General features: G+C 52.5%; 37 protein-coding genes (1 of these 37 running past the window's edge). 24 read left to right on the top strand and 13 right to left on the bottom strand.

Going from position 1 to position 41082, the window contains the following annotated elements:
- The 7 genes from U868_RS0100715 to trpS all read left to right on the top strand — a co-directional run.
- Positions 1-269 (top strand): shikimate kinase (locus tag U868_RS0100715; RefSeq protein ID WP_025151610.1); only part of this gene is annotated, 269 nt, incomplete at its 5' end.
- 31 nt (positions 270-300) lie between these two features.
- Complete coding sequence (gene aroB / locus U868_RS0100710; RefSeq protein WP_025151609.1) at positions 301-1383, top strand: 3-dehydroquinate synthase; 1083 nt, start codon at positions 301-303, stop codon at positions 1381-1383.
- 145 nt (positions 1384-1528) lie between these two features.
- The gene (locus U868_RS0100705; protein ID WP_025151608.1) at positions 1529-2476 is read left to right on the top strand and encodes an SPOR domain-containing protein; all 948 of its coding nucleotides are present in this window, start codon (positions 1529-1531) and stop codon (positions 2474-2476) included.
- Between the two features lie 90 nt (positions 2477-2566).
- The gene (gene dam / locus U868_RS0100700) at positions 2567-3385 is read left to right on the top strand and encodes an adenine-specific DNA-methyltransferase (RefSeq protein ID WP_025151607.1); all 819 of its coding nucleotides are present in this window, start codon (positions 2567-2569) and stop codon (positions 3383-3385) included.
- A 40-nt stretch (positions 3386-3425) separates the two neighbouring features.
- A complete protein-coding gene (rpe, locus tag U868_RS0100695; RefSeq protein WP_025151606.1) occupies positions 3426-4100 on the top strand; it encodes a ribulose-phosphate 3-epimerase in 675 nt (224 codons plus the stop codon).
- On the top strand, positions 4097-4816 hold the full coding sequence (locus U868_RS0100690; protein ID WP_025151605.1) for a phosphoglycolate phosphatase: 720 nt from the start codon (positions 4097-4099) through the stop codon (positions 4814-4816). Before rpe ends, U868_RS0100690 begins: the two co-directional genes overlap by 4 nt.
- Positions 4817-4818: 2 nt before the next feature.
- On the top strand, positions 4819-5847 hold the full coding sequence (gene trpS, locus U868_RS0100685; RefSeq protein WP_025151604.1) for a tryptophan--tRNA ligase: 1029 nt from the start codon (positions 4819-4821) through the stop codon (positions 5845-5847).
- Positions 5848-5902: 55 nt separating this feature from the next.
- Here the strand turns inward: trpS and U868_RS0100680 are convergent, their stop codons facing one another.
- Positions 5903-6748 carry a 4Fe-4S binding protein gene (locus U868_RS0100680; RefSeq protein WP_025151603.1) on the bottom strand — a complete coding sequence of 282 codons (846 nt, stop codon included), beginning with the start codon at positions 6746-6748 and terminating at the stop codon, positions 5903-5905.
- 351 nt (positions 6749-7099) lie between these two features.
- Here U868_RS0100680 and dmsA point away from each other — a divergent pair, with 351 nt between their 5' ends.
- From dmsA to dmsD, 4 genes are read left to right on the top strand one after another with little or no spacing between them, the layout of a single operon-like run.
- Complete coding sequence (gene dmsA / locus U868_RS0100675) at positions 7100-9553, top strand: dimethylsulfoxide reductase subunit A (protein ID WP_025151602.1); 2454 nt, start codon at positions 7100-7102, stop codon at positions 9551-9553.
- A gap of 11 nt (positions 9554-9564) precedes the next feature.
- Positions 9565-10182 carry a DMSO/selenate family reductase complex B subunit gene (locus U868_RS0100670; protein WP_025151601.1) on the top strand — a complete coding sequence of 206 codons (618 nt, stop codon included), beginning with the start codon at positions 9565-9567 and terminating at the stop codon, positions 10180-10182.
- Position 10183: 1 nt separating this feature from the next.
- Positions 10184-11044, top strand: a complete 861-nt coding sequence (locus U868_RS0100665; protein WP_025151600.1) for a DmsC/YnfH family molybdoenzyme membrane anchor subunit — start codon at positions 10184-10186, stop codon at positions 11042-11044.
- 33 nt (positions 11045-11077) lie between these two features.
- A complete protein-coding gene (gene dmsD, locus U868_RS0100660) occupies positions 11078-11689 on the top strand; it encodes a Tat proofreading chaperone DmsD (RefSeq protein ID WP_025151599.1) in 612 nt (203 codons plus the stop codon).
- A 67-nt stretch (positions 11690-11756) separates the two neighbouring features.
- Here the strand turns inward: dmsD and U868_RS0100655 are convergent, their stop codons facing one another.
- From U868_RS0100655 to sodA, 3 genes are all read right to left on the bottom strand, one after another.
- Positions 11757-12047, bottom strand: coding sequence for a hypothetical protein (locus U868_RS0100655; protein ID WP_025151598.1), 291 nt, complete (start codon positions 12045-12047; stop codon positions 11757-11759).
- 128 nt (positions 12048-12175) lie between these two features.
- Positions 12176-12859 carry a 6-hydroxyaminopurine reductase gene (gene yiiM, locus U868_RS0100650; RefSeq protein ID WP_025151597.1) on the bottom strand — a complete coding sequence of 228 codons (684 nt, stop codon included), beginning with the start codon at positions 12857-12859 and terminating at the stop codon, positions 12176-12178.
- A gap of 88 nt (positions 12860-12947) precedes the next feature.
- Positions 12948-13568 (bottom strand): superoxide dismutase [Mn], encoded by a 621-nt coding sequence (gene sodA, locus U868_RS0100645; RefSeq protein WP_025151596.1) that lies wholly within the window; start codon positions 13566-13568, stop codon positions 12948-12950.
- Positions 13569-13937: 369 nt separating this feature from the next.
- On the opposite strand from sodA, the gene acs reads away from it, so the two are divergent.
- From acs to U868_RS0100625, 4 genes are all read left to right on the top strand, one after another.
- A complete protein-coding gene (acs, locus tag U868_RS0100640) occupies positions 13938-15893 on the top strand; it encodes an acetate--CoA ligase (RefSeq protein WP_025151595.1) in 1956 nt (651 codons plus the stop codon).
- Between the two features lie 73 nt (positions 15894-15966).
- Entirely contained in the window at positions 15967-16278 is a 312-nt protein-coding gene (locus tag U868_RS0100635; RefSeq protein ID WP_004237915.1) for a DUF485 domain-containing protein, read from the top strand.
- Complete coding sequence (locus U868_RS0100630) at positions 16275-17930, top strand: cation acetate symporter (protein ID WP_025151594.1); 1656 nt, start codon at positions 16275-16277, stop codon at positions 17928-17930. The genes U868_RS0100635 and U868_RS0100630 overlap by 4 nt, the downstream gene beginning before the upstream one ends.
- A 122-nt stretch (positions 17931-18052) precedes the next feature.
- The gene (locus U868_RS0100625) at positions 18053-18631 is read left to right on the top strand and encodes a hypothetical protein (RefSeq protein ID WP_025151593.1); all 579 of its coding nucleotides are present in this window, start codon (positions 18053-18055) and stop codon (positions 18629-18631) included.
- 40 nt (positions 18632-18671) lie between these two features.
- Here U868_RS0100625 and U868_RS0100620 read toward each other — a convergent pair whose 3' ends face one another.
- From U868_RS0100620 to U868_RS0100575, 9 genes are all read right to left on the bottom strand, one after another.
- The gene (locus U868_RS0100620; protein ID WP_162817193.1) at positions 18672-19724 is read right to left on the bottom strand and encodes a fimbrial protein; all 1053 of its coding nucleotides are present in this window, start codon (positions 19722-19724) and stop codon (positions 18672-18674) included.
- 11 nt (positions 19725-19735) lie between these two features.
- Complete coding sequence (locus U868_RS0100615) at positions 19736-22258, bottom strand: fimbria/pilus outer membrane usher protein (RefSeq protein WP_025151591.1); 2523 nt, start codon at positions 22256-22258, stop codon at positions 19736-19738.
- Between the two features lie 15 nt (positions 22259-22273).
- Positions 22274-22957, bottom strand: coding sequence for a fimbrial biogenesis chaperone (locus U868_RS0100610; RefSeq protein WP_025151590.1), 684 nt, complete (start codon positions 22955-22957; stop codon positions 22274-22276).
- Between the two features lie 62 nt (positions 22958-23019).
- On the bottom strand, positions 23020-23538 hold the full coding sequence (locus U868_RS0100605; protein WP_240182633.1) for a fimbrial protein: 519 nt from the start codon (positions 23536-23538) through the stop codon (positions 23020-23022).
- A gap of 751 nt (positions 23539-24289) precedes the next feature.
- Positions 24290-25309, bottom strand: a complete 1020-nt coding sequence (locus U868_RS0100600) for a D-cysteine desulfhydrase (RefSeq protein WP_051583001.1) — start codon at positions 25307-25309, stop codon at positions 24290-24292.
- Positions 25310-25339: 30 nt separating this feature from the next.
- A complete protein-coding gene (locus U868_RS0100595) occupies positions 25340-26785 on the bottom strand; it encodes a Na+/H+ antiporter NhaC family protein (protein WP_025151587.1) in 1446 nt (481 codons plus the stop codon).
- Positions 26786-26822: 37 nt separating this feature from the next.
- Positions 26823-27968: a trans-sulfuration enzyme family protein gene (locus U868_RS0100590; RefSeq protein WP_025151586.1), complete on the bottom strand. Its 1146-nt coding sequence runs from the start codon at positions 27966-27968 to the stop codon at positions 26823-26825.
- A gap of 296 nt (positions 27969-28264) precedes the next feature.
- Positions 28265-29029 (bottom strand): FCD domain-containing protein, encoded by a 765-nt coding sequence (locus tag U868_RS0100585; RefSeq protein WP_025151585.1) that lies wholly within the window; start codon positions 29027-29029, stop codon positions 28265-28267.
- A 175-nt stretch (positions 29030-29204) separates the two neighbouring features.
- Entirely contained in the window at positions 29205-30503 is a 1299-nt protein-coding gene (locus tag U868_RS0100575) for an MFS transporter (RefSeq protein WP_025151583.1), read from the bottom strand.
- A 401-nt stretch (positions 30504-30904) separates the two neighbouring features.
- On the opposite strand from U868_RS0100575, the gene uxuA reads away from it, so the two are divergent.
- The 9 genes from uxuA to U868_RS0100530 all read left to right on the top strand — a co-directional run.
- On the top strand, positions 30905-32089 hold the full coding sequence (gene uxuA, locus U868_RS0100570; protein ID WP_025151582.1) for a mannonate dehydratase: 1185 nt from the start codon (positions 30905-30907) through the stop codon (positions 32087-32089).
- A gap of 67 nt (positions 32090-32156) precedes the next feature.
- On the top strand, positions 32157-33623 hold the full coding sequence (locus U868_RS0100565; protein WP_025151581.1) for a fructuronate reductase: 1467 nt from the start codon (positions 32157-32159) through the stop codon (positions 33621-33623).
- A 13-nt stretch (positions 33624-33636) separates the two neighbouring features.
- On the top strand, positions 33637-35058 hold the full coding sequence (uxaC, locus tag U868_RS0100560) for a glucuronate isomerase (RefSeq protein WP_025151580.1): 1422 nt from the start codon (positions 33637-33639) through the stop codon (positions 35056-35058).
- Positions 35058-36020 carry a sugar kinase gene (locus tag U868_RS0100555; RefSeq protein WP_029990383.1) on the top strand — a complete coding sequence of 321 codons (963 nt, stop codon included), beginning with the start codon at positions 35058-35060 and terminating at the stop codon, positions 36018-36020. The genes uxaC and U868_RS0100555 overlap by 1 nt, the downstream gene beginning before the upstream one ends.
- Before the next feature lie 20 nt (positions 36021-36040).
- Complete coding sequence (locus U868_RS0100550; RefSeq protein WP_004237933.1) at positions 36041-36676, top strand: bifunctional 4-hydroxy-2-oxoglutarate aldolase/2-dehydro-3-deoxy-phosphogluconate aldolase; 636 nt, start codon at positions 36041-36043, stop codon at positions 36674-36676.
- 196 nt (positions 36677-36872) lie between these two features.
- Positions 36873-38693 carry a two-component system sensor histidine kinase AtoS gene (gene atoS, locus U868_RS0100545; RefSeq protein ID WP_036411277.1) on the top strand — a complete coding sequence of 607 codons (1821 nt, stop codon included), beginning with the start codon at positions 36873-36875 and terminating at the stop codon, positions 38691-38693.
- Positions 38680-40065, top strand: a complete 1386-nt coding sequence (atoC, locus tag U868_RS0100540) for an acetoacetate metabolism transcriptional regulator AtoC (RefSeq protein WP_025151577.1) — start codon at positions 38680-38682, stop codon at positions 40063-40065. Before atoS ends, atoC begins: the two co-directional genes overlap by 14 nt.
- Before the next feature lie 294 nt (positions 40066-40359).
- The gene (gene atoD, locus U868_RS0100535) at positions 40360-41010 is read left to right on the top strand and encodes an acetate CoA-transferase subunit alpha (RefSeq protein WP_025151576.1); all 651 of its coding nucleotides are present in this window, start codon (positions 40360-40362) and stop codon (positions 41008-41010) included.
- A gap of 10 nt (positions 41011-41020) precedes the next feature.
- A protein-coding gene (locus U868_RS0100530; RefSeq protein WP_025151575.1) for a 3-oxoacid CoA-transferase subunit B crosses the window boundary here: on the top strand, positions 41021-41082 show its start. The gene runs 604 nt beyond the window's last position; the window shows 62 of its 666 coding nt (coding positions 1-62); the start codon lies at positions 41021-41023; its stop codon lies beyond the right edge, outside the window.

The following is a 41082-nucleotide window of genomic DNA, read 5'->3' as shown; positions in this document are numbered from 1 at the left end:
AGTCACGGGAGACCCGCAACCGCCTGTCTGCGCGGGGTGTGGTTGTGTACCTTGAGACCAATATTGAAAAACAACTGGCCCGGACACAGCGCGATAAAAAGCGTCCGTTGTTACAGGTCGATGAGCCGGTCCGGGAAGTCCTGGTCAAACTGGCCGATGAACGCAATCCGATGTATGAAGAGATCGCGGATATCACTATCCATACCGATGATCAGAGTGCAAAAGTGGTTGCAAACCAAATCATTGAACTGTTAGAAACCAACAGTTAATTTCATTTTACCGGCAACATGCGGAGGTGCCATGGAAAAAGTGACTGTGACTCTGGGTGAGCGTGCTTATCCTATTTCAATTGCTCCGGGTCTCTTTTCCCTCTCCGGCACCTTTGCGCCGCTGACCGCCGGTCAGCGTGCAATGATAGTTACCAACGAAACCCTTGCCCCGCTGTATCTTCAGACACTGGCCGATAATCTTGCGCACGCCGGTGTGCAGGCGGATTCCGTGATCCTGCCGGACGGCGAGCAGTATAAATCCCTGACCACTCTTGACCGTATTTTTACCGCACTGCTGGAAAACAATCACGGGCGTGATACCACGCTGATTGCGCTTGGCGGCGGTGTTATCGGTGATCTGACCGGATTTGCGGCAGCGAGCTATCAGCGCGGTGTCCGTTTTATCCAGGTGCCGACCACGCTGCTGTCTCAGGTGGATTCGTCTGTCGGCGGTAAAACCGGCGTGAACCATCCGCTGGGCAAAAATATGATCGGTGCCTTCTGGCAGCCGGTCAGTGTGGTGATTGATCTCGGCTGCCTGAACACCCTGCCGCGCCGTGAACTGGCTTCAGGGCTGGCGGAAGTCATCAAATACGGCATTATTCTGGATCACGATTTCTTTATCTGGCTGGAAAACAATATCGACCGTCTGCTGGCTCCTGAGCCGCAGGCGATGGCGTACTGCATCCGCCGCTGCTGTGAGCTGAAAGCACAGGTGGTGGCTGCGGATGAAAAAGAGACCAGCGGGCTGCGCGCACTGCTGAATCTCGGTCATACATTCGGCCACGCCATTGAGGCGGAAATGGGCTACGGTGTCTGGCTGCACGGCGAGGCAGTCGCCGCAGGGATGGTGATGGCTGCACGCACGGCTGAACTGCTCGGAACCTTCCGCCCGGAAGAAACTGAGCGGGTTATTGCACTGCTTACCCGCGCCGGGCTGCCGGTGCGCGGACCGGAATCCATGGCGGCGGACGCCTATCTGCCGCACATGATGCGGGATAAAAAAGTGCAGGGCGGTAAACTGCATCTGATTGTCCCGGAAACGATCGGCCGGTCGGTTGTCCGTGCGGATATCCCGCATGACAAGGTGCTGGCTGCCATTCAGTCCGTATAACGGAAGCGGCGGACAGAAGTTTTTTGATATCTGTCTCGCTGAGTGCCGGGAAAATGGTTACACTACGCATGTGACGCACACACCGGGCGTCAGTTCTCTTCTGTTATATCCAAAGACACAGTTTCTGCTCTGATGGGAGGGCAAAATGGACGGCTTTAAACCCGAAAAGCAAGAACCACAGATTTTCAGCCAGCCGGATGATGACTCTATCCGTCCGGATGCATCTGACAGACCGGAGCGCCCTGAACGCCGTAACCCGCGTCCGCGTCCGCAGCAGTCACGGCCTAAGTTTGCCGTCTCCCGCCAGCAGATGATGATCGGCGTGGCGGTTGTGGTCCTGGTATTACTGATTATCGCGATAAGCTCTGCGCTGAAATCGCCGTCAGAACCGGAAGCACCACAGCAGGCACAAAACGGCGAACGCCCGATTACCCTTGGTACCGGCAGCAATGACGGTGCAACATCGTTACAGCCAACTGAACCGGTACCGTCACAGACCGGCGTGAATCTCCCGGCTATCAATAATCTGCCGACACAGGCACAGCCGCCGTCACAGACAACCGGTACCGGTCAGCGCGTGGATATCCCGGGAGATATTAACGATGCCCTGAATCAGGGAAATACGCAGGCGGGTATCAATAATGCGGCGCAGCAGAATATGAATAATCTGCCGCCGGTGGTCACCCCGCAGGAAGAGCCGAAGAAACCGGTACAGCAGGTGAAACCTCAGCCGGTGAAAACCACCACGGCAACACCGTCCAAACCGCGTGAAACCACCAAACCGGCCACAGCGGCACCGGCTCCGTCAAAAAGCAGCACTGCGATCGCCAAAGCGCCTGCCGGGAACTATACCCTGCAGCTGAGCAGCGCGAGCCGTGCGGATACGCTGAAAGCCTTTGCGCAGAAGCACGGGTTATCCAATTATCAGGTTTATGAGACAACACGTAACGGAAAATCGTGGTATGTCCTGGTGTACGGTAATTTCCCGACAATCGGGGATGCAAAACAGGAAGTTGAGCGTCTGCCTGCTGAAATCCGGGAGAAAAAACCGTGGGTCAGAAAGATGCAGCAAGTGCATCAGGACATGAAATAATAAACACGGATTCCGTCAGGTGCTGATTTGCTGTCTGAAACAGAGCAGAATCGGCGGCTCTGGCCTTTTTGAGCAATGATTACAGACAGCATGAAGAAACAACGCGCATTTTTGAAGTGGGCCGGCGGAAAATACACTCTGGCAGATGAAATAAAACGGCATCTGCCGGAGGGTGATTGTCTTATTGAGCCCTTTGTCGGCGCGGGGTCGGTTTTTCTCAATACAGATTATCCGCGCTATGTGCTGGCGGATATCAACAGTGACCTGATCCACCTCTATACCATGGTAAAGCAGCGGACTCAGGAGTTTATCGATGAGTCCCGCAAACTGTTCACGCCGCAGTTTAATGATGAATTACAGTACTATGCGCTGCGGGAACGGTTTAATCAGAGCACGGATCATTTCGAGCGCAGCATTCTGTTTCTCTATCTGAACCGCCATTGTTATAACGGTTTGTGCCGTTATAATTCCAAAGGCCGGTTTAATGTGCCCTTCGGGCGCTACCGCAAACCCTATTTCCCGGAAGCCGAACTGCTGTGGTTCGCGGAAAAAGCCCGTAACGCCGTGTTTGTCTGTCAGTCTTATGTGACCAGCATGGAGAATGCAGGTACCGGGGATATCGTCTATTGTGATCCGCCTTATGCGCCGTTGTCACTGACGGCCAATTTTACGGCGTATCACACCAGCGGATTCGGGCTGCCGGAGCAGCAGAATCTGGCACAGCTGGCACAAATGCTTTCGTCGGATCGCAAAGTGCCGGTTCTGATCTCGAATCATGACACCCCGCTGACGCGGGAGTGGTATCATCAGGCGCAACTGCATATAGTCAAAGTACGCCGCACTATCAGCCGCAACACACTTAACCGCCAGAAAGTGAATGAATTACTGGCGCTTTACCGCGGACAGTAAGCCGTTGAACCCGGCGGCGTCTTATTAAGAGGAAACAGGAATGAAAGAGTTTTTGATTGCTCCGTCCATTTTATCTGCTGACTTTGCCCGTCTGGGGGAAGACACCGCGAAGGTTCTCGCCGCAGGCGGCGATGTGGTTCACTTCGATGTGATGGATAACCATTATGTCCCGAACCTGACTATCGGGCCGATGGTGTGTAAGGCGCTGCGTGATTACGGTATTACTGCGCCGATCGATGTGCATCTGATGGTAAAACCGGTGGACAGCATTGTGCCGGACTTTGCCAAAGCGGGCGCAACCTACATTTCATTCCACGCGGAAGCGAGCGAGCACATTGATCGCACCATTCAGCTTATCCGCGAATGCGGCTGCAAACCGGGCCTGGTATTCAACCCGGCCACGCCGCTCAGTTACCTCGATTATGTGATTGATAAACTGGATCTGATCCTGCTGATGTCGGTCAACCCGGGCTTCGGTGGTCAGTCCTTTATTCCGGAAACACTGAAAAAAGTGGAAGAAGTCCGCCACCGTATTGATGCCAGCGGCCGTGACATCCGCCTCGAAGTCGACGGCGGAATTAAGACTGAAAATATCGCGGCAGTGGCGCAGGCCGGTGCGGATATGTTTGTGGCCGGCTCTGCGATTTTCGGCAAACCGGATTACAAAGCCGTGATTGATGATATGCGTAAAGAATTAACAAAGGTTTCAGCATGACAGAAAAAACAGCAGTACAGCAATTTACAGGGATTAAAGCCGTTGCATTTGATCTGGACGGCACACTGACTGACAGTATTCAGGGACTGGCGGAAGCAACTGATCGCGCACTGGAAGCACTGGGCTACCGGAAAGCGGGCCGGGAAATGGCCTCTGTCTGGGTCGGTAACGGTGTTGATATGTTACTGGAGCGTGCTCTGATTCATGCAACCGGTGAAAAACCTGATGCTGCACTGCACGCAAAATGCCGTCAGTTGTTTGATGATTTTTATGCTGAGACGGTTAAAACCGGCAGTCCGGCATTTCCGCATGTGGCAGAAACCTTACAGGTAATGGCAGACGCAGGGCTGGATCTGGCTATCGTGACCAACAAACCGTCTCAGTTTATTCCGCCGCTGCTGGCTGAAGCCGGTCTGGATAAATTTTTCTCTGTCGTGCTCGGCGGGGATGATGTGAAAAATAAGAAGCCGCATCCGGCACCGCTCTACCTGACGCTGGGTGAGTTCGGGCTGCGTAAGGAAGAGATGCTGTTTGTCGGGGATTCCCGCAATGACATCCTGGCGGCACGGGCAGCGGAATGTCCCTGTGTCGGCATGACCTACGGCTACAACTACGGTATTCCGATTGCGGACAGCAATCCGGATTGCGTACTGTCCGACTTCGCGGGTCTGCTGCCAGCACTCGGGCTGCCTCCGTTAACTCATCAGGAAGGATAATCATGAGCGGAACTAACACCAAAGCACACAAACCCGTTGTATTCAGCGGCGCACAGCCTTCCGGTGAACTGACCATCGGTAACTACATGGGCGCACTGCGTCAGTGGGTGAAAATGCAGGATGATTTTGACTGCATTTACTGCATCGTTGACCAGCACGCGATCACGGTCCGTCAGGATCCGGCGGAGCTGCGCAAACGCACACTGGATACACTGTCACTCTATATGGCCTGCGGCCTGGAACCGGCGAAAAATACGCTGTTTGTTCAGTCCCATGTACCGCAGCATGCACAGCTCGGCTGGGCGCTGAACTGCTACACCTATTTCGGCGAACTGAGCCGCATGACGCAGTTTAAAGATAAATCTGCCCGTCATGCCGAAAACATCAACGCCGGTCTGTTTGACTATCCGGTGCTGATGGCCGCCGATATCCTGCTGTATCAGACTAACCAGGTGCCGGTCGGTATCGACCAGAAACAGCATCTGGAGCTGAGCCGCGATATCGCACAGCGCTTCAATGCCATTTACGGTGATGTGTTTGTGGTGCCGGATCCGTTTATCCCGTCAGGCGGTTCCCGTGTGATGGCGTTACAGGACCCGGCGAAAAAAATGTCGAAGTCCGATGATAACCGTAACAACCTGATCGCACTGCTGGAAGATCCGAAATCAGCAGCGAAGAAAATCAAACGCGCGGTAACAGACTCTGAAGAGCCGCCTCGTGTAATTTATGATTTGGAAAATAAACCGGGTGTCTCCAACCTGCTGGATATCCTCTCCGGTGTGACCGGCAAACCGGTTGCTGCGCTGGAAGCGGAATTTGAAGGCCAGATGTACGGTCACCTGAAAGGTGCGGTCGCGGATGCGGTTTCCGGTATGCTGACAGAGTTACAGACCCGTTATCACGAAATCCGTAACGACGATGTGTTACTGAACCGGGTGATGAAAGAAGGTGCGGAGAAAGCCTCTGCCCGCGCACAGGTCACCCTGGATAAAGTACACGATGCAATCGGTTTTGTGCGCCGTCCGCTGTAATCATATGATATACAGATAAAAATAGCGCCTTTTGGCGCTTTTTTTATCTCTGTCGTTACAGCCAGCCTTTTTCCTTCCGTGAACGGCATACCGGACATAATGTCTGTCCCGGCTGCCAGCTCATAAAAGGCAGATGACAACTGCTGCAATGGGCATCAAAATACGCATAGCGGACCGGCTGACTGTTTTTTTCTGCCTGCGTTATGACATCGATCGCTTTCGGGAAACAGACATCGCGGCAGCTCATACAGCCGCTGCATTTTGTCTTATCCACGGTAAACTGATTATCCGCAATGGTGATCGCCCCTTCCTGACACACTGCCGCGCAGGCGGTACACAAAATACAGTTTTCCGTATCCGGGCGCACATCGAACCAGCTGTCATCCGGCCAGAGTTTTTTGCGCTCATTCAGGCCGGTTCTGGCGCGGCCGGTATTCAGCCCTGTACTGATGGTTTTCTGCCGGAACAATGCAAAACGTTTTCCGGTATCCACCGGCGGCGGCGGGATAATGGCCAGCTGCCAGATAGGTTCCCCGAGTGCTTTCAGGCGCAGATTGAGCTCTGCCAGTACCGGCAGCCAGTTATCAACTTCCGGTTCGGCGATCTGCATCCCGCGGATATGGTACTGCCGGTGCCAGACCAGCAGCTCTTCCGCGCTGGCCGGGGTTTCTTTCTTCTCAATCACCAGTTGCCCGCTATTGTTATAGCTGCGTTCACGGACAGGGATGTGTTCAATGGCATCAGACGGGCAGACAAACAGGCAGTTTCCGCACTGAAAGCAGCGGTCATTATCAATGTTGACGTCGAGATAGCCGAACGTTACCGCATCTGCCGGGCAGCAGGCGGCGCAGTTATCACACTGACTGTTTTTGAGTTTCTTCCTGACACAGTGATCATTCACTGACGGTGGTGTGGTTTTTTCGCCGTTTATCAGGTAGTTGAATGCGCTGCGTCTGATAACGTTAACCCCTTTTCCTGATCATAATATTGAGTTAGTCACTATTTTCCCATGACCGGATACTGCCTGCCACTAACAGGATCAATAATCTGCTTTTCCCGTGCTCATTTTTTGATGCAAAACAACCCGGCTGAATCGTAAAACCGTAAAATAACGACAGGTTAATAACCGTAGATTATTGTATTACAAATAATTTATTGCGAATGGTTACCAGTCGCAATCTGACAATAAGCCGTTACCCGGCAACTAACAATAATAATAACGATAACAAAATCAATTAAGCGAGCAATGTATATGACAAAGATGAAAGAAACGGCGTTGTTCACTGCGCCGCTGACGCGGCGCGGGTTTGTCAAAGCCTCCGGTGCGGCCGGCGGACTGGCAGTTGCAGCGGGCGGGTTATCCCTCCCGTTCAGCCATACGGCGTCTGCCGCTGAAACTACCCCGGCACCTGCGGCAGCTTCTGATGAGAAAGTGGTCTGGAGCGCCTGTACGGTTAACTGCGGCAGCCGCTGTCCGTTACGGATGCATGTGGTTGACGGCGAAATCAGATATGTTGAAACCGACAATACCGGTGATGATGTCTACGAAGACCTGCATCAGGTTCGCGCCTGTCTGCGCGGTCGTTCCATGCGCCGCCGGGTGTACAACCCGGATCGCCTGAAATACCCGATGAAACGTGTGGGTAAACGTGGTGAGAACAAATTCGAGCGCATCACCTGGGAAGAGGCGTTTGATACTATCGCTGGTACCATGAAACGCCTGATCCGCGATTACGGTAACGAATCTATCTACCTTAACTACGGCACCGGCACCCTCGGCGGCACCATGACCAAGTCCTGGCCGCCGGGAGCAACACTGATTGCCCGTCTGATGAACTGCTGCGGCGGTTATCTGAATCACTACGGTGACTACAGTACCGCGCAGATTGCAGCCGGTCTGAATTACACCTACGGCGGCTGGGCGGACGGTAACAGCCCGTCAGATATTGAAAACAGCAAGCTGGTGGTGCTGTTCGGTAACAACCCGGGCGAAACCCGCATGAGCGGCGGCGGTGTGACCTATTATGTTGAGCAGGCACGCGAAAAATCAAATGCCCGCATGATTATCATCGATCCGCGTTATACCGATACCGGGGCAGGGCGTGAGGATGAATGGATCCCGATCCGTCCGGGAACAGATGCCGCACTGGTCAGCGCGCTGGCGTATGTGATGATCAACGAAGACCTGGTGGATAAGCCGTTCCTCGATAAATATTGTGTCGGTTATGACGAAACCACCCTGCCTGCCGGTGCACCGGCCAACGGCCACTATAAAGCGTATATTTTAGGTGAAGGGCCTGACGGCGTGGCGAAAACCCCGGAATGGGCAGCCAAAATCACCGGTATTCCGGCGGCGCGGATTGTGAAACTGGCGCGGGAAATCGGTACTGCCAAACCGGCTTATATTACCCAGGGCTGGGGTCCGCAGCGCCGCTCAAACGGCGAAACCGCATCCCGCGCCATTGCCATGCTCTCTATTCTGACCGGCAACGTGGGGATTAACGGCGGTAACACCGGTGCGCGTGAAGGCTCTTACGCAATCCCGTTTGTCCGCATGCCGACCCTGACCAACCCGGTGCAAACCAGTATCTCCATGTTTATGTGGACAGATGCGATTCTGCGCGGCGAAGAGATGACTGCCACCCGTGATGGTGTGCGCGGTAAAGACAAGCTGGATGTACCGATCAAAATGGTCTGGAACTATGCCGGTAACTGCCTGGTGAACCAGCACTCCGAAATCAACCGCACCCATGACATCCTTCAGGATGAGAGTAAGTGCGAGATGATTGTGGTGATCGATAACCACCTGACCTCCTCCGCCAAATATGCGGATATCCTGCTGCCGGACTGCACCGCTTCTGAACAGATGGATTTCTGCATGGATGCCTCCGCCGGTAATATGGGGTATGTGATTTTTGCCGATCAGGCAATCGAACCGCGCTTTGAAAGCCGCAATATCTATGACATGACCAGCGAAATCGCCAAACGGATGGGAGTCGGTGATCAGTTTACCGAAGGCCGTACTCAGGAAGAGTGGCTGCGTCACCTGTATGAGCAGTCCCGTGCCGCACTGCCGGAACTGCCGGCGTTTGATGAATTCCGCAAACAGGGCATTTTCAAAAAACGCGATCCGCAGGGACACCATGTGGCGTACCGCGATTTCCGCAATGACCCGCAGGCAAACCCGCTGACCACGCCGTCAGGCAAAATCGAGATCTATTCCGCGCAGCTGGCGGAACTCCGTGATACCTGGGAACTGAATGAAGGGGATGAAATTCATCCGCTGCCGGTGTATTCCGCAGGCTTTGAGCATGCCGGTGATCCGCTTCAGGAAAAATACCCGTTACAGATGACCGGTTTCCACTACAAATCCCGGACTCACTCCACTTACGGCAACGTTGATGTGCTGAAAGCCGCCTGTCCGCAGGAACTGTGGATTAACCCTGTTGATGCTGCGAAACGCGGGATTGCGCACGGTGATAATGTGAAGGTCTTCAACGATCGCGGTGAAGTGCGCGTCAATGTGAAAGTCACTCCGCGTATTCTGCCGGGCGTTGTCGGTCTGGGTGAAGGTGCATGGTACAGCCCGGACGGCGATCGTATCGATCACGCGGGCAGCATTAACGTGTTAACCACTCAGCGCCCGTCGCCGCTGGCGAAAGGGAATCCGTCCCATTCCAACCTGGTTGAAGTCGTTAAGGCCTGAGGAAGCGATTTATGTCAACGCAATATGGTTTCTACATTGATTCAAGTCGCTGCACCGGCTGCAAAACCTGCGAGCTGGCCTGTAAAGACTTTAAAAACTTATCTCCGGACGTGAATTTCCGCCGTATCTATGAATATGCGGGCGGCGACTGGACAGAGCAGGATGGTGTGTATCAGCAGAATGTGTTTGCTTACTACCTCTCCATCTCCTGTAACCACTGTGATGACCCGGCCTGTGCCAAAGTCTGCCCGAGCGGTGCAATGCACAAGCGGGAAGACGGTTTTGTGGTGGTGAATGAGGAAGTGTGTATCGGCTGCCGCTACTGTCATATGGCGTGTCCGTACGGCGCACCGCAGTTTGATGAGGTCAAAGGCCATATGACCAAATGTGACGGCTGCTATGAGCGCGTCGCGGAAGGCAAAAAGCCGATCTGTGTTGAATCCTGTCCGCTGCGGGCACTGGATATGGGGCCGATTGAGGAGCTGCGGGCCAGATACGGCACACTGGCGGAGATCGCGCCGCTGCCGTCTGCGGAATACACACACCCGAATATCGTTTTAAAACTGAATGCCAACAGCCGTCCTGTCGGGGATACCACAGGCCATCTGGCGAACCCGGAGGAGGTATAACATGGGATCGGGAATTCATGAATGGCCGCTGATGTTTTTTACCACCATCGGGCAGAGCGTGGCAGGGGCATTTATTGTGATGGCGGCAGTGCTGTTGTCCGGAAAACTGTCACCGGAAATGAACCGTAAAGTGCATTACAGCATGTTCGGCCTGTGGGTGCTGATGGGGGTGGGTTTCCTGCTCTCCATGATGCACATGGGTACACCGCTGCGTGCGTTTAATGCGTTTAACCGCCTCGGCAGTTCGTCGCTCAGTAATGAAATTGCGGCCGGTTCGGTCTTCTTCGCTGCCGGTGGTTTTTACTGGCTGCTGGCGGTGCTGAACAAAATGCCGGCGGCGCTTGGTAAGCTCTGGCTGCTGGTGGTCATGGTGCTGGCGGTGGTCTTTATTTACGCCATTCCGCAGGTTTACCAGATTGCCACGGTACCGACCTGGTATACCCCGTACACGACAGTTCACTTTGTGCTGACGGCTCTGCTGGGCGGACCGGTGCTGGCGGCTCTGCTGCTGCGGATTGCCGGGTTTGACCTGCGCTGCATCAGCTGGCTGCCGCTGGTGAGTATCGTTGCGCTGGTGGCGAGTGCGGTCGCAGTGACGTCTCAGGCGTTTGATCTGGCCTTTATCCGCAGTTCCGTACAGAGCGCTTCCGCGCTGGTACCGGAGTTCGGTCTGTATATGGGCTGGCGTCTGGTTCTGCTGGTGCTGGGTCTGACCTGCTGGATCCTGCCGCTGGTGAAACGGGCGAATCCGCCGGTGATTATGATGCTGATCGGTTTTGTCCTGGTGCTGTCCGGGGAGATCATCGGCCGCGGTATTTTCTACGGGCTGCATATGACAGTGGGTATGGCCTATCTGTCCTGATACGCGGGTATTTTATGGCGGGGATCCTGAGTAATGAGTGAGCAAGCTGTCAGTGATGTTGCTTTAACGGCCCGTATTCTCGGGGCGGCATTTTACTATCCGCCGTCAGAGATCGCGCAGATAACAGAACTGCTCTCTTCCGGGGAGTGGGTGGCAGAATGGCCGTACGGCGATGATGCACAAAAGCAGACTGCCGCGCAGAAGCTGAATCTGATGGTCGCCGGTGAGGAAACCTTAGCGCAGGCTTATCAGCGGCTGTTTATCGGGCCACAGACGCTGCCCGCGTCACCGTGGGGTTCTGTCTGGCTGGATAAAGAGCAGGTGCTGTTCGGAGATTCCGCTGTTGCCCTGCGTGAGTGGATGCGTGTGCATCAGGTGGATATTGCGCTGTCGCAGAATGAGCCGGAAGATCACATCGGTCTGTTACTGATGATGGCGGCCTGGACGGCGGAAAATCGTCCGGATGCCCTGAATTCACTGCTGGCGGAACACCTTCTGCCGTGGGCCCGCTTCTATCTGGCGCGGATGCAGGAAAAATGCGGCAGTCCGTTCTATGAAGGGTTATCTGCCCTGACGGCTCTGACACTCAGGGGCTGGCAGGATGCACTGCCGGTGATCCCGGCAGAGAAAACGATTTTCGCCTGAGGCATCACACTATCAGATCAAAAAGCCCTTCCGGTGCAGACCGGAAGGGCTTTTTTTACGGCGGATGTTACTGACCGAGGTCAAATTCATTAATTTTTGCGAGCATGTCCGGGTCATTGCGGTACTTTTCGCGCAATACTTTTTGCTGCTCTTTGGCCGGAGGACAGGTTTCATCCAGTGCTTTTTTGATATCTTTTTTCTGATCTGCCGGCAGGGACACATCCCATTCACCGGCAAAATGGATGCAGTTTTCGGCATTATCCGTAAAGGTTTCCAGCTCATCCGCACTGTTCTGATCTGCGGCGGCGGCGGGCAGTGAAAGTGCTGCCAGGCTCAGCAGCATTATCAGGTATTTCATCCGTGTCTCCTGTTTAGAAGGTCGTCTGTGTGTATTTGCCGCGTCAGCAGCGGTCATCGTGAAACGGGTATGATAATCACACATTCCGGAACCGGTTTAAAGCAGGGAGAACCCGGGATTACATATTCTTACACGGCGGCGGAACCGAATAACCGGCGGTTAAAATCCTCGGTTTTTCCGGTTATCAGGCGGCGCTGCATGGTCAGTGTCCAGCTGGCGGAAAGCCCGGATGCCTGTAATAAATAACGGTATTCGGTTTCATCAAACGGCAGATGAAACGCGATGGCAGCGGCTTCCCTGACAGATACCGCGCTGGTGCGGGTCAGCAGTTTCAGCGGCTGATCACTGCTGACATCGCCTTTCCCGACGACACGGTACAGCCAGCCGGTACGGCCGCAGTCCTGCATCACCTGTGCAAAATCAGACACATCCGTCAGCGGATTAAGTTTGTAACATGGTGAGCGCGGCTGGGTGACCTGAATCACGGCGCTGCCCCACTGATAAATATCCCCGATGAATACGGTTTCTTCTGTCATGCCGAGGGTGGATATATTTTCCCCGAAGAACGGCGCGACAAAGCGATCCTCAATCTCCGGATATATCATTTTCCAGTAGTCGTAGTGTTCGCGGGGATAGTGACACAACGCGCGGTCAGGGCCGCCGTGAAAGGCTTTTTCCGCCTGTTCGTCACCGGCGAGTCCGGTGGCACTGAGGGCAATCACGCCTTCGGTCTGACGTTTTTCAATCGCGCTGCGCCCGCAGCGGGCGGTATCCCTGACGGGACCGGTGAAAACTAAAGGTATGTATGCCATGCCGCCTCCGTATTGAGTGAGACGGATATCATAATCGAAAGCGGGAAAGAAGAATATGTGCGGACAGCGCCCGCACATATTTCAGGGCTTATTTTGCAGAAGCGAAACGCGCTTCTGCCTCATCCCAGTTCACCACAGACCAGAATGCTTTGATGTAATCCGGACGGCGGTTCTGGAACTTCAGGTAATAGGCGTGTTCCCACACATCCAGGCCGATGATCGGATAACCGGAGGTGCCGGAAATCGCTTCACCCATCAGCGGGCTGTCCTGGTTGGCGGTGGAAACCACAGCCAGTTTACCGTCTTTCAGTACCAGCCATGCCCAGCCGGAACCGAAACGGGTTGCGGCCGCTTTTTCAAACTCAGCCTGAAACGCCTCAACGCTGCCGAAATCGCGCTCAATCGCTGCTTTCAGGTCACCCTGTAATGTGGTGCCGGTTTTCAGACCTTTCCAGAACATGCTGTGGTTGGAATGACCACCGGCGTTGTTACGGATAAAGGTACGTTTGTCCGCCGGGAATTTATCGAGCTGTGCGATCAGATCGTCGATATCCAGGTTTGCCATCTCAGGGAAGGCTTCCAGCGCGGTGTTGGTGTTATTTACATACGTCTGATGATGTTTGGTATGGTGAATTTCCATTGTCATTTTATCGAAATGCGGTTCTAACGCATCATAAGCGTACGGTAGTGCAGGTAATACATAGCTCATAATTATAACTCCAGTAATTGACCGAACCGCTCACACCGGGTGTGAACAGGAGAAACATTATAATGAAACAGATGATAATGAAAATGATTATCAGATCTGTGCGATCTGTGCGGATTCTTTTTATTTGTTAGTTTACTGTCTTATTTTAGTTAAATATTTTATCTGGTATTTATCTGATGATGTTATGCGCTGTTTTTTATATCAAAGGTGATATTTTGTGTTGATATGGCTTTTTGCATCAAATGATAACGCTGTGAATACCCCTTTTTTCAATCCGTGATCTTTAGCGCAAAAAAGAAACAAAGGCGGAAGGGTAACTTTATTTAACGTGATTTTGACATAGCATTAACAATTGAAAGGAGATGCATCATGACAAAAATAACGAAATATCCTGTACCCGAAGCAATTGCAGAAAACGCGCTAATCAATCATCAGCAGTATCTGGACGAGTATCAGCGGTCTGTTGAGGATCCCGGCAGCTACTGGCGTGAGAAAGGTCAGATTGTCGACTGGATAAAGCCCTATACGCGGGTGAAAAACACCTCCTTTGATCCGGGCCATGTCAGTATTAAATGGTTTGAGGACGGCACACTGAACCTCAGTGCCAACTGTCTTGACCGGCATCTGGCGGAGCGTGGTGATAAACCGGCGGTGATCTGGGAAGGTGACAGCCCGGATGAGTCCCGCACACTCACTTACCGTGAACTGCATCATGATGTCTGCCAGTTTGCCAATGTCCTGAAACAGCAGGGGATCCGCAAAGGCGATGTGGTTGCGATTTATATGCCGATGGTACCGGAAGCGATGGTTGCCATGCTGGCCTGTGCCCGTATCGGTGCGGTACATTCGGTGATTTTCGCCGGATTTTCACCGGAGGCGGTCTCCGGCCGTGTCATTGATTCCGGGGCAAAAATGGTGATCACCGCAGATGAAGGTCTGCGCGCCGGGCGCACTATCCCGCTGAAGAAAAATGTGGATGACGGCCTGAAAAACCCGGGCGTGACCACGGTCAGCAGTGTGATTGTTTTCCGCCGCACCGGTAATCCGGTGGAGTGGCAGGAAGGGCGTGATATCTGGTGGCACGATGCTGTCAGCGGTGTCAGTGCGGACTGCCCGCCGGAAGAAATGAATGCGGAAGATCCGCTGTTTATCCTCTATACCTCCGGGTCGACCGGCAAGCCGAAAGGCGTGCTGCACACCACCGGCGGTTATCTGGTTTATGCCACGCTGACATTTAAATATATCTTTGATTATCATGGTGATGAAGTGTTCTGGTGTACGGCGGATGTCGGCTGGGTAACCGGACACACCTACCTGGTTTACGGCCCGCTCTCCAACGGGGCTGTCACGCTGATGTTTGAAGGCGTACCGAACCATCCGAAGGTCAACCGGATGTGTCAGATTGTCGATAAACATCAGGTCAATATCCTGTATACCGCGCCGACCGCTATCCGCGCCCTGATGGCGGAAGGTCTCAGTGCGATTGAGGGCACCTCCCGCAAATCACTGCGCATTATGGGGTCAGTCGGCGAGCCGATTAACCCCGAAGCCTGGGAGTGGTATTACAAAACCATCGGTGACAGCCGCTGCCCGATTGTCGATACCTGGTGGCAGACCGAAACCGGTGCCTGCATGATCGGCGCAATGCCGGGGGCGATTGAACTGAAACCGGGGTCCGCGACCGTGCCATTCTTTGGTGTTCAGCCAGCACTGGTGGATAACCAGGGTGAAATCCTGGACGGTGAAACCGAGGGGAATCTGGTGATCCTGGATTCCTGGCCGGGTCAGGCCCGTACCCTGTTCGGTGATCATGAACGTTTTGAACAGACGTATTTTTCCGCCTTTAAAGGTATGTATTTTGCCGGGGACGGTACCCGCCGTGATGAAGACGGCTACTACTGGATCACCGGGCGGGTGGATGATGTGCTGAATATCTCCGGGCACCGCCTCGGCACTGCCGAAGTGGAGTCCGCACTGGTTTCACACCCGAAAATTGCCGAAGCGGCAGTGGTCGGGATCCCGCACAGTATCAAAGGGCAGGCTATTTATGCCTATGTCACACTCAACCACGGCGAGGAGCCGACACCGGAATTGTATGCGGAAGTGAGGAACTGGGTCCGTAAAGAAATCGGCCCGATTGCCACTCCGGATATTCTTCACTGGACCGATTCTCTGCCGAAAACGCGATCCGGTAAAATTATGCGCCGTATCCTCCGTAAAATCGCCACCGGTGACACCGGTAATCTGGGGGATGTCTCAACACTGGCTGACCCGGGTGTGGTCGAAAAACTGCTCGAAGAAAAGCAGGCCATCAAAATGAACTAGCACGCTAACCCCAGTCAGTGCCGTGTTATGCGGCACTGACACTCCGGATAACAAAAACAGAGGAGTATCCTCAATGAGCGCATCCATTTATCAACAGGTGGAGAATGACCCTCGCTTTCAGGAACTGGTCAGAAAGCGCAGCCGGTTCTCATGGACATTGTCCGCGATTACACTTGTGCTGTATGTCAGCTTTATTATTCTGATTGCCTTTGACCCGCAATGGCTGGGGACACCACTGGGTGAAGGTCTGACTATCACCCGCGGGATACCTGTCGGGGTCGGACTGATTGTCAGTGCGTTTGTCCTGACCGGTATTTATACCATCCGTGCCAACGGGGAATTTGACCGTCTGACCGCCGAAATTATCAGCGGGGTGAAACAATGAAAACGCGCCTTTCTGCTCTTCTGTTATCCCTGCTGTTTCCGCTGCTCAGTCACGCGGATGCCATCAGCGGGCCGGTGGAGCGCCAGCCGGTAAACTATCAGGCCATTATTATGTTCCTGATTTTTGTCGGCCTGACATTGTATATCACTTACTGGGCGGCAAAACGGACACGTTCCCGCGCGGAATACTACACCGCAGGGGGGAAAATTACCGGGTTTCAGAACGGGCTGGCGATCGCCGGTGACTTTATGTCCGCCGCATCCTTCCTCGGGATCTCCGCGCTGGTTTACACCTCCGGTTATGACGGCCTGATTTACTCTATCGGCTTCCTGATCGGCTGGCCGGTGATCCTGTTCCTGATTGCGGAACGTCTGCGCAATCTCGGGCGCTACACCTTTGCGGATGTGGTCTCTTACCGTCTGAAAGCACGGCCGATTCGTGTGCTGTCTGCCAGTGGCTCGCTGGTGGTGGTGGCGCTGTATCTGATCGCGCAGATGGTCGGGGCCGGTAAACTGATTGAGCTGCTATTCGGACTCAACTATATCGTGGCGGTTGTGCTGGTCGGCATCCTGATGGTGTTTTATGTCCTGTTCGGCGGCATGCTGGCAACGACCTGGGTGCAGATTATCAAGGCGGTTCTGTTACTTGCCGGTGCCAGCTTTATGGCGCTGATGGTGATGAAAGCCGTGGATTTTAACTTTAACACCCTGTTTAAAGACGCAGTTGCGGTACATAAAAACGGGTTGGCGATTATGAGTCCCGGCGGTTTGGTGTCAGATCCGATTTCCGCATTATCCCTGGGACTGGCGCTGATGTTCGGTACTGCCGGGCTGCCGCATATTATCATGCGTTTCTTCACGGTCAGTGATGCCAAAGAGGCGCGTAAGAGTGTGTTTTATGCCACCGGATTCATTGGCTATTTCTATATCCTGACTTTTATTATCGGCTTCGGCGCCATTCTGCTGGTCAGCCCGAACCCGGTATTTAAAGATGCGGCCGGGGCACTGATCGGCGGCACCAATATGGCGGCGGTGCACCTGGCGGATGCCGTCGGCGGTAATCTGTTCCTCGGCTTTATCTCCGCCGTGGCATTCGCGACTATCCTGGCGGTTGTTGCCGGACTGACCCTGGCGGGGGCTTCTGCGGTTTCCCACGATCTGTACGCCTGTGCCATCAAAGACGGTAAAGCCAATGAGCGGGATGAATTAAAAGTGTCCAAAATCACCGTGATTATTCTCGGGATTGTCGCTATCGGGCTGGGGGTTCTGTTTGAAAAACAAAATATTGCCTTTATGGTGGGGCTGGCTTTCTCTATCGCGGCGAGCTGTAACTTCCCGATCATTCTGCTCTCCATGTATTGGAAACGCCTGACCACACGCGGCGCGCTGGCGGGGGGCTGGCTGGGGTTATTAACCGCAGTGGTGCTGATGATCCTGGGGCCGACTATCTGGGTCAGTATTCTCGGGCATGAAAAAGCGATTTATCCGTATGAATATCCGGCGCTTTTCTCGATGTTTGCCGCCTTTATTGCGGCCTGGCTGGTGTCTGTGACGGATAACTCCGCACAGGGTCAGGAAGAACGCGGCCGCTTTGAGGCGCAGTTTATCCGCTCTCAGATTGGGCTGGGAATTGAAGAGGGCAAATCTCACTGACAGATGTCACAGCGCGGTCTCCGTCCCGGAGGCCGCGTTTTTCTTTCTCTCCGCCACTTGTTTTATCAGGTTGTTAATGGTTTACTGCAGTCCGATCGTTTATGTTACTCAAAAGTTAATTTATGCGTCTTTTTTCTTCTGTTTTACTGATTGTACCGGTTGCTCTGGCACCGGCGGTGTTAGCCGGCGGGCCGGGTGCGGAGTACTATGTAAAAATTACGGTAATGGGGACATTACTGCTGCTGGCAAATGTGTATCTCTTCCGCTATACCGCAGGCAAAGTTGTTGTCGCCCTGCTGACAGTTTTATGGGGGCTGAACTTATCCGCTTCCGCTTTTTTCCGCCACGGAGCGGGGGCTGGGTACCGGACAACGCTTCCTGATCTGCTTCATCAGAAATACGCTTTATCAGCCGGCGATTTCCCGGCTGAAAACAGTGGTATCGTACTGTTTTTTATCGTGGTTTCCGGGGGATATTTTACGGTGGTTCACCTGCTGAGCCGCGCACTGCCGCGCCGTGCTGTCCGGAATGCCGGTATCTCATTGTTATTACTGTCGTTTATTCTTCCTGTTGAATATTATGCGATGGAAAAAAACAAAACACCGGGGCTGACGGTGTATGACCATTATCTGCTGGGTACGCCGTTTTATCATCTTGCTGCTGTGCCGATGGCATGGCGGGGATGCACCGGCATCAGCTGAGTGACGGCAGCCGCCCGGAACGACCCGGACGGCACTGACTTCAGTTAAACTGTAAAACAAACTGAGCGGTGGCTTCTGCTTTGCCCGCTGATACCTCATTCCCGTAGCGGTAATAGTGTGCTTTCAGCGGGACTGTCGTGGTGCCTTCATTCAGATCGGCCAGTTTGACAAACTCCTGACTGACCAACGGTGTTTCATCGCTGAGGGGGGACGTGACCACAAAGCCGATACCGGATGAATTATTATTTCTGCCTTCATTATCCACCCTGACCACCGACGGTTTCCCGTTGTAATCGGCTGTATTATCAGAGAGTAATTTGATTTTTGCTGAGACATCGCCGGTACAGGTCAGTGTCAGATTATCTTCTGCGCTGTATTCCGCGTCAGGAAATCCTTTTTCACGGAATGCAGAAACCGGCGCGCGGGGCAGACGAAATTCCAGATTGGTACTCTCTGCATTGCAGGAAACCGGTGCCTGCTGGAGCGTTCCTTTCAGCAGATAAGAATAGGTGTACCGGGTTGTTCCGCCGTTCTTATCAAACGGCGAGAGCAGGATGGCACCGATTGTCATATTATTCAGTGACAGTGTCGGAGGATTATCAACCGCCGCATAGATTTCAATTTTCAGTTTCAGCGGTTCCAGACGGCCTTCCGGCACCGTAATCCGGGCACCGGGCTGGGTGCGGAGTACGGTTCCTGTGCTGGTATCGGTCAGCACATAAACATAACTGGGTCTTTGCACGCCGGAAGGAGAAACGTGATAAGCCGGATTACCGTCAATATCGCCGTAATATCTGGCGATAATTCCGCTGCCTTCGCCATAGGTGGCATAGCCATAGACCTCTGAATCCGGGCCGCAGTTGGCAATATGTGTTCCGTAACCCGGCCCATCAAAAAAGAACTCACCGACCTTGTCATTCTTCTTAACCGTCCCGCTCAGGGAAAGATCAACCCGGGCCGTCATCGGCATATGTGCATTGGAGCCGCCGGGTGTGCATTCCTGTGCAGCCTGCGCCGGGAATACACTCAGATACCCGGCAGCCAGCAAGGCGGATACAGCCGCAATTTTTCTTATTTTCTTTGACATTATCATGATGTTATTTCTCATTGTGAGCCTGTGCGGCAGTCTGCATCTGTAATATAGAGTCCGTTTACCGGTACAGTGTGTGCGGTATCATAATGAAGACTGCATGTGTGTGCGGCACCATCCTGTTTCCAGTTAATCCGGATTTCACCTGCCGGTTGTTCGGTCAGAAAATAGAGGTTGTTAAATCCGGAGACTAACTGTGTTTCCGCACCGGTCATGACCGCCTCTGCACCCAGCGGAATTTCCCGGTCGTCTGTTGTTTTCAGGCGCAGCAGCAGCTTATAGCCTTTTTTGGTATTAAAATCGGCCAGAATTAATGCCCCTTTGGTCGGGATCATATTGCCGGAAATATTATTTTCGATTTCCACATCATCCGGCAGTGTCCGGGTATCAATGCTGATATTGTTTTTCCGGTACGGTGTCATGCCGGATACCAGTGCCAGACCGGCATGATTGGTCTTTATTGCCCGGCCGTTGATCACACCGACACCGGCGGCATCTTTGGTCAGAACAAGGGCATTGGTTTCCTGTAAGTCCGGTGCCGCGAGCATGCCGTACTGTGTGGCGACCAGTGCGCCGCTGATGCCGTAACTCAGGTTTTTATTATCCTGACTGTAAGAGTAACCGGCATTCATCACCGCATACGATGACTGATATGAGGAGCTGATACCGCCGGAATAGCCGGAACCCTGATTGGTATGCCCCTGATAAACATCCCAGCTGCCCTGACTATGTTCACCGAAATTACCGTTCAGGCGGGCGGTCTGCTGGGTCTGGTGATTGTTGTCAGTTGACAGGTTGTAAGCTGCCCGTACCGGATAATCACCGAAGCTCAGTGGTACGGACAGGTTAATGCTCAGGCTCTGGTTGTTTTTTGTCTGTTCCTGAAACTGATTACCCTGTGAATAGGTGTAATACACACCGTAACTGATACCGCTGAAATCACTGTTAAAACCGGCGTTATAGGAGCGGCTGGTCTGCCCGTTACCGTACTGATAAATCACTGACGTCAGGTTGAGTGTGGCACGGTCAGAAAATACCGGCTGGTTCAGTGTCAGTGTGTATTCATTTTTTAATTTCAGTTGCTGATCCGGCTGATATTCCTTACGGGCGGCGGCATCCTCAAACCGGTAGAAACCGGTATCAAAGTGGCGATAACCTGCCAGCGTCAGGCTGGTATTGGTGGATTCAATCCGTTTGGCGTAATTGATACGAAATGCATTACCGCTGATGGTTTCTTCATCATTCAGACGGGTGCGGGCATGCAGGATATCCGTGGTGACAGCACCTGCGGTTCCCATATTCAGCGCGGTACCGAGTCCGGCAGAATGATAGTCAGCAGCAATAAATGTTCCGCCGTATAGGGTGATGTAATCGGTCGCGCCATAAAAGGCTTCAGCCTGGCTGAGGAATTTCCCGTCACCGTCATTACTGCTGTCGTATTGCCCGGCAGAAACGGCATAACGGAAACCGCCTTTGCGCTCAAGGTTGGCGATTGTCGAGAAAGGCACAATAAACTGGTTTTCTGCCCCGTCAGTTTCTTTGACGGTGACATAGAGGTTACCGCCGTTACTCATCGGGTAATATTGTGTAATGGAAAACGGGCCTGCCGGTACCGTCTGGCGGAAAATGGTTTCGCCATTCTGGACAATGGATACCACCGCTTCTGAATTTGCCATACCGCTGATGACCGGTACATAGCTGCGGCTGTCGGCGGGTTCCATAATGCGATCGGTTTTCAGATTAACGCCGCGGATTTTCACGCCGTCAAACAATTGTGATGAGGTATACAGATTACCGGCCGCTATCTCACTTTTTATCGGATTAATATTGCGTGCGATTGTATTACTGATGGTATTCCATTTATCACCGCCGCTTTGGTTATGTGTCCAGACGGTATAATTTTTATAGCGCCAGGCTCCGATATTCACCCGGGTCCGGATATTTCCGTAATAACTGTCCTGCGTGTTGCCACGGTTACGCTGATTAAATGCGGAAAAATTGTAATTCACAAACGCAGCCGGAATGCCGTTATCCCAGTTTTTTTCTTCCAGGCTGCGGATTTTGTCCTGATTAAGCTGAGACTGCGGCACTGTCAGGGAGTAAATCTGGTTGTTTAAGTCCAGATCGCCGCTGATAAAATCCATTCCGCTGAGATTAACGCATCCGTCCTGTGTGGTCTGAACAGCGGTGTTATCCGGAAAAATAATGCCGAACGCATGCCACTGTGCTTCAGTAAAGCAGGGCTGCAGGGTTTCTTTATCCTCTTTGCCGGTCATCAGCGCAAACGGAACAGCCATCCGGGCAATTTTTACTTTATTGATAAACAGGGTGACATCGTAGTTTCCTTCCGCCACATCGTTGTCACGGAATACACTCAGCTCTTCATTTGTCACCGTTTGTCCGCTGCCGGCAATATTCAGCAGGCCGGGCGGATAATAGTCAGCAGCTGTCACATGACGGGGAAGTACCGCCGCGCATACCGGGATCATCAGAAGCGGCAGCAGATGTGTGCGGATTTCAGCGCGGTTATTTTTCATGATATTGACCGTCACTTATTGGAGTAAAAATTGTTTTTCGATGCTTTTTCCGTAGTCATTGATATACATTACCGAAACAGGCGCGTTCCGGACTGCCGGTGACGGCAGTGCAACCGCGGTATCAGAAAACGGGGCAAAATAACCCTGTGTGAACGGCACATCACGCTGGTTAATGCGGATGCCGGAAATATTGATGTAATACGGTGTCGGGTTTTTCACCGTGACAGTCCGGCCACCGGCTTTCCAGACCAGTTTTTCTGCCGCAGGATCAAGGTTTTTACCCGGCAGAGAGTCAGGACGATATATCACTTTGATTTTATTGGTCATAGAATAACGAAGAACGTTTTCCTGATCTTCATTGCTGGGAGCGACAAATTTCACATTCAGCCAGTAAAGTGTTTCTCTGTCTGCCGGCATTCCGGTCACTTTTGTGATCTGTAAGGTGTTTTTTTGTTCAGCCCGGAGCTTCAGTAAAGGTGGCGTGGTGACAAAATCAGGGCTGACATTGCCGTTTGCATCTTCAATCCAGGATTGCAGTAAATAATTCCGGTTCTTATCAGTATTAAAAGCAACAACACCTTCGCTTTTATTTTTTTCGTTATAAACCAGCCGAGTTGTTTCCAGACCAAATCCGGCATAGCTGTCAACGGTGAATAAAAAAAACAGAGAAGCAGAGAGAATATTTTTTTTAGTGAACATAGTATCTCCGGAAAATAACCGAAAAAAAGGGTGCGCAGATTAAATAATCTGCGCAATGAATATTAGTTATATGTCAGGGTGTAGTTTAATGTTGCATTTGCCTGACCAGCTTCAACATCATCAGCCATGCTGATATATTTTGCGACATAGCTGGCTTCCCAGCTGGCGCTGTTTTCAACTTTATATTCTTTTTCAAATGAACCATCGATATCAATGCCGTCACCACTATGGTCACCATCACGGTCATAGATAATAATACCGATATTTTTTGCGGTACTGTCATCACCCGGATTATCCAGTTCCAAAATATCACTTTCACCATCTTTTGATTTTCCGTTAAGCTTTAATGTCACATTCCCCTGATCCGGGCAATCAATTAAGGAAATATTGATTTTACCGTAGATACCTTCACCGCCTGCGGTGTCATATTTTTTACCGAAGGCACTTGTCGGGTAACGGCCCATCTGGACATGAGCATCCGGTGAATTATCACCATTCAGGTCGATAGTACAGGTTGAGTTGTAAATAAACCCGGAGAATGTAATTGTGCCATCCTGTGTTTCTTCTGCAGATGCACTCATTACTGAACCGGCTAATAAGAGTGATAATAATACCTTACCCGTTAATACATTTTTCATTTAAAAACCTTGTATAAATTAATATCATTCAATATCTTGAATATGTGAAATATCCGTTGTTTCCGGATAGGATATTATTCGGGTATAAAACAGAATGATAATAATTCTGTATTTCCCCCGAAATATGATGTTGTGGCGTAGTTCCGGTTATGTATATATTCATTATTAAGTATGATTGACGAAATAGATAAATAATACAATTTTCATCTGAATGATGTTCCCCGGTGACTAATCCATAATCCAGTTAATAATAAAAAGTGAATCGTTATCCACGGAAATAATTATATCCGCAATATTTCGCTGGGATATGAATCGATGTATCAGAATGTTTCCCGTGATGACATAATAATTTAACATTGATTTTTTGCTTATTTATTGATTTTATTTGGTTTTTTAATACAACCAATGAGAGTAATAGTCATTTTATGATGATGTGAAAAATAAGAGAAAACAAAAAATCATTTATTATCAATATATTGCGTTTATTAAATGGAAATAAAACGCATATGGTGAGTATTATTTTTTTACATATCATCGGCAGATTACCGGACAAAAAAGGCGTTAATTCTATTTTTTTCGGGAGAGAGGCGGAATTTGTCGTCATAAAATGACAAATTAAAGGCGTTAGAACAGAGGATAATAGGAATAATGCAGGCGGATAAGGGAATGTGTGTCCCGTATCCGCCCGGTTTTGTTACAGAGAACGGCTCACTTCCTGATAGGCGAACAGCCCGGCAGCACCGCCGGTATGCACAAACAGCAGCGGTGACGTATCTTCCGGATGCCTGCGCACCTGGTCAATCAGCCCGGCCATCGCTTTACCGGTGTAAACCGGATCCAGCAAAATACCTTCGTGACGCGCCAGCAGTTCAATGGCTTCCAGCCCGCCGGCATTCGGCATGCCGTATTCCGGGGCAAAATAGCTGTCCCACAGCGCGACCGGCGCAGGTGTTTCAATATCAAACAGGTGTGCCAGTTCGTTTTGCAGTTTAACCACTTTCGGTGCCTGATCGGCATATACCCGCGATACGGTGACACCGATAACCGGGGTCTGCGGCATCACCAGCTGTAATCCGGCAGACAGCCCGGCGTGTGTCCCGGCGCTGCCGGAAGCGACGACAACGGCACCGAATTCTGTGCCTTCCGGTGTCTGCTGCGCGATTTCCAGGGCGCACTGCACATAGCCGAGAGAGCCGAGCATATTGGAGCCGCCGACCGGCACGATATAGGCATCACTGAGCTGCATATGGTTGATCAGCGCCTGCATCTGCGCATCCGGGTCAGTCAGTGCATCACACATCACGCAGTGCGCACCGAATAAATCCGTCAGCAGCTTGTTACCGTTATTCAGGAAATCCGCATCCTGACTGCCGATCGGGTTTTCCAGCAGCGCCACACACTTCAGGCCGTACATCGCTGCAACAGCCGCCGTCTGGCGGACGTGGTTTGACTGGATGGCCCCGGCGGTGACAATAAACTGTGCGCCTTTTTCCAGGGCATCCGCCATCAGGAATTCCAGCTTGCGCAGCTTGTTGCCGCCCGCTGCCAGCGGTGTCAGATCATCACGCTTGATGTAAATCTCCCGTCCCAGCAGGCGGGAGAGATTATTCAGTTTATTCAGCGGCGTGACACCGCTGAGCAGATTAAGCTTACTGAACTGCGCCAGTGTCTGTTGCAGCCGGGTTGCCCCGGCGGTGTTTACAGAAGAAGACATATTATTTCCTTATTGAATTCGCAGTCACACTCAGTAGGTGAATCCTAACCAGAGGTAGACGGCCAGCGCAAAACTCGCGGTTAATACCGCATACGGCATCTGGGTACGGATATGCTCAATATGGTCACAGTCTGTCGCCATCGATGCCACGATCGCATCACTGGAGATAGGGGAGGTCATATCACCAAAGATGGATCCGGCGATAGCCGCACCAATCATATATTCCGGCGGCATACCAACGGACAGACCCAGCTGCACACCAATCGGGATCATGATGGCGAATGTACCCCAGGAGGTACCGGTCGCCAGTGACATAATGGCACTGATCAGGAAGATAAAGCCGACAGAGAAGCCCGGTGCGATAACCCCGGATGTCACCTGGGCAATATAGGCGCCGGTATTGAGGTCAGAAGAAACAGAGCCCATCAGGAAGGCGAGGATCATCACCGAACTGATTTTAATCATATTGGCATAGCCGATATAGAGCTCTTTAAAGAAGGTATCGACATTCATCACGCGGCGCGCCAGGAACCAGACAAATGACACCGCTGTCCCGAACATTACGCCCCAGTAAACCGAGGTGGAACCACTGCCTTTGCTGAACTCGCCGTCACCGGTGATATACAGCGCGACCGGCACCATCAGAATGGTGGAGAGGATCGGAATAAAGAAGTTCAGTGAGGTGTGGCAGTTCGGATGATCGATAATGTCTTTATCATCTTCCGGCTCGTCGTGCGTTTCTTCCGGCGTAGCGGTGATCACATCCGCAGAGCTGATGAGTGCCTGCGCACGCATTTCTGCTTTGCGCATCGGTCCCCAGGAGACATTACTGAAGATATAGAACAGAATGCTGGCGAGCGAGAACCAGGCCATGATGTTGTAAACCATGGAATGTGCCAGGATATCAAACGGCTCGCCGGTGATCAGCCCCTGAGAGATCTGCACACCGATAACGCCCATCATTGCCGCACCCCAGCCGTTGATCATAGCGGAAGAACAGACAGACACACAGGCGGTCTGGATGATGTACGACATTTTCTCCGGCGGCACGCCGTATTTTTTCGCCAGCGCTTTGGTGGAAGCACCGGAAACCAGCTGGTTAATCGAGCTTTCAATAAAAATCAGGGACGTGATAATCACCGCCAGCAGCTGCACACCTTTGCGGCCTTTGATGATCTGCGTTTTGTTGGTCAGCAGGCGGACAAGTGCCCGTACACCGCCGGTCACCACGACCAGGCGCATAATCCCGCCAATCATCAGCATAAAGATGATGGTTTTGGCGTTGCCTGATGATTTAAAGACATCAATAATCCCTTCGAGGGTCGCGCGGATCCCCGGTAAGAGGTTGTGATCATGAATAACAGTAAAGCCGACCAGTATCCCGATCAGCAGTGATAAAATCACCTGACGGGTACAGATGGCCAGAATAATTGTGACGACCGGGGTAATGACCGTCCAGATACCATAGTCCTGCATACGCTTTCTCTTTTATTATTGTGGTAGTGATGCTGTGTCAGGCCAGAGCCTGCTGTAAATCAGCCAGTAAATCGCTGATATCTTCGATACCGGCAGACAAACGCAGCGTGCTGTCAAAAACACCGATGGATTCGCGCTCTTCGCGGGTCATGGAGCCGTGGGACATGGTCGCGGAGTGATTTACCATGCTTTCCACGCCGCCCAGCGATTCCGCGAGCACAAAATAGCGCAGTTTTTTCACAAAGGCTTCGGTTTCTGCGAGACCGCCTTTCAGCTGAATAGTGACCACAGCACCGCCGGTGCGCATCTGTTTTTTACATAACGCATAGTGCGGATGATTTTTCAGGCCCGGATAAAACACCTTCTCAATTTTGTCGTGACCGGACAGGAACTCCGCCACGGCCTGTGCATTGCTGCATTGTGCCGCCATCCGCAGTGCCAGGGTTTTCAGGCCGCGCAGAGCGAGATAAGCATCAAAGGGTGAGGCAATCGCGCCGGTGGTGGTTTTCAGGAAATTCAGCCTTTCCGCGAGATCGTCACGGTTGGTGATCACCGCACCGCCGATTAAATCAGAGTGACCGCCGATATATTTGCTGGAGGAGACCATGATCAGATCCGCACCCATGGTCAGGGGCTTCTGGTTCCACGGTGTCGCGAAGGTGTTATCGATACAGGTTACGATATTGTGTTCTTTGGCCAGTCCGCAGATGGCTTCAATATCCACCAGTTCCAGTAACGGGTTGGTGGGGCTTTCTATCCAGATCATGCGGGTATTGTCTTTGATTTTGCTGCGTACGGCGGCTAAATCATTGAGGTCAACATAATCAAACTCGTGGCCGCAGTTCTCTTTTGCCACGCGCTCAAACAGACGGAATGTCCCGCCGTACACGCCTTTCATCGCAATAATATGGGAACCCTGCGGGAAGATATTCAGTACCAGTGCCGCAGCCGCCACACCGGAAGCCGTTGCGGTGGCGTAAGTGCCTTCCTCGACATCGGCCAGCAGTGTTTCATAGGCGTGACGGGTCGGGTTACTGACGCGGGAATAGGCGTATTCGCCGTGTTCGCTCAGGCTGGTCTGCACAAACGTACTGGCGGTGGTGATCGCCGGGAAAATAGCATGGTTGACTTTATCCTGCTGCTGTCCGCCATGGATCAGCACAGTGGCAATTTTCTTACTCATAGTTGGTGTCCTGTAAAATATGCGATGAATATTTAATAGTTATTGTAATGGCCGGATAGTGGCACAGGTAGTCAGAAAAAATTTTCTAAAAAAATTCCGCAGCCGCAGACGGCAGAGAATAAATTTCTCTGTCATAGAATAAGTTTTATATATCAGTAGATTACATATTTTATCTGAATGAGAGGTTAATCACACTATGAATAATAAGGGTATTATTTTTATTTTACGGTCAAAAAAACCGGGCTGATTTTGCCCGGTTTCCGGTATCTGAGAGTAAAAAAGGTGCTCGGGGGGGATCAGTTCCGTACCAGGTCAACAGGGTAGGAATTGAACAGATAACCATCAAAATTCGGGTCATCGACATCCGACAGCTCCAGCAGACGCTGTTTCACATTTTCCAGATGCTGCCACATGGCTTCTTTGGCTGCCGCCGGGTCTTTCTTAATCATGGCGGCGAGGATCACCTGGTGATCGGTCATCCACTCTTTGCGGTAATCTTTATTGGTGATGCGCGTATGCAGCTTCAGCCACATCGGGTTGTTTTCCCGCCATGCCCAGGATTGCTTCAGTAACTCCACCAGCATGCTGTTATGGGTCGCCTGCGCGATGGCCAGGTGAAACTCGCGGTCGCCGGTTTCATCTTCCCCGGTTTTCAGTTCGTCGCGTTCCCGCTGCAGGGCGCTGCGCATATTGGCAATATCCACCGGCGTGGCCTGGGTGGCGGCAAATTCCGCAATATTGCTTTCCAGCAGCTGCCGCGCCTGTAACAGCTCAAACGGACCGGCGGCATTGAGCGCACACGGGTCAGTTGCCGCACTTTCTCTCAGGTGAGGGAGGGCAACAACATAAATACCGGAACCTTTACGGACTTCAATCAGGTTTTCCAGTTCCAGCATAATCAGTGCCTCGCGGACAACTGCCCGGGAGACATCCAGCATTTCAGCGATTTCGCGTTCAGGCGGCAGTTTGTCACCGATGACATAATCCATATTGGTGATCATCTGGCGCAACGCATGGCCGACTTCCTGATAAGGGCGTTTGGGTTCAGTCAACTGTGTCATTATCATGGCCGTAAAATGGGAATTCTTACCCGGAGAGTTTATCAGAAATTGGTCGACCAAAAATGATTTTACGCCGGTGTTTATCAAAAAAGCGGCGAAATCCGGGATACAGTGCAAAAAAAAAGAGATACACAGCGGGTTGCCTGTGTATCTCTCCGGTACGGATTTCAGCGGATCAATGAGAGACGATTAATGTTTCATCACTATCCTGTGCGGGATCCTGCGGTTCTTTTTTCTCTTTGATCAGAATCCACAGCGCGGCAGCACCGATAAGGTCGAAGACAGCCAGCGCAATAAAGAACGGACCGAAGCCGATGATACCGACGAACGCACCGATAAATAAGTTAAAGATTAACTGACCGGACCATGCACATGCACCGGCCATACCCACAGCGGTTGCCACTTCGTCTTTCTTGAACAGATCCCCGCCGAGGGTGGCGGCAACAGTGGATAGCAGCTGGTGAGAGAAGCCACCGATACTGATTAACAGCACCGCGACATACGGGTTCTCAACAATACTAACCAGACCGATAGTGGTCATCAGAACCGCACCGATGGTGAAGGTGATACGGCGTGAGTTAATCAGGGAAACACCGCGGTCGTTAAAGTATTTCGCCACAAATCCGCTGGCCAGACAGCCCAGGTCTGCCATCAGGAACGGCAGCCAGACAAACATCGCAATTTCTTTCAGGCTGAAGTGCAGGGTTTCCACGAAGAAAATCGGCACCCAGAAGTTAATGGTTCCCCATGCCGGGTCCGCGAGGAAACGGGAGAGGCCGATACCCCAGAAGTTACGCTGCTTCAGAATATTGATAACCGAGGTTTTCTCTTTCTTTGCGGATTTGAGGTGCTTTTCCTGGCCGTTTTCAATATAGGCGCGTTCTTCATCAGACAGGCGTTTTGCATCTTTCGGATCTTTATAGAAGAAGAACCAGACAAAGGCGGCGATAATCGCCAGCGCACCGGCGACAATAAAGGCGAACTGCCAGCTGTGGAACATGATACACCAGGCGATCAGCGGCGGAGCCAGCATCGCACCAAAAGAGGTTCCCATGTTAAACACACCGGTGGCTATCCCGCGCTCTTTTGCCGGGAACCAGGTGGTGGCGGTTTTCACACCGGCCGGAATGGCGGAGGCTTCACTGAAACCCATGATCCCGCGCATAAAGGCCAGCCCCTGCCAGGAGCCGGTCAGGGCATGAGCCATAGTGGCAAGACCCCAGATGATGGCACAGATAAAGAAGCCGAGTTTCAGGCCAATCGTATCAATAAAAAAGCCCATGATTGGCTGACCGATGGTATATGCCAGCTGAAATGCGCTGACAACCCAGGAATACTGCTCTTTGGTGATCCCCAGGTCATTCATAATGGTCGGTGCTGCGACACCTAATGCGGTACGGTCAAGGTAGTTAATGATGGTTATGAAGCATACCAGCAGAATCATATGCCATCTGTAATGTTTAATTGTTTTCATAGTCAGCCTTTTGAATTTTATGCTGTTTTTCTGTCAACCCTGTCTTTCGGAATGGTTAAACCGGCATGTGGTATTGGTTAACCAAATAGAGGGGCAATCCGTTGCTGTTCACTTATTTTCTTACTGATTCAACGGGATTCTGCATAAAAGGTAGGCATTATTATGTGATCAAACTCGTGGTTTTATATTGGTCGCCCAAAATGATCACCTTATTGTGATCTGGTTAACCAAATTGGTTGACCAGAATGGTTTGCTATGATGTTGTATGTCACTATACCGTTCCGGAAACCTGCTGATGCGTTTTCCGGTTCATAAAACCGGGGCGGCGAAATAAAACAGGCAATATCACCTGCTGAACAAGGTTATCCGGTTATCTTTACGGAGCATAAACGAGGTTTAGTATGAAACAAACTTGGCGTTGGTACGGACCGGCAGATCCGGTTACTTTATCTGATATTCGTCAGGCGGGCGCTACCGGTATCGTGACAGCGCTGCACCATATCCCGAACGGTGAAGTCTGGACCACAGACGAAATTCAGAAGCGCAAAGCGCTGATTGAAGCCAGCCATCTGGAATGGACCGTGGTTGAAAGTGTGCCTATCCACGAAGACATCAAAACACAGACCGGTGACTATGAAAAATGGATTGCCAACTATCAGCAATCGCTGCGTAACCTCGCCGCCTGCGGGATTTATACTGTCTGCTACAACTTTATGCCGGTTCTCGACTGGACCCGTACTGACCTGGAATATGAGCTGCCGGACGGCTCAAAAGCATTGCGTTTTGATCAGATTGAATTTGCGGTGTTCGAAATTTACCTCTTACAGCGCGAAGGGGCTGAGCAGGACTACACCGCAGAAGAACTGGCGCAGGCCAAAACCCGCTTTGAAACGATGCGGGATGACGAAAAACAAAAACTGATAAACAATATTATTGCCGGTCTTCCGGGTGCGGAAGAAGGCTATACACTTGAACAATTCCGCCAACACCTGAAACGTTACGCCGGTATCGATAAAGCGAAATTACGTGAGCACTTTGCGTATTTCCTGAATAAAATCATTCCGGTGGCTGAAGAGTGCGGCCTGAAAATGGCTGTGCATCCTGATGATCCTCCGCGTCCTATCCTCGGCCTGCCGCGCATTGTCTCCACGATTGAAGATATGCAGTGGATGGCGGATACCGTCAACAGTGATGCCAACGGTTACACCATGTGCACCGGTTCTTACGGCGTGCGTGCTGATAACGACCTGGTCAATATGATTCAGACCTTTGGTCCGCGGATTTACTTCCTGCATCTGCGTTCAACCCTGCGTGAAGAAAACCCGAATACCTTCCACGAAGCGGCGCACCTGGCCGGTGATGTGGATATGTATAATGTGATCAGCGCGGTTGCCGCCGAAGAGAACCGCCGCCGTGAGAGCGGGTCTGAGTCCCTGATCCCGATGCGTCCGGATCACGGCCATCAGATGCTGGATGACCTGAAAAAGAAAACCAACCCGGGCTATTCCGCTATCGGCCGCCTGAAAGGGCTGGCTGAAATCCGTGGCCTGGAAATGGGCATTCACCGCGCATTCTATACAAAATAATATCTCATACCTTTGTACCTGCCGGGCTGCGGGATCTCTCCCGCAGCCTGCTCCCCGGGAGCCTGTAATGGAAAAGAATCTTGTCACTGCGGACATTACCGCAACCCGTCCTGACTGGACGACTGATCGTCTCACCACCCGTATTGTTCATCTCGGCTGCGGCGCGTTTCACCGCGCACATCAGGCGCTGTACACCCATCACGTATTAGAAAAAACAGACAGTGACTGGGGTTACTGTGAAGTTAACCTGATGTCGGCACAGGATGCGGCACTGATCGAAGGGCTGAAAGCCCAGTCCATGCTGTATACCGTGGCGGAGAAAGGGGCGGATAACACAGAGCTGAAAATTATCGGTTCGATGAAAGAAGCCATGCACCCGCTGATCGACGGTATTGATGCGGTGATTGAGAAAATGGCCTCTCCGGATGTCAGTATTGTTTCCCTGACTGTGACCGAAAAAGGCTACTGCACCGATCCGGCGACCGGGCAGCTCGACCCGGAAAATGCGCTGATTAAACAGGATCTGGCCACACCGGAGACACCACGCTCCGCTATCGGCTACATCACGGCGGCACTGAAACGCCGCCGTGAACGCGGCCTTCCGCCGTTTACTGTGCTCTCCTGTGATAACGTCCGTGAAAATGGTCATGTTGCCCGTGAAGCCGTACTCGGCCTGGCGCGGTTACAGGATCCGGCGCTGGCGGCGTGGATTGAAGCCAATGTCACGTTCCCGTGCACCATGGTTGACCGCATTGTCCCGGCGGCCACCCCGGAAACACTGGCGGAAATCGCGCAGCTGCTGGGAACGGAGGATAACTGTGCTATCGCCTGTGAGCCGTTCCGCCAGTGGGTGATTGAAGATAATTTTGTGAACGGCCGCCCGGCGTGGGATTGCGCCGGTGCGCAGTTTGTGCAGGATGTGGTGCCGTTCGAATTAATGAAGCTGCGGATGCTCAACGGCAGCCACTCTTTCCTGGCGTATCTCGGCTATCTCGGCGGTTATGCCCATATTTCCGATACCATGACCAACCCGGATTACCGCAAAGCCGCCCGTGCACTGATGCTGGATGAGCAGGCACCGACTCTCACCATGCCGGAAGAAACCGACCTAGTTGCCTATGCGGATAACCTGATTGACCGCTTTACCAATCCGTCCCTGAAACACCAGACATGGCAGATTGCGATGGACGGCAGCCAGAAGCTCCCGCAGCGTCTGCTGGACCCGGTTGCGCAGCATATCGCGGACGGCAGTGACTACCGCCACCTGGCACTGGGTGTGGCGGGCTGGATGCGTTATGTCAGCGGCACCGATGAGCAGGGTAACAAAATCGATGTGCGTGACCCGCTGGCAGAAACCTTCGCAGCTATCTATGCAAAACACGGCCTGTCTGTGGCGGTGGTGGATGAGCTGCTGGCCATTGAATCCATTTTCGGTGACAGCCTGCCGAAACAGCAGGGCTTTGTTGATGCGGTGAAACGCGCGTATCAGCAGTTACTTGATGTCGGTGCCCGTCAGGCCGTTGCCGCACTGTAATCCCGGAGAGTTTATGAAACAGTTTCTTTGCGAAGACTTTTTACTGCACAGTGACATTGCCCGCCGTCTTTATCATAACTACGCGGCGGACATGCCAATCTATGACTATCACTGCCACCTGAACCCGCGTGAAATCGCGGAAAACCGCCGTTTTGATAACCTCGGGCAGATCTGGCTGGAAGGGGATCACTACAAATGGCGCGGCATGCGTTCGGCGGGGATCCCGGAGCAGCTTATCACCGGGCGCGACAGCAGTGATTATGAAAAATATCAGGCATGGGCAAAAACGGTGCCGATGACCCTCGGTAACCCGCTTTATCACTGGACACATCTGGAACTGCGCCGCCCGTTCGGTATCACCGGCAAAGTGTTCGGGCCGGAAACGGCACAAAGCATCTGGGATGAGGCCAATGAAAAACTGGCACAGCCGGCATTTTCCGCACGCGGCATTATGCAGCAGATGAATGTGCATATGGTCGGCACTACCGATGACCCGGCAGATTCGCTGGAATACCACCGGCAGATTGCGCAGGATGACAGCTTTGATATTGAAGTGCGTCCGAGCTGGCGCCCGGATCGCGCGTTTAAAATTGAACTGGACGGCTTCACGGATTATATCGCGAAGCTCGGACAGAGTGCCGATGTGGAGATCCGCCGTTTCAGCGACCTGCTGACCGCGCTGGAACGCCGTCTGGTACACTTTGCGCAGCACGGTTGTGTTGCTTCCGACCACGGTATTGAAATTCTGCGCTATGCGCCGGTGCCGGATGAATCGGTGCTGGATGCGATTCTGCAGAAACGTCTTGCCGGGGAGATCCCGGATGAAACCGCCACCGCGCAGTTTGCAACTGCGGTGCTGGTCTGGCTCGGAAAGCAGTATGCAAAACGCGGCTGGGTGATGCAGCTGCACATCGGTGCGCTGCGTAACAACAACACGCGCATGTTTAAGCTGCTCGGTGCCGACAGCGGTTTTGATTCCATCGGTGACGCGCCGGTGGCGTATCCGCTTTCACGTCTGCTTGATGAAATGGATAAAACCGATGAGCTGCCGCGCACTATCCTTTACTGCCTGAACCCGCGTGATAACGAAGTGCTGGCGACCATGATCGGTAACTTCCAGGGCGGCGGTATCGCAGGTAAGGTGCAGTTCGGTTCCGGCTGGTGGTTCAACGACCAGAAAGACGGCATGCAGCGTCAGCTCGAGCAGTTGTCACAACTGGGGCTGTTAAGTCAGTTTGTCGGGATGCTGACAGATTCCCGCAGTTTTCTGTCCTATACTCGTCATGAATACTTCCGCCGCATTCTGTGCAATATGCTCGGCACGCTGGCGGTAAACGGCGAAATTCCGGCGGATGAAACCATGCTGGGGCAGATGGTGCGTGATATCTGTTTCAATAATGCACAGCGTTATTTTTCCGCTGCAAAAGGTGAATAATGACAGTGAAACGCATTGGTCTGATCGGCGAGTGCATGATTGAACTCAACGGCGCGCCGTTCGGGGAGATGGTTCAGCGCTACGGCGGTGATGCCCTGAACAGTGCGGTTTATCTGGCCCGCGCGGCCGGAGACGCCGTTGAGGTGAATTTTATCTCCGCCATGGGAACCGATCCGCTCAGTAAAGGAATGATCAGCCGCTGGCAGACGGAAGGAGTCAACACTGCGTATGTGCTGATTGACCCGCATCATCAGCCGGGATTATACCTTATCCAGCTGGATGAGCAGGGCGAGCGCACGTTCCTTTACTGGCGCAATGATTCCGCAGCGCGTTATCTTGTCCGTCATCCGGAATATCCGGCGCTGCTGGCACAGATGGCGCAGATGGATGCCATTTATCTCAGCGGGATCAGCCTCGCCATTCTGCCGCCGCAAGACCGTCTGCAGCTGCTGGATGACCTGAAAGCACTGTCACAGCAGGGCAAAACCATTCTGTTTGACAGTAACTACCGCCCGGCACTGTGGGCGGATGAAAATGAAACCCGTTCCTGTTATCAGGCAATGTATGCACTGACCGACATGGCGCTGGTCACTGATGATGACGAAGCGCGTCTGTGGGGCGACAGCGACCGCAACTCCACCTTTGCCCGTCTGGCAAAAGCCGGGGTGAAGCAGGCGATTATCAAAGCGGGTGCTCAGGGGTGTGACTACCGTGATCTGCGCACTGACGCACCGGCCATCAATATTGCCACCACACCGGCGGAACAGGTGGTTGATACCACGTCAGCCGGTGATGCCTTTAACGCCGGGTTCCTGGCGGGCTGGCTGACCGGTGCGGATATTGAACGCGCTGCCCGGATGGGCCACCGGCTTGCGGGTGTGGTGATTCAGCACAAAGGGGCGATTATCCCGCAGGCAGCAACCCGCCCGGTCACTGATACTTTACTGAATAACACGTTTTAACGGGAAAAGAGGAGAACGAGATGTCCGAATTACAGGCAATGATTACCCGTTTCCGGCAGCTGAAAATTGTGCCGGTGATCGCCGTCGATAACGCGGAAGATATTATCCCGTTAGGCAATGCGCTGGCGGACAATGGTCTGCCGGTGGCGGAAATCACTTTCCGTACTGAGTGTGCGGCGGAAGCGATCAAACTGCTGCGGGAAGCCCGCCCGGATATGCTGGTGGGTGCGGGAACCGTGATTAACCGTGAGCAGGTGCGTCAGGCGAAAGCGGCCGGTGCGCAGTTTGTGGTCTCTCCCGGTCTGAACCCGAACACGGTTCAGGCGTGTCAGCAGATTGATATCCCGATTGTGCCGGGGATCAACAACCCGAGTGCGGTTGAACAGGCGCTGGAGCTGGGTATCGATTTTGTAAAATTCTTCCCGGCAGAGCCGTCAGGCGGTATTCCGATGATCAAAGCCATGCTGGCGCCGTATCACCAGTTACAGGTGATGCCGACCGGCGGCATCGGGCTGAACAATATCCGCGACTATCTGGCTATCCCGCAGATTGTGGCCTGCGGCGGCTCGTGGATGGTGCCGGCTTCGCTTATTAAAGCAAAAGACTGGGCCGCCATCGGCAAACTGGCGCGTGAAGCCAGTGAGTTTGTGAAGTAAGGTTTTTTTACCGTTCCGGCAGCAGACCCCCTCTCTGCTGCCGTATTACCGGTTTTCTCCTGTCTGTAACATTCTGAATCATCAATTATCCTGTTGTTTTTACAGAGATTCCGGAACTATGACCGTTCGCAAAGATATTTTTTAATCAGTTGTATATGCTGGTGAATCATACTGCTTTTCAGACGGGCCTTCTGTGTTGCATAAATATTATCCCTTCAGTCTGCGTGACAAACTCATATTGATGGCCATTCTGCTGGTCACCGTGCCGACACTTATCATCGGTTATTTTGTGGAAACAGAGGGGCGTTCCGCACTGTTGCAGGAGAAACGAAACAAACTCTATTCCGTTGCCGGTCTGCTGGAACAGGCACTGAATGATGAATATGACCTTGCCGCATCCCTGCCGCGTGACCAGCGTCTGGCGCTGATCAGCGAAAAACTGTATCCGGCGGCGGAAATCATCACCTCCACCTTCCCGGGGGTCGGAGCCGGGTATTACCACCGTGAGCTTGACGGTATTGTGACCTATTCCCCGCGCGCCCGTTACGGTAATAAAACCGGCACCCGCATCAGTGAAGATCACCCCGGCCGTCATGTGATGATAACGGGAGAGCCGGAAGTCGGCTGGGGAACCCAGGTGCGCGGCAATATTATGAACGCCATGATTCCGGTCAGGCGAAATGGTGAGGTGATCGGTTATATCTGGGCGAACGAACTGACGGATGATATTGACCGCCAGGCGCTGGCGATGGATGTCAAAATTATCGCGGTCATTGCACTCGGGATACTGTTCAGCCTGCTGATTATTATCGTCTTTTCCCGTCATTTCAGCCGTGATATCGGGGCGATTAAAAGCGGCCTCAGTGATCTATCTCATGACCTCAATACCCATCTGCCGATGATGAAAGGGGAAATGGGGGAGATCAGCGACAGCGTCAACGCGCTGGCACAGGCACTGCGGGAGATGAAAACCCTCAACGAACTGATCATTGAAAGTGCGGCGGATGGGGTGATCGCGGTGGATATCAACGGCTGTGTCACCATGATTAACCCGGCGGCGGAAGAGATAACCGGCTATCTGGAGCGGGATCTGCACGGCAAATATTACGGTGATGTTTTTGAGGGGCGCAGTTTCTCCAGCCCGGTTCTCGATACCCTGAAGCGCGGTATTGAGCACGTCAGCCTCGAAATTGCGTATCCCGCCCGTGACCGCACCATTCAGATAAACGTCAGCACCAGCCGCATCCGTAATGCGGGCGGGGAGCTTATCGGCGCGCTGGTGATATTTAAAGATCTCACTGCGCAGAAAGAGGTTCAGCGCCGTATGCAGCAGGCGGAAAAACTCGCGACACTCGGCGAGCTGATGGCAGGCGTCGCCCATGAGGTGCGCAACCCGCTGACGGCGATCAGCGGTTTCGTGCAGATCCTCAAAGAACTGGAAAATCACCCGGATAAACTGGAATACATCGGTATTATTCTCAAGGAAGTGGATTCCATTGACCGGATCATCCGCCAGCTGCTTGATTTCTCCCGGCCGCAGACCGGCACATTCCGCCCGATCAGCGTCAACCGGCTGATTGAGGAAGCGCTGGTGCTGGTCAAAACCAAAGGGGTGGAAGCACGGGTCACCTTTACCTGGGAGCCGGATGACACACTGCCGCTGATTGAGGCCAACAGCGAACTGCTGCGTCAGGTGCTGCTCAATATCATGATAAACGCGGTGCAGTCGATTCCGGCCAGAGGCAATCTCTTTATCTCCACCTGTTACATGGAAGAGCAGCGGGTCATGGTGGTGATCCGCGATGATGGCACCGGGATTCCGGCGGCGCTGCAAAAGAAAATTTTTGACCCGTTCTTTACCACCAAAGCCTCGGGAACCGGGCTCGGGCTGGCTATCAGCCAGCGGATCATTGCCGGTCACGGTGGTGATATTTTCCTTGAAAGTCAGGAGAATCGCGGAACGATGTTCACCATAACGTTGCCGATAACGCAGGGTAAGAAAAATGATTACACATAAATCGTACCGGCTTCTGATCGTTGATGATGAAAAGAATCTCTGCCGGATGTTACAGACCGCATTTTCTATTGATGGCCATGAAACCCGGCTGGCGGAGGACGGCGAGGCGGCACTGATAAGCTTTGTGCAGGACAAACCGGATGTGGTGCTGATGGATATCCGCATGCCGAAACTGGACGGCATTGAGGCTCTCAAACGGATGCGGGAACTGAATCCGGAAGTGCCGGTCATTCTGATGACCGCCTATGCCGCCGTGGAAACCGCAGTGGACGCGCTGCGTCTCGGGGCGTTTGATTATGTGATAAAGCCCTTCGATCTGACGGAGCTGAAACTGCTGATCTCCCGCGCACTGCAGTTACAGGAGATGAAACAGGAAATCAATCTTCTGCACCGTGAACTGAGTGACAGCTACCAGTGGGGACGGGTACTGACCCGTAACCCGAAAATGATGGAAATCTGCCGTGATATCGCCAAAGTCTCGCGCAGTCAGGCGACAGTGCTTATCACCGGGGAAAGCGGCACCGGGAAGGAAGTGGTGGCGCGGGCGATCCATTACAACAGTGAGAGAGCCAGCGGGCCCTTTATTAAAGTGAACTGCGGGGCGCTGCCCGGTTCTCTGCTGGAAAGTGAGCTGTTCGGCCATGAAAAGGGTGCATTTACCGGAGCGCAGGTGCAGCGTCAGGGATTATTTGAACGTGCCGGCGGCGGTACTCTGCTGCTCGATGAGGTCGGTGAAATGCCGGCGGATTTACAGGTGAAACTGCTGCGGGTGGTGCAGGAAAAAGAATTCGAGCGGGTCGGCGGCAGTAAAACCATCCGCGTGGATATCCGCATTATTGCCGCGACCAACCGCGACATGCATGAACGGGTGCGGGAAGGGCATTTCCGTCAGGATCTGTTTTACCGCCTCAATGTGATTCACCTGAATTTGCCGCCGCTGCGTGAGCGGCCGGAGGATGTGGGTTTGCTGGCGTCCCATTTTCTGCAGAAATTCAGTCAGGAAAATAACCGCGATATTGTCGAGCTGGCACCGGAAACCCTGGCATTGCTGATGAATTATCCGTGGCCGGGTAATGTGCGGGAGATTTCCAACGTAATTGAACGGGCAGTGATTATGAGCACCGGTTATGTGATTTTCCCGGAAGATCTGCCGGAGCAGTTACTGGCACAGGTCCGCCGCCAGCCGGTGGCACTGATTCCGGTCACGCAGGAGCCGGGGCTGAACCTGAAAGAGAATATTAAAGCTTACGAGAAAGAGCTGATTATTTCCGCCCTGGCGGAATTTCAGAATAACAAAACCCATACCGCCTCTGCGCTGGGGATCAGCCGCCGGGCATTAATGTATAAATTGCAGGAATACGATATTGAATAATCGGTATCAATAATAATTTTATATCGATAATTAAAAATTATTCTAAAAAGCACAGTGAAAATAAATTCACCGTGCTTTTTTTGTTGTGAATAATTTTTCACACTGTGCATTTCATTTCACTGTCATAAATGAATGATTTATTTATTATATGTTAATGGATTTATTTTTATTAATACTAAATCAATAAATATCAGTGAGTTAAAATAATATCAATATAATAAAAAACAGGTTTTATTATTGGCATGGCACTTGCTATTACCCTTGTGTCTATATTTTTTATAAAAGGGAAGTGCTATGAAGAATAAACAAATAACGGTGAAAAAAGCCGGTGAATTTTTTCGTGACGGCATGACAATTATGGTCGGCGGATTTATGGGTGTCGGTACGCCGCCGCGTTTAATGACTGAATTATTAGAATCCGGTGTCAAAGAGTTAACCATTATTGCCAACGATACCGCATTCGTGGATACCGGCCTCGGCCCGCTGATTGTCAACGGCCGGGTGAAAAAAGTGATTGCTTCCCATATCGGGACAAACCCGGAAACCGGACGCCGGATGATCGCCGGTGAAATGGACGTACAACTGATCCCGCAGGGCACGCTGGCGGAGCAAATCCGCTGCGGCGGTGCCGGGCTGGGCGGATTCCTCACCCCGACCGGTGTCGGTACGGTCGTGGAAGAAGGCAAACAGAAAATTACCCTCGATGGCCGCGATTATCTCCTCGAACTTCCCCTGCGCGCTGACCTGGCGCTGATTCAGGCACAGAAAGCCGACCCGCTCGGCAACCTCACCTATGACCTCAGTGCCCGCAACTTTAACCCGCTGATGGCGCTGGCGGCGGATATCACCATTGCCGAGCCGGACGAAATAGTCGCCGCAGGGGATATCGACCCGGATTGTGTTGCCACACCAGGGGCAATTATTGACTGGCTGATTGCAGAATAAGGAAAACATCATGAATGCAAAAGAATTGATCGCCCGCCGTGTGGCACTGGAACTGAATGACGGTGATGTGGT

Source organism: Morganella morganii H1r, assembly GCF_000633515.1.
Classification (GTDB): Bacteria; Pseudomonadota; Gammaproteobacteria; order Enterobacterales; family Enterobacteriaceae; genus Morganella; species Morganella morganii_B.
Note: the sequence above shows the minus strand (reverse complement) of the source record. Positions and strands in the feature narration are given on the sequence as shown.

Excerpts from the sequence above, each read along its gene's own strand:
- trpS (WP_025151604.1), top strand. The coding sequence starts at position 4,819 with ATGAGCGGAACTAACACCAAAGCACACAAACCCGTTGTATTCAGCGGC.
- atoD (WP_025151576.1), top strand. The coding sequence starts at position 40,360 with ATGAAGAATAAACAAATAACGGTGAAAAAAGCCGGTGAATTTTTTCGT.
- U868_RS0100610 (WP_025151590.1), bottom strand. The coding sequence starts at position 22,957 with ATGTTCACTAAAAAAAATATTCTCTCTGCTTCTCTGTTTTTTTTATTC.
- U868_RS0100595 (WP_025151587.1), bottom strand. The coding sequence starts at position 26,785 with ATGCAGGACTATGGTATCTGGACGGTCATTACCCCGGTCGTCACAATT.
- U868_RS0100655 (WP_025151598.1), bottom strand. The coding sequence starts at position 12,047 with ATGAAATACCTGATAATGCTGCTGAGCCTGGCAGCACTTTCACTGCCC.
- U868_RS0100600 (WP_051583001.1), bottom strand. The coding sequence starts at position 25,309 with ATGTCTTCTTCTGTAAACACCGCCGGGGCAACCCGGCTGCAACAGACA.
- yiiM (WP_025151597.1), bottom strand. The coding sequence starts at position 12,859 with ATGGCATACATACCTTTAGTTTTCACCGGTCCCGTCAGGGATACCGCC.
- sodA (WP_025151596.1), bottom strand. The coding sequence starts at position 13,568 with ATGAGCTATGTATTACCTGCACTACCGTACGCTTATGATGCGTTAGAA.
- atoC (WP_025151577.1), top strand. The coding sequence starts at position 38,680 with ATGATTACACATAAATCGTACCGGCTTCTGATCGTTGATGATGAAAAG.
- U868_RS0100635 (WP_004237915.1), top strand. The coding sequence starts at position 15,967 with ATGAGCGCATCCATTTATCAACAGGTGGAGAATGACCCTCGCTTTCAG.
- U868_RS0100550 (WP_004237933.1), top strand. The coding sequence starts at position 36,041 with ATGTCCGAATTACAGGCAATGATTACCCGTTTCCGGCAGCTGAAAATT.
- U868_RS0100705 (WP_025151608.1), top strand. The coding sequence starts at position 1,529 with ATGGACGGCTTTAAACCCGAAAAGCAAGAACCACAGATTTTCAGCCAG.
- acs (WP_025151595.1), top strand. The coding sequence starts at position 13,938 with ATGACAAAAATAACGAAATATCCTGTACCCGAAGCAATTGCAGAAAAC.
- dmsD (WP_025151599.1), top strand. The coding sequence starts at position 11,078 with ATGAGTGAGCAAGCTGTCAGTGATGTTGCTTTAACGGCCCGTATTCTC.
- U868_RS0100670 (WP_025151601.1), top strand. The coding sequence starts at position 9,565 with ATGTCAACGCAATATGGTTTCTACATTGATTCAAGTCGCTGCACCGGC.
- U868_RS0100615 (WP_025151591.1), bottom strand. The coding sequence starts at position 22,258 with ATGAAAAATAACCGCGCTGAAATCCGCACACATCTGCTGCCGCTTCTG.
- U868_RS0100605 (WP_240182633.1), bottom strand. The coding sequence starts at position 23,538 with ATGAGTGCATCTGCAGAAGAAACACAGGATGGCACAATTACATTCTCC.
- U868_RS0100555 (WP_029990383.1), top strand. The coding sequence starts at position 35,058 with ATGACAGTGAAACGCATTGGTCTGATCGGCGAGTGCATGATTGAACTC.
- aroB (WP_025151609.1), top strand. The coding sequence starts at position 301 with ATGGAAAAAGTGACTGTGACTCTGGGTGAGCGTGCTTATCCTATTTCA.
- U868_RS0100620 (WP_162817193.1), bottom strand. The coding sequence starts at position 19,724 with ATGATAATGTCAAAGAAAATAAGAAAAATTGCGGCTGTATCCGCCTTG.
- U868_RS0100625 (WP_025151593.1), top strand. The coding sequence starts at position 18,053 with ATGCGTCTTTTTTCTTCTGTTTTACTGATTGTACCGGTTGCTCTGGCA.
- U868_RS0100585 (WP_025151585.1), bottom strand. The coding sequence starts at position 29,029 with ATGACACAGTTGACTGAACCCAAACGCCCTTATCAGGAAGTCGGCCAT.
- U868_RS0100590 (WP_025151586.1), bottom strand. The coding sequence starts at position 27,968 with ATGAGTAAGAAAATTGCCACTGTGCTGATCCATGGCGGACAGCAGCAG.
- dmsA (WP_025151602.1), top strand. The coding sequence starts at position 7,100 with ATGACAAAGATGAAAGAAACGGCGTTGTTCACTGCGCCGCTGACGCGG.
- uxaC (WP_025151580.1), top strand. The coding sequence starts at position 33,637 with ATGAAACAGTTTCTTTGCGAAGACTTTTTACTGCACAGTGACATTGCC.
- uxuA (WP_025151582.1), top strand. The coding sequence starts at position 30,905 with ATGAAACAAACTTGGCGTTGGTACGGACCGGCAGATCCGGTTACTTTA.
- U868_RS0100665 (WP_025151600.1), top strand. The coding sequence starts at position 10,184 with ATGGGATCGGGAATTCATGAATGGCCGCTGATGTTTTTTACCACCATC.
- U868_RS0100565 (WP_025151581.1), top strand. The coding sequence starts at position 32,157 with ATGGAAAAGAATCTTGTCACTGCGGACATTACCGCAACCCGTCCTGAC.
- dam (WP_025151607.1), top strand. The coding sequence starts at position 2,567 with ATGAAGAAACAACGCGCATTTTTGAAGTGGGCCGGCGGAAAATACACT.
- U868_RS0100690 (WP_025151605.1), top strand. The coding sequence starts at position 4,097 with ATGACAGAAAAAACAGCAGTACAGCAATTTACAGGGATTAAAGCCGTT.
- U868_RS0100630 (WP_025151594.1), top strand. The coding sequence starts at position 16,275 with ATGAAAACGCGCCTTTCTGCTCTTCTGTTATCCCTGCTGTTTCCGCTG.
- U868_RS0100575 (WP_025151583.1), bottom strand. The coding sequence starts at position 30,503 with ATGAAAACAATTAAACATTACAGATGGCATATGATTCTGCTGGTATGC.
- rpe (WP_025151606.1), top strand. The coding sequence starts at position 3,426 with ATGAAAGAGTTTTTGATTGCTCCGTCCATTTTATCTGCTGACTTTGCC.